Raw genomic sequence first — 56,863 nt, 5'->3', positions numbered from 1 at the left:
TCGACGGCGCCCCGGGCGTCTATACCGCAGACTGGGCCGAGACACCCGATGGTCGCGACTTCGTCATGGCCATGACCGAGACCCACAACTTGCTGGAGGAGCGGCAGGCGCCGCACCCCCGCAAGGCCCAGTTTTGCGCGACACTGGTGCTCGCCTGGCCCGACGGGCACGAAGAGGTGTTTGCCGGAACCGTTTCAGGCACGCTTGTCTGGCCCATACGGGGGCGTACGGGTCACGGGTATGATCCAATGTTCCAACCGGAAGGGTATGACATCACCTTTGCGGAAATGGACCCCGCGCAGAAGAACCGGATCAGCCACCGCGCCGATGCCTTCGCCAAACTGATCGCAGGTTGCTTTGGCTGACGACTGGCAAGCGGGCGGCTTCGGCCTCTACCTGCACTGGCCCTATTGCGCGGCCAAATGCCCCTACTGCGACTTCAACAGCCACGTGACGCGCACAATCGACCACGCCGCCTGGTGCAAAGCGTATCTCGCCGAACTTGACCGGGCTGCCGCGGAAACGCCGGGCCGTGTGCTGCATTCCGTGTTTTTTGGCGGCGGCACGCCCAGCCTAATGGATCCCGAAACAGCGGCACGTGTGATCGATCGCGTCCGGCATCATTGGCCTTGTGCCAATGATCTCGAAGTCACCCTGGAGGCGAATCCCACTTCCGTCGAAGCGGACCGTTTTACCGCGTTCCACGCTGCGGGCGTGAACCGCATATCCATGGGCATCCAGGCGCTCAACGACGTCGATCTGCAGCGGCTCGGACGCATGCACAGCGCGCGTGAGGCGATGGCAGCCTTCGACATCGCGCGCAGCACCTTTGACCGCGTCAGCTTTGATCTGATCTACGCGCGGCAGGATCAGACCCCCGCCGAATGGCGAGAGGAACTGACCCGAGCGCTGGACCTCGCCGTTGATCATCTGTCGCTCTACCAGCTGACCATCGAACAGGGCACCGCCTTCGGTGACCGCTACAACGCAGGCAAACTCCGCGGGCTGCCGGACGACGACCTCGGCGCGGATCTTTTCGAGATGACACAAGACATCTGTGCCGCCCACGGAATGCCCGCCTATGAGGTCTCCAACCACGCAGCCGATGGGGCGCAGTCCCGACACAACCTGATCTACTGGCGCTACGGCGACTACCTCGGGATCGGGCCGGGTGCCCACGGTCGGTTAACGGTGAACGGCGCGCGCTACGCCACCGAAAGCTATTCGAACCCGGATCGCTGGCTGAGTGCTGTGTCGGGCGGGTCCGGCGAGAAACCCCGTCAGGTTCTGACAGCCGATGATCAGGCCAGTGAATACCTCCTGATGGGGCTGCGGTTACGGGAAGGTATCAGCATGACCCGGTACGAGACGTTGAAAGATCGGCCACTGTCTCCGGACCGGCTGTATCAGATGCTTGAGCTGGGTATGGTCACGACCCAAGGTGACACTTTAACTGCTACAAATCAAGGTGTTAGAGTGCTAAACGCGGTTCTGGAAGCTCTATTGTCGGATTAGGATCCGCCCAGCAAGCGGCACAGCTCATCGAGCTGGTCAAGCGATTTGTACTGCAACGTCATCCGGCCACCTTCACCGCCCGGCGCATGATCCAACGTCACCTTCATACCCAAAGCAGCGGAGAGATCCCCCTCGAGCGCCTTGGTATCCGCGTCCTTTTCCTCAACCGGCGCTGCCGTACGGCGCACATCTGGCCCGGTGTCGCCAGCGATGTGTTTCTTGACCAGCGCCTCGGTCGCGCGCACCGACAAACCGCCCTTGATCACCTCTTGCGCCAGCGCCACCCGGTCCGTCGCCGGGATCAACGCCCGCGCATGACCCGCACTCAGATCTCCTTGGCGAACAAAATCCAACACGTCCTCCGGCAGGCTCAGCAACCGCATCAGGTTGGCAATATGGCTGCGGCTCTTTCCAAGCGCTTCGGCCAGTTTTTCCTGGGTGTGACCGAACCGCTCCATCAACTGCCGGTAGCCTGCTGCCTCTTCAATCGGGTTCAGATCTGCCCGCTGGATGTTCTCGATGATCGCGACCTCGAGCACCTCAGCGTCCGTGAAGTCCCGGATCACCACCGGCAATTCGTGCTGATTGGCCAGCTGCGCTGCGCGCCAACGCCGTTCCCCCGCGACGATTTCGTACCGTTCCGGGCCAACCACCCGCACAATCAGAGGTTGCAGAACACCCTTTTCACGAATGGACGCGGCGAGGTCCTTCAGATCGGCTTCGGCGAACCGTTTGCGCGGCTGGTCCGGGTTCGGAGCGATCTTTTCAATCGGAATGAGACGGTCCGCCGTTGCTTGGCCCGCGCTGGTGCTCCGCTCCGTCTCCGCCACGTCAGACATCAGCGCCGACAGCCCCCGGCCGAGCCCACGTTTCCGATCCATACCACCCGCCATCTTGATCTACCCCACTGCCGCCGCGTTTTTGCTCAGGACTTCCTGCGCCAGCGCCCGGTAGGCCTGTGCGCCCTTGGACATCGTATCATATCGCAGCACGGGCATGGCAAAGGACGGCGCCTCGCTGACCCGCACGTTTCTCGGGATCCGTGTTGCGAAAACCAGATCACCCAAGTTGTCCCGCGCGTCCTGCTCTACCTGCAACGACAGATTGTTCCGGCTATCATACATGGTCAGCACGATCCCCTCGATCCTCAGATCCTGATTACCGCTGTACCGAACCTCTCGGATCGTGAGCATGAGCTGCGAAAGCCCCTCCAGCGCAAAGAACTCGCTTTGGAGCGGCACCAGCACGGAATGCGCCGCAATCATGGCGTTGACTGTCAGCAGATTGAGCGAGGGCGGGCAGTCAATCAGGATATAGTCCAGCCCAAAGGGCCCAATGGCTGGCTGACGAAGCGCATCGTGCAGCAAAAAGCTACGTTTTTCGTTTGAAATCAATTCGATATCGGCAGAGCTCAGATCAACCGTTGCCGGAATAATGGACAATCCAGGCGTCTCTGTCGGCAGGATGATCGAGGATAGCTCTGTATCGCCCAGCAAAAGATCATAGGTCGTATACCTCCGATCCTCGACCTCAATCCCCAGCCCAGTGGAGGCATTGCCTTGCGGATCGAGATCCACAACAAGGACCTGACTACCCTCTTCGGCCAGCGCTGCCGCCAGATTAATGGTGGTTGTGGTCTTTCCCACACCACCTTTCTGGTTCGCCACGGCGATGATCTTGGGACCATTTGGCGGTGCGATATCAGACACGTTCAATACCCCTCACCTCCAGCACAGCTGCCTCCGCGTTCGTTTTACTCTTATGGGCCACCAGGTCAAATGACCACGCCTCACGCGCGGCTTCTACCTCTTTTTTCCAGTTGGCACCCTTCAGAAACAATAGCGTCCCACCAGAGGACACATGCCTTTGCCCGAGACCCAGTAGCTGTGTCAGATCAGCCAGAGCACGTGCGGAGACAACATCTCCGTTCTGCGCGGGCGCCGCTTCAATCCGGTCAACGATGACAGTCGCCTTTAAGCCAAGTTCCCGGATGACCTTACGCAGGAAAGTCGCCTTTCGCACATCGCTTTCAATCATTGTGACCGTCAGATCCGGTTCAATTTCCTGACCAAGGATCGCGACGATCAGACCGGGCAGACCACCGCCGCTTCCCAGATCAACCCAGTGCTGCCGACCCGCGATCCAGGAAATCACTTGTGACGAATCCCAGATATGGCGGTGCCAGATATCAGGGACACTGGATTTGGAGATCAAGTTAATCTTCTGTGTCCACGTCAGCAAGAGATCGTGATAACACGTCAGTTTATCAGATGTTTCACGTGAAACATCCGGTCGCCAAGCTGTCACGCGGACTGCTTCCCTGATCTCTGGCGTAAACGTGCCAAGATGAGCGTTAAAGCGGCAGGGGTCATCCCGTCAATCCGAGCTGCTTGCGCCAAGGATCCCGGCCGGGTCGTGGTCAACTTCGCCCTGAGCTCACTCGACAGACCATTCAACGCCGCAAAGTCGAAGTCTGTCGGGATGACATGCGCCTCATCCCGCCGCAACGCTTCAATATCCCGCTGCTGTCGCTCGATGTAATTGGCATAGAGCGCTTCTCGCTCCAATTGCCGCTGTATCTCCCCATCGATTGCACTGAAGCGCGGATCCAGCCGCTCAATCTCAGCGAAACTGACATCGGGAAACGCCAAAAGCTGCATCCCGGTCCGCTTTGATCCGTCCTGATTTATCCGGATCCCAACGGCAGACACTTGCGATGGCGTAAACGTCTGCTCACTCAACGCATGTCGCCCACTATCCAGACGCGCCATCTTGTCCTCTAAGACTTCCGATCGCCGCTGACCCACACAACCAAGCGTAATCCCAGTCGGCGTCAGCCGCTGATCAGCGTTGTCGACCCGCAAAGACAGTCGGAATTCCGCCCGAGACGTGAACATGCGGTAGGGCTCGGTGACACCACGCGTGGTGAGATCATCAACCATTACCCCGATATAACTGTCGGAACGCGAGAAGATCACTGGCTCACCACCCTGCACGTCCCGCGCCGCGTTCAACCCGGCCACCATCCCTTGGGCGGCTGCCTCCTCATACCCGGTGGTGCCGTTTACCTGTCCCGCGAGGTACAGGCCCTTGACCGTCGGCAAAGCCAATGTCGCATCCAACGCACGCGGATCAACGTAATCATACTCGATCGCATAGCCCGGCTGTACGATCACCGCCTGTTCCAACCCATATATGGACCGGACGTAGCTTTCCTGCACATCTTGTGGTAGCGACGTCGAAATACCATTGGGATAGATCAGATCACTTTTCAACCCCTCAGGTTCCAGAAAGATCTGGTGTGAATCCTTATCGGCGAACCGAACAATCTTGTCTTCAATTGACGGGCAATACCGAGGCCCAACCCCGTCGATATGGCCTCCGTACATTGCAGAGCGCTCGAGATTCTCCCGGATGATTTGATGTGTAAGCTCGTTGGTGTGGGTGATGCCGCAGGAAACCTGACGCGCACTCGTTTCACGGGTCAGAAAGGAGAAAAAGGTTGGATCGTCATCACCAGGTTGATCCTCCAGCAGATCCCAGCGAATGGTCCTACCGTCCAAGCGAGGTGGCGTACCGGTCTTCAACCGACCAAGTGGCAATCCGAAGTCATCAATCCGCTCGGCCAACCGCACAGACGCCTCTTCACCAAACCGACCACCAGACCGGGCAATATCACCAATGTGTACCACACCCCTTAGAAAGGTGCCGCTGGTCAGAATGACCCGCGTCGCCTCAAGTTGGGTCCCATCTTTCAGAACCACGCCCGCGATAGCACCGCCTTTCACGCGAAAATCGACTACCTCTCCGGTTACGATCGCCAGGTTTGACTGAGCCCGAGTCTCCGCCAGCATGGTATGACGATATACATCGCGGTCTGCCTGGGCACGAGGCCCTTGCACCGCCGGCCCTTTTCGACGGTTGAGCAAGCGAAACTGAATACCGGCTTTATCCGCTACACGAGCCATCACCCCGTCCAGCGCATCGATCTCCCGGACAAGATGCCCCTTGCCCAACCCACCAATGGCAGGATTGCAAGACATCACGCCAATGTCGCTCTCCGACATTGTCACAAGCGCGGTCCGCACACCCATTCGGGCTGCGGCATGCGCTGCCTCAGTGCCTGCGTGACCACCACCGATCACCACCACATCAAAATGTTTCACGTGAAACACTCCGCTACTTACCCAAGCAAAAGCTCGCGAAAATTTCGTTCAAAAGGGTCTCCACGCCGATACGACCCACCAATGCTTCAAGCGCTCGAATCGCCGTTCTCAGATCCTCCGCCGCTATATCATAAGCGGCGGACCCTTGGGACAGCGTCCGCTGGGTTTCAACCAACAGATCCTTCGTTTGTAACATCGCTGAGCGATGACGTGCGTGAGTCGCGGATCCGCTCTGCGCTACCTTTTCGCTAAAAATCTCTGAGATACCCGCCAGAAGTTCATCCACACCTTGGCCTGTCTTACCCGAAATGCCGCTGTTCAGATCTGTCGTCAGATCCACTTTGGGCGTTAAAATGATATCGATTTCTTTCGGCACCAAGGGGAGATCATCTGGATCGGTGGTCAGGAACACCCGCAGATCCGCTGCCTCCGCCCGCTCCATGGCGCGTGCTACGCCTATGACCTCGACTTCATCGGTGCTGTCGCGCAAACCCGCCGTATCGAGGAAAGAAATAGGTAACCCATTGATATCCATACGGACTTCGATAACATCCCGGGTTGTTCCTGCGATATCCGACGTAATGGCTGCTTCACGCCCCGCCAACCTGTTGAGCAAGGTTGACTTGCCTGCATTCGGCGGACCCACGATGGCCACTTCAAACCCAGACCGGATCCGTTCCGCGACAAAACTTCCGCGGATCTCTCGATCCAGATCACCCTCCACGGCCGTGAGCAGTTCTGTCACCTCCGGCGTCACGTCCACGGGCACGTCTTCATCCGCAAAATCGATGGTAGCTTCGAGCAGGGCCGCAGCACGGATCAACTTGCTCCGCCACGCTTCGACCCGTTCCCCCAGTGCACCGGAGAAAACCCGCACGGCCTGCTTGCGCTGCGCCTCCGTCTCCGCATCGATCAGATCCGCCAGACCTTCGACCTGCGCCAGATCGAGCCGCCCGTTCTCCATTGCGCGTCGCGTAAATTCTCCGGGCTCGGCCAGCCGATGACCTGGCTGCTGACTCAACCAATTCAGTAAAGCCTGCTGAACCGAAATGCTGCCATGGATGTGATATTCCATCACGTCTTCGCCCGTGAAACTGCCCGGTCCATCAAAGCGCAACACCAGCGCGTGATCCAGAATATCGCCGTTGTCGACGCGCAGCACGCGCGTCGCCGCAACCCGCGCCTGGGGCACATCTGCCATCAACCGGGCTGCCGAGCCGTGGGCCTGCGACCCCGAGACCCGTATGACAGAGATGCCAGCCCGACCTTGGGCGGACGCAAGTGCGTATATCGTATCCATATTAACTCACTGTTTTTAAACAATAAGTCAGGTATTCATGGAGTCGAAGAAATCCGAATTTGTCTTGGTCTGTTTGAGCTTGGAGATCAGGAATTCGATGGCATCCGTGGTCCCCATCGGGTTCAGAATACGCCGCAGCACAAAGGTTTTCTGCAGATCGACCTTGTCGACCAGCAGATCCTCTTTCCGTGTGCCGGACTTCAGGATGTCCATCGCCGGGAAGACCCGCTTGTCCGCAATCTTGCGGTCCAGCACGATCTCGGAGTTACCCGTGCCTTTGAACTCTTCAAAGATCACCTCGTCCATCCGGCTGCCCGTATCGATCAGCGCCGTGGCGATGATGGTGAGCGAGCCGCCCTCTTCGATGTTCCGGGCTGCACCGAAGAACCGCTTGGGCCGTTGCAGGGCGTTTGCATCCACACCACCGGTCAGGACCTTACCCGAGGATGGCACAACCGTATTGAAAGCGCGGCCAAGGCGGGTAATCGAATCGAGCAGGATCACCACGTCGCGCTTGTGCTCGACCAGCCGCTTGGCCTTTTCGATGACCATGTCGGACACGGCCACGTGGCGCGTCGCAGGCTCATCGAATGTGGAGGAGACGACCTCCCCCTTGACCGAACGCTGCATGTCGGTGACTTCTTCGGGCCGTTCGTCGATCAGCAGGACGATCAGATAGCATTCCGGGTGATTGCGTTCGATGGAATTGGCGATGTTCTGGAGCAACACGGTCTTACCCGTCCGCGGCGGGGCCACGATCAGCGAGCGCTGGCCTTTCCCGATGGGCGAGACAAGATCGATGATCCGGGCGGAGCGATCCTTGGCCGTCGGGTCATCCGTCTCCATCGTCAGACGTTCATCGGGGTAGAGCGGCGTTAGGTTCTCGAAAGCAACCTTGTGGCGCGCCTTCTCCGGCTCTTCGAAATTGATCTGGGTGACGTCGAGCAGACCGAAGTAGCGCTCATTATCGTCTGGCGCCTTGATGATCCCCTCAATCGTATCCCCTGTGCGCAGGGAAAATTTCCGGATCATCTCGGGCGAGACGTAGATATCATCGGGACCCGGCAAGTAGTTTGCCTCGGGCGAGCGCAGGAAGCCAAACCCGTCCTGCAACACCTCGAGCACACCGTCACCGGAGATTTCCCAGCCTTCATCCGCGCGTTCGCGCAGGATCTGGAACATCATCTCGCCCTTACGCATGGTCGAGGCGTTCTCGATTTCGAGATCCTCCGCCATGGAGAGCAGATCCTTGGGGCTCTTGCGTTTGAGATCCGCGAGGTTCAGCGTCTCAAGCGGATCTGCCGCGACAGCTGTATCAGTGGTGTCGGTTGTCATGAAAATACCCATGTGCCGCCAGCGCGTGGTGCGGGCGGTCAATCAGTCAATATGTCAGGTCTGCGCCATCCCCGGACGAGGTGGTGCAAGCGGTCTAGGGGATGGCCCGGCCGGAGTCAATCATTTCAGAAACGCACTACGACAGACAGCACGATGACGACCATCAGCAGGGTGGGCACCTCGTTCATCATTCGGTACTGACGACCCGTGAGCGTGTTCTCTCCCCGCAGAAAATCTTTTCGACGCAGCCCCAGCCAATGGTGAAACCAGGTCATGCCCAGCACCCCGGCTGCCTTTGTCCAGGGCCAGACCGTATCCCAGGTGACGATCCCCGGCGTCGCCACCAGACACAAACCCAGAACCCAGGTGGCAATCATCGCGGGGTTCATGATCACCCGAAGGAGCTTCAACTCCATGGTCTGGAAAAGCGCGTGGGTCTCACCACTTTGGCCGACCTGCTCCGTGTGATAGACATAGAGCCTTGGCAGGTAGAACAACCCGGCCATCCAGGCGATCACGGCCATGATATGAAATGACTTGATCCAAGGATAGGCAAGCGAGAGCAGATCAGACATGGGGTGCCTCCGGGTGTCCCTTCCTCTTATTCATTAATAAAGAGATAGAAAAGTATGATGAGATTGTAGGGGTCGCGATCTGTGTGGATTACCAGCTTGTCCGTCGCTTGTCCCCTTGGGGAGGAATGCCTTGCCACAGCAAGGATACCTTCAGAGCGGAAATATTATCATTATATTTCATATGCTTAAATCAGTAATTCGAGAAGCATTGTTCGCATAACCCTGTGTGTAACTCGGGCACTGCGTGGTTACGCACAAGAACTGGGTTATGCTTTTACGCAGGCGTGTAACTGTCCTGAAGAGGTTAACGGTTTAACGGTTTGGCGCACCCTTGCGTCTCAGGGCCAATTTGCTCAGAAGAACGTATTAAGAAACCCTTAACGCTATTCACAGGCTTACTCACATGGTGCAGCGCTTCATTCTGGCATCTGGTTCGGACGTTCGTGCGCAGCTGCTGCGGCAGGCGGCCGTTGCGTTCGAGGTCATTCTTGCGCGTGTTGATGAGGAGACGGTGCGAGACGCATTGCTGGCAGAGGACGCCCCGCCGCGGGACATCGCCGATGCGCTGGCCGAGCTTAAGGCGCGTAAGATCAGTGAAAAGCACCCCGACGCGCTGGTATTGGGCTGCGATCAGGTCCTGGAACATCGGGGTGAAATCCTATCGAAACCGCGCGACATGACGGAGGCCGGGGCGCAGTTGCGCGCCTTGCGCGATGACCGGCACAGCCTGCTGTCGGCGGCGGTGATCTGCGAGGCAGGTAAGCCGATCTGGCGGTACGTTGGTCAGGTCCGGCTTCGGATGCGGAAGGCCTCGGATGCCTATATTGACGATTACGTCACGCGGAATTGGGACAGCATTCGGGACGCCGTCGGAGCCTACAAGCTCGAAGAGGAGGGCGTGCGGCTCTTCACCCGGGTGGAGGGCGACTATTTCCACGTGCTGGGCCTGCCGCTGCTGGAGCTGCTGGCTTATCTCACCTTGCGAGGAGATCTGGAAACGTGAGCACTCTGCAAAAGATCCCCCTGGCAGGCGTCATCGGTGCGCCGATTGCCCATTCCAAATCACCACAGCTGCACGGTCACTGGCTGGCGCGCTACGGTGTCAAAGGCTTCTACGTGCCCATGGATGTGGCAGAGCCTGACCTGCGTAACGTGTTGACCAGCCTGCCCAAAGCGGGATTCGTCGGTGTCAATGTGACCATTCCGCACAAGGAGACCGTGCTGGGCATCGCGGATCTGATCACCGATCGCGCGACCCTGATCGGCGCTGCCAATACGCTGATTTTCCGGGACGACGGCAAGATCCACGCGGATAATACGGACGGCTACGGATTTCTGCAGAATCTGCGATCCGGTGCACCGGCCTGGCGGGCAAAAAGCGGCCCCGCCGCCGTTCTGGGTGCGGGCGGTGCGGCGCGGGCGGTCATCGCCTCCCTGCTGGAGGCGGGGGTGCCAGAGATCCTGCTGTCGAACCGCACCCGTGTCCGGGCAGAAAAACTGCAAGCGGACTTCGGCAATCGGGTCACCGTGGTGGATTGGCTGCAGGCGGGCAACATGCTGGAGGACGCCGCGTTGGTTGTGAACACCACGTCGCTGGGCATGGTGGGCAAGCCCGAGCTGCGGGTACCGCTCGACGGGTTGAAAAAAAGCACTGTGGTGACGGATCTGGTTTACACCCCGCTAAAAACTCCTTTGCTGGCGGAGGCTGCGGACCGGGGCTGCAAGACCGTGGATGGTCTTGGTATGTTGCTGCATCAGGCGGTGCCGGGGTTCGAACGCTGGTTCGGTCCGCGACCAGAGGTTGATGAAGAGGCTCGCGCGGCGGTGCTGCTGTGACCTTTCGGCTGGGGCTCACCGGGTCCATCGGTATGGGAAAATCGACCACGGCGCAGATGTTCGCGGAGGCGGGCTGTGCTGTGTGGGATGCAGATGCGGCGGTGCACCGGCTTTATGCCAAGGGTGGTGCGGCGGTGTCACCTATTGCCGAGATCCTGCCGGATGCGGTCCGCGACGGTGCCGTTTGCCGGACTGCCTTGCGTTCGATGATTGCCGCGGATCCGGGTGTGTTGCGCCAGATCGAGGCCATTGTGCATCCTCTGGTGGCCGCGGACCGGGCCGCATTTCAGACGGAAGCGGATATCGCCGTTTTCGATATCCCCTTGCTGTTCGAGACGGGTGGCCCGGCGCAGATGGATGCGGTGGCCTGCGTGTCGATCCCCGCCGCCGAGCAGGAAGCGCGGGTGATGGCGCGTGGTACGATGACGGCGCAAGATTTTCGGGCGATCCGGGACAAGCAGCTGCCGAACGAGGAGAAATGCGCCCGCTCCCGGTTCGTCATCGTGACGGATACGGTTGAACATGCTCGCTCGCAGGTTCAGGATATTGTCAGTCAGATCAGGCGGGGGGTGTAGGCATGCGCGAGATTGTCCTTGATACGGAAACAACCGGTTTTGATCTGGAAACCGGCGACCGGATCGTGGAGATTGGCGCGGTGGAGTTGATGGGGCATCTCGCCACCGGCAAAACCTACCATCAATACATCAACCCGGAACGCGATATGCCGGAGGAAGCCTTTCAGGTTCACGGTCTCGGCAATGATTTCCTGCGCGACAAGCCGAAATTCGCCGAGGTGGGTCAAGCGTTCCTTGATTTCATCGGTGACGCGAAACTGGTCATCCACAATGCTGCCTTTGACATCAAGTTCCTCAACGCGGAGTTGAAGTGGATGGGGTTGCCGACGATCCCGTGGTCTCAGGCGATCGACACGCTCGAGATTGCGCGCAAGCGGTTCCCCGGTTCGCCCGCCTCGCTGGATGCGCTCTGCCGGCGGTTCAATATCGACAATACGGCGCGCACCCTGCACGGCGCCTTGCTCGACAGTGAGATCCTCGCAGAGGTTTATCTGGAACTGATCGGCGGGCGTCAGCCAGATTTCGGGCTGTCGACGGGTGCCGGGGGTGGTGCGGATGGTTCGCCTGACGCCTGGACACCAAGACCCCGCCCCACACCCTTGCCATCCCGGTTGTCCGAGGATGAGGCCGCCGCCCATGCGGAATATGTCCGCACTTTGGGCGACGACCCGCTTTGGCTCAAAGCCTGAGCGTTACGCGTCGAGCTTGGGCTTTTCTTCGGCCTGACGGCGCGCCAGCTCATTCCGGTAGAGCGACAGGAAGTCGATGTTCTCCAGATTGAGCGGCGGGAAGCCGCCGTCGCGGGTCACATCACTGACCACCCGGCGCAGGAACGGGAAAATCATCCGGGGGCATTCGATCAACAGAAAGGGATGCAGCTGGTCTTCGGGCACGTTTTCGATGTTGAAGATGCCGACATAGTCGATTTCGAGCAAAAACAGCGTGGTATCGCCGTCCTTTGCCTTCGATGTGACCTTCAGCTTGATCGCGCTTTCATACTGGCCTTCGACGCTGCGCTTTTTTGCATCGAGGTTGACCTGCACCTGCACGTCCGGTGTCGTGTCCGTCGGCGCGCCCTTCTGGGACATGATGTTTTCGAAAGACATGTCGCGGATGAACTGGCCAAGGACCCGCATCTGGGGTGCCTGGGGCTGGGGTGCTGCGGCTTCTTCGGGTTGGGTTTCTTCGTCGGCCATCTGGCGCTCCTAATAATCGTTCAAAATCCGGCGTCGCTTAACAGGTTGGTGCCGGGTTCTCAATGGTCGCGCCATTTGGAGGGGCCGCTTGATTGCTCCGCTTCGGGTTTGATCTCGGAGTAGTCCCCGTCGATCACATCGCCGCGGGGTTGGGGCCCCCGTGGGCGGCTCTCAAAACTTTGCACCTTGATACGGGCGCGCACCGCGTTGAAGACGGCAACGCGCACTGCGGGGACCAGCAGCAGAAACCCTACGGCATCGGTGAAAAACCCTGGTGTCAGCAAAAGCGCACCAGAAAACAGGATCATCGCGCCGTGAACCAGCGGCTCGGTCGGGTCGCGCACCTGCTCAAACGAAGACTTCAGCTGACCGATGGCCAGCAACCCCTGGGTGCGGACCAGCCAGGTGCCCGCGATGGCTGTCAGCACCACGGTCACCAGCGTCCAACCCAGACCAATGGCACCGCCGATCTGGATGAAAAGCGTGATTTCAATGAGCGGCACTGCCAGGAAAGCGATAAATAGCCACATTATACCTTGTCCTTTCGCCGGGCCACAGTGGACTTGAGCCCGACCCACCCCTACATAAGGGTCTGATTGATCGGTTTCCACGTCTTATCCCAGCGCGAGGCTTCTATGAACTCTGTGACACAGCTTTTGATCCTTGCCGGGGTTGCTGTTTTCCTGATCCTTCGGTTGCGAAGCGTGTTGGGCACGCGGGATGGATTTGAACAGACGCCTGTCACCAAGACCGCGCCCAGCCGGCGCAGCGGTCCGGAATTCGAGGTGATCGAGGGCGGTCCCGACCTCGACATCGTGGATCATGTGCCCGAGGACAGCGATGCGGCCAAGGCGTTGGCCGCTATGAAGCGGACGGATCCGTCCTTCAACGTGACCGATTTTCTGGGCGGCGCGCGCAGTGCCTATGAGATGATCGTCATGGGATATGAGAGCGGTGAGCTGTCCGACATTCAGCCCATTCTGGCGGAGGACATCTACGAATCCTTCGTTGACGGGATCGCAGCGCGCGAAGATCAGGGGCTCACGGTCGAATCGACCTTTATCGGTGTGAGAGAGCTCAAGCTGAACGATGCCAGTTTTGACGAAAGCACTGGCGAGGCTGAGTTGACCATCCGGTTCGTGGCGGAACTGACCTCTGTGGTGCGTAACAGCGATGGCGAGATCGTCGAGGGCAGCACCAAAGAGGTCAAGCGCCAGAAGGATACCTGGGTCTTTGCCCGTGACATGGGATCGGATGATCCGAATTGGTTGCTGGTTTCCACAGACGCATGACCGGCGCGCTGACGGCGCTGTCCCTCGCTGCGGCAGGGCACGGCACCGCGGCGGATGTGACGGTGACGGCTTTGTCCTTCGATGCGCTGGATGGCTGGGCCCAGGACAATCACGCTGCGGCGCTTGCGGCCTTTCGAACCACGTGCCGTGATCTTCCGGCGCCTGACTGGACGGCCATCTGCGACCAAGCGATGTCAAACCCAGAGCCGCGTGCCTTTTTTGAGGGCCTGTTTCAGCCGGTCTTGATCGAGGACGGCGCGCCCGGGCTCTTCACCGGGTATTTCGAGCCCGAACTGGCAGGTGCGCGACAGCGTGGCGGGCCCTACCAGCATCCGATTTATGCCATGCCACCAGAAGCGCGGGAGGTAGATGTCTGGCACTCCCGCCGCGACCTGCTCGAAAACGGGCATCTGGCAGAGCGAGAGCTGGAGATTGCCTGGTTGGCTGATCCGGTCGAGCTGTTTTTCCTGCAGATCCAGGGGTCCGGTCGGATTACTTTTCCTGACGGTGACGGGCTGCGGGTCGGCTACGCCGGTGCCAATGGCCATGAATATCGCTCCATCGGGGCGGAGCTGGTTCGGCGTGGTGTGTTCGAGGCGCAGGAGATTACGGCAGAGGTGATCAAGAACTGGGTGCGGCGCAACCCGGGTCCGGGTCAGGAGCTGTTGTTTCATAATCCTTCCTACGTCTTTTTCCGCGTGGTGAAGGATGTGCCAGTCCAATCCGGTCCGCTTGGTGCCATGAACCGCTCGGTGACCGCCATGCGCAGCATTGCCGTTGATCCCGCGCATACGATACTGGGCTCACCGGTGTGGATCGAAAAGGACGGGCAGGTGCCGCTGCGGCGGTTGATGGTGGCGCAGGATACAGGCTCCGCCATCAAGGGTGCCCAGCGGGCGGATGTATTCTTTGGCACCGGTGCCGAGGCGGGTGCCGCCGCCGGTCGATTGAATGATCCCGGCCGGATGGTTGTCCTTTTGCCAGTTCAGCGGGCACAGGCGGTTGCGGGCGCTGTCGCGCCGTGAAAAAGCGCAGGCTATCGGCGGATGACGAGGCGCTGTGGTGCCGCGTGACCCAGCAAACCGACCCGCTGACAAAGCGCGAGACGTTTGATCCCGCCGCCTATGCACCGCCGCCCAAAGGGCCGCCGCGTGAGCCGCGCGCGACCGCCGTGAAAGGCGCGGGGCGGCATTTCCCGTCGAAACCCGCGCCGCGCAAAACCAGTTTCGATCTGGTGCCCAGCCTGCCCGAGCGGTTGCAAAAGGCGCCCGTCCAGATGGACCGCAAGACCTTTGGCAAGATGCGACGCGGCAAGCTGAAGCCCGAAGGACGGATTGATCTGCACGGCATGACACTGGACCGGGCGCATGGCGCTTTGGCGCGGTTTATTCTGTCGTCCCACGGCTCCGGCAAGCGGCTCGTTCTGGTGATAACCGGAAAGGGCAAGAACCGCGATGAGGGCGGGCCGATCCCCGTGCGTCACGGGGTTTTGCGCCATCAGGTACCGCAGTGGCTCGGTACGCCACCTTTGTCGGCTGTGGTGATGCAGGTGAGTGCCGCGCATGTCAGTCACGGCGGTGGCGGCGCGTACTACGTCTATCTGAGGCGACCCCGGTGACGCCGCGGAATGTTTTTCGAAAGACATTCCACCGCAGGAGACATGAGGTATCGCGCTGGTCAGAACCCCGGCGGCAGGTCGCGCTGATATCTCAGAACCCCACCGGCAGCCATCACGGCACCGGCGATGTAAAAAACCGCGATGGCTGTCATTTGTTCGGGAAAGTCGATCCCGAGGTCAATGAGCGCGCCAGTGATCCCCGGCCCGATGGCCGAGCCGAAGACCATTAGCGCTGCCGCCGCTGCCTTGATCGCGCCAAGGTTTCGGGTGCCGTAGAACACCGCCCAGAACGCGGCGGTGGCCGTGCTCTGCATGCCCTGCCCGATACCAAAGATCAGAAGACCAACGCCCGCCATCCAGATCGTATCGGCCAGCGCCAGCACCAGAAACGACAGACCGAAAGGCAGGAGTTGAAAGGGGACGATCCATTTTACACCAAAGCGGTCCACCGCCCACCCTGTGACGAAGGTTGTGATCACCATCGACAGAGTGAATACGGGCATCAGCGCCACAAAGGATGCGAGGCTCCAGCCTTTTACTTCCGTCAGGTGCACCTGCTGAAAGAAGAGCGCCGTGCCCCAGGCAGCGGGGCCGACCAGCAGCGGGATGAGATAGTAGAACAACGGGTGTCTCAGCACCTCGCCGCGGGTCCAGTGCCGGTTGCCCATGCCGTGGCTCTCGGCGCCTTCGGCCATGGATTGTGGGGTCCGCTCCTGTCGTAAAAGCAGCTGCATGGGTGGGATCGCGGCCACTACGCAGATCGCCGACAGCACCCAGAGCACGCGCCAATCGAGCTGGGTCATTAGCGCGACGAAGAGAACGGGCAGAAACGCCTGGCCCACCGCAAACCCCATGGACGACATGGACAGCGCCCTGCCCCGTGCCGCCACGAACCAGCGCGACATGGCCACCGCCGCCAGCTGTGACATCATCCCCTGACCCATGAGCCTGAGCGCAAAGATCACCGCGATGAGCAGCGTTGCCGTCGGGACCAATGACATCGCCATGCAGGCCAATGCCAGCAGGACCATCACGCCGATCGACAACAGGCGGACGCGAAACCGGTCGGTGAGAACCCCCGCCCAGATCATCGTGACAGCCGACAGCGTGGTCCCGAGCGTATAGATCCCGCCCCACTGCCCGTCCGTCAGGCTGAAGCCTGATTTGATCTCACCGGCGAAGAGCGAGATGAAATAGGTCTGCCCGAAGGAGGAGATGAAGGTCAGCAGGAACCCGGCCAGCAAAAAGAAGCGGTTTTCGATGAGAAAGCGGAGGTAGGTCATGTGCCCGCTTTCGCAGCCGCAGTGACGCTTGGAAAGCGAATTTGCACTTCAGGGGAGCTGTGGGGCCTGATGGGTGCCTGTCGGGTTTTAACTTTTGTGCCTCTGGCGGGAGTTTTTTTGGCAAAGTGAGAGAGCACGCTGGCGTGGAGTGGTCAGAGGTACGTCGATCAGCGATCACGGCCTGTGTGTCGGACACCGCGTCGATGGGATTTGGAAGAGGCGCGAAGGGGTGGTCTCGCCGACCATTTGATGAGGTCCTTTGTCCCGGTCTTGCTTCTTTGTCATACGGGCCTAGCGATACTACCCGGCCGGTGTTGATCCTCAGAGGACGTAGCGGCTGATATCGGTGGATTTCGTCAGTTCGCCGAGGTTCTTGTCCACAAATTCCGCATTCACGACCACCTCGTCCCCGGCCTGATCCGGGGCGTTGAAGGATAGCTCTTCGAAGACCCGCTCCATCACAGTGTAAAGTCTCCGGGCGCCGATGTTTTCGACCGACTGGTTCACGTCCGCGGCGATCTTTGCCAGGGCTGCGATGCCTTCGGGCTCGAACCTCACGGTGACCTGTTCAGTGCCCATGAGAGCCGTGTATTGCAGGGTCAACGCGTTGTCGGTCTCGGTCAGGATGCGGACGAAGTCCTCTTCGGTCAGGGCGCGCAGCTCTACCCGAATGGGCAGGCGGCCTTGGAGTTCCGGCAAGAGGTCGGAGGGTTTGGCGATGTGGAAGGCGCCCGACGCGATAAAGAGCACGTGGTCGGTTTTGACCGGCCCGTGTTTGGTGCTAACTGTCGTACCCTCGATCAGCGGCAGCAGATCGCGCTGCACGCCTTCGCGGCTGACATCGCCACCACGGGCGTCGGAGCGGGCGCAGACCTTGTCGATCTCGTCCAGAAAGACGATGCCGTTTTGCTCTACCGCGTCGATGGCGGCCTTGGTCACCGTCTCGTCGTCCAGCAGCTTGTCGGCCTCTTCGCCGATCAGCACATCGTAGCTTTCGGTGACCGTCATGCGCTTGCGCGTAGTGCGCCCGCCCACGGCTTTGCCGAAGATCTCGCCCAGGTTCAGCATGTTCATGCCACCGGGCTGACCGGGAATGTCCATGGTGGGAAAGGGGTTGGAGGTATCGGCAACCTCCAGATCGATCATCTCACCATCCAGCTCGCCTGCCTTCAGCTTCTTGCGGAACATCTCGCGCGTGCCTTCGCGGGCATCGGGGCCCGCAATCGCATCGATCACGCGCTCCTCCGCGGCGCGGTGGGCATTGGCCTTGACGTCCTCGCGCATGTGCTCGCGGGTCATGGCGATGGCGCTGTCCACCAGATCGCGGATGATCTGTTCCACGTCGCGACCGACGTAGCCCACTTCGGTGAACTTCGTGGCCTCCACCTTGAGGAACGGTGCACGGGCAAGCTTCGCCAGACGGCGGCTGATCTCGGTCTTGCCGACGCCGGTGGGGCCGATCATCAGGATGTTCTTGGGGTAGACCTCGTCGCGCAGGTCATCGCCCAGCTGCTTGCGCCGCCAGCGGTTGCGCAGGGCTACGGCCACGGCGCGTTTTGCGTCCTTTTGTCCGATGATGAAACGGTCGAGTTCGGAAACGATCTCGCGCGGGGTCAGGTCGGTCATGGGTCAGGCCTTTGTGAAATGAGACGGCGGCAGCCTGTGCCGCGGGATAAAGCCGGGCAGCAGGGCCAGAAGACGGGCGCGAATGGGTTCCCACCGCGCGCCGAGCAACAGGAGGGCAGCGCCAAGGGCGAAGACGGTGTAGACCGCACCATCGCCCTCAAACAGCGTGGCGCTGAGGATCACCGTGTAGCCAATGGCCGCGATCAGGAAGGAGCGGCGGTCGATCACGATGGCGATGAGCGCGATAAGCGTCAGCACGGCGATCAGCACGCCGTTGGCCCAGGTTTCCCCCCGCTCCAGCAGGCTGAGTGCGAGGGTGTTGACCAGCGCGGGGGCCGCGACCACATGCAGCCAGAAGCCATTGGCGGCGCGCCGGGTGACGCGGTGCGGGTCGGACATATCGAACGCCATGGCGACGGCAAAGACCACCAAACCAAGCGCAAGGGTGATCCAGGCAAAGGGCCCGCCCGCGGAGAGCAGGAACAGCTCTTGCGTAGATTGTGGCGAGCCGCTGCTGTTGCCCGCGATCAGGATCGCGATGCCAAAAGAGGCGAGGGCGATCACCGCCAGCGCAAAAGGCACGCGGAACCGCAGCCAGTAGATCAGCAAAGCGAGCGTGGCGAGGGCGAAGGGCAGTGGCAGGCTGCTGTTGTCCCCCTGCGCCACCATGAAAACCTCGGCAAAGGCACCCGCGGCACCGTAGACGGCATTCGCGGCGAACATCACCGTGAGCGCGATGGCGGGGGCCACCATCCGGCGCTTGCGGATGAAGTATTCCGACAGGCCCCAGAGTGCCGCGGCTCCGATCAGGCTGGAGCTGACTAACAGGGTGTCTGTGTTCAGCGGGTCGCCTGCGATCCAGAAGGCGACGATGCCGACCCAGCCCATGGCAAGAATGCCCAGCCCCACGACGATGAAAATCTCGTTGAAACCTTTGAAAAGCTCAAAGGGCTCGTCCCCCGGAGCCAGATTTTCGCGTGCGCCCTTGCGGCTTTGCGCCAGGCTCATCAGCGAGGCGGCCTGCGCCTCCGTGACGATACCGGCGCCGACAGAGGCACGGAGATCGTCGCGGTCTATCATGGGGAGATGCTCTCCACCGTCAGGTTGCCGTTGGTATAGACGCAGATGTCTGCGGCGATGGCCATGGCGTCGCGCGCCACCTGCTCTGCACTGCGGTCGCTGTCCATGAGGCCCCGCGCGGCGGCGAGCGCGTAGTTGCCGCCGGAGCCAATGGCGGCCACGTCATGCTCAGGCTCCAGCACGTCGCCGGCGCCGGTGATGACAAAGATGTCCGCGCCGTCGGACACGATCAGCATGGCCTCGAGTTTTTGCAGGTATTTGTCGGTGCGCCAGTCCTTGGCCAGCTCCACGCTGGCGCGGGCGAGTTGGCCGGGCGTGGCCTCGAGCTTGGCCTCCAGCCGTTCCAGCAGGGTAAACGCATCGGCGGTGGAGCCAGCGAACCCCGCGACCACGTCAAATCCGCCGGGGCTGAGCCTGCGGACCTTGCGTGCGGTACCCTTGATCACCGTCTGGCCGAGAGAGACCTGACCATCACCGGCAATCACCACTTGCCCTGCCTTCTTGACCCCGATGATCGTCGTGCCGTGCCAGCCGGGGAAGCTCTCCTGCGCCATATCGCTCTCCTCAAGTCGTGCTGCTCTATATGGCGCGGGGTCTCAACCGGTACAAGGGCATGGGCGCTGGGTGCCACGTCTGGGCCGCGACAAGGTTTTTCGAAAAACCTTGTTCCGTTGCAATCAGTTAATATGGTTTTACGGTCAAACGAAAAGGGCGCCCGGTTTCGGCGCCCTCTTGTAAAGTCATTCGGTGCGTATGCTCAGAGCGAGTCTTCGATCCAGCTTTGCAGCGCGGCTTTCGGCTTGGCGCCCGCCATGTTGGACACCACCTGCCCATCCTTGAAGATAAACAGCGCCGGGATCCCGCGCACACCCATCTGGGCGGGGGAGTTGGGGTTGTCGTCCACATTCACTTTGACGATCTTGACCTTGCCGTCCATCTCGTCGGACAGCTCTTCGAGCGCGGGGCCGATCTGCTTGCAGGGGCCGCACCACTCCGCCCAGAAGTCCACGACCACGGGCACATCGGATTTCTTGACTTCGGCGTCAAAGGTTTCGTCGGTTACGGCGAGGGTTGCCATGATGCTCTCCTGACATGTGCGGCTTGAAGCGTTTAGTTAGGCATCTGGCACACCTGCGTCAAGATATTGCGCGCGGTCCAGCGCCTGTATCACCATTTCGTGCGGCAGTCGCATCAGGCGCTGGGTCCGGGTCCACAGGATTGCCGTCTCAATGGTGTGATCCGGGTAGATCTGCGCCAGCGCATGGGCATAAGCGCCCATCTGGCGCAGCAGACCTTCCGGGCAGTCTTCGGCGCACTGGGGTGTGGCGCGATTTGTTTTGAAATCCACTGCCAGAATGCGGGTATCTTCGACGATCAACCGGTCGATCACGCCCGAGATTCGCTCCGCCCGGAAGGGGGCGGTGATGGCGACTTCGGTGAGGCTCTGGCGGGTGAAAAGTGCGGCCAGCTGTGGGTGCTGGATGACGGCGCGGGCCTCGGCTTCGGCCTCTGTATGAGGCACGCCGGGGTCCGCGTTCCGCAAGGCCGCCGCGATTGCGGGCCAGTCGGCGGGGGATGCGGCCCCCAGATGCTCCAGATAGCGGTGCACGAGGGTGCCGTAGGCTTTTGCCGCCTCCTCGTCCTGCCCGTCGATGCCCGCCAGCGCTTTTGCGCCGCCCAGATCGGAGGGCGCGAGCACCCGTGCAAAGGCGGGCGGTGCCGGGGCCTTCCGTTTGAACAGTGGATCAACCGTCGCTTTCTTCGGCGGCGCAACGGCAGTGTCGACCGTCGGCAGCGCGTCCCAATCCGCATGGATGTGCCGGGTAATCTCCAGACCCTGAAAGGTCATGGTCTCGCCCCCTACATGGTCCAGCGCGCGCTGGACGATCTGGTAAAAGCTGTCGTCCTGCTTGGAAAGCTCGCCCCCGGCGGCGACAATCAACCACTTTTCCGCCCGCGTCAGCGCCACATAAAGCAGGCGCAACCGCTCTGCGGCCTGCGTATCCTTCATTGCCTGCACACGTTCGGCAACAGGTGCGGGCATCTCTGCCGCGGGGGGGCGCCAGACCGGATGATCCACCAGCTGCAAAATCTCATCCTTGATCTGGATGTCGCGTTTGGCCGTGTCGGGCAGGATGACGATGGGCGCCTCCAATCCCTTGGCACCGTGGATCGTCATGACCCGCACCTGATCGGACGCATTGTCGATCTGGCGCTTGATTTCCAGATCATCGGTCTGCATCCAGACCAGAAATCCGGTGAGCGAGGGTATCGCGGTGCGTTCGTAGGCCAGCGCCTGGCTGAGCAGCGCGTCGATGCCGTCCTGCGCCTCGCGCCCAAGGCGGGAGAGCAGCCGTTTGCGCCCGCCATGCCGCGTGAGGATCCGTTCGATCAGATCATAGGGGCGGAGGAAATCGACATTTGCGCGCAGGTCGTTCAGCACCTCCAGCGTGTCTTCCTGCGTCTCCGCCTCCCGGCGCAGGGCCTGCCACAGATGCGGCTCTGACCGGCCCTGGGCAAGGGAGTAGAGGCGCTTTTCCGACCAGCCGAAAAGTGGCGAGCGCAGGGCAGTGGCCAGCGACAGGCTGTCCTCGGCGACGGCCAGAAAGGACAGCAGCGCCGCCAGATCCCGGACAGCCAATTCCGCCCCGACCTTGAGCCGGTCCGCCCCGGCGATGGGCAGGTCAAGGGCCTTGCAGGCGCGAATGATCTCCGCGAAGAGATCGGACCGCCGCTGCACGAGAATGAGGAAATCGCCCGCGCGCACGGGTCGTTTGTCGTCGCCCGCGCTCGTGGGGATGGAGACGCCGGTGTCGATCATCTGGCGGATCTGCGTGGCGATCTGCCGGGCGAGGATCACGCTGTGATGCCGTGTTCCCAGACGGTCGAGCGGGTCATACCATGGCTGATCATCCTCGCCGTCCGCTTGTTTTTCGATCAGCGGCCAAAGATCGACACGTCCTGGCAGCGCTGATTTGAACGCGATGTGCCGCGCCTCTTCCGCGAAACCCGCACCTTGCTGGCCGTCAAAGGCGGCATCGACCACGTCCAGCACCGCCCGAGATGATCGGAACGAATAGGCCAGTGTCAGGCTCTGAAACGGTTGGCTTGCCGCCTCCATCTTGGCCCTGAACTCCGCGTGCATCCGGTCGAATTCACGCGGGTCGGCCCCCTGAAACGAATAGATCGACTGCTTTTTGTCGCCCACGACAAAGAGGGTTCGCCGGGTGTTGGCCCGCGCGCCCTCGCCGCTGGAAAACTCCGCGGCCAGCTTGCGAATGACGTCCCATTGCGCAGGGCTGGTATCCTGCGCCTCGTCCACGAGAATGTGGTCGATGCCGCCATCGATGCGAAAGAGCACCCAGGCCGCAACCGCTGGATCGGTCAGCAGATCGCGCGCCTTGAAGATCAGATCGTCGAAGTCGAGCCAGCCGCGCCTGCGCTTTGCGTCTTCATAGAGCGTGATGAACCGGGCCGCGAATTGGTGCAGCGCATGGGTGCGCCGGGCCGAGCCGAGCGCCAACCGGGATGCGCGTGCGTCCTCCACCCGCTGCATCAGCGCGTCTAGCGCGGGCATATGGGGGACCAGAACCTCGCGGCTGGGTTTGGTGGGAAAACTGCCGATCTTTGCCGTGAAAGGTAACTTGGCGGACGCACCGGTCAGAAAAACAGCCTCTAATAAGGGAAGTACGCCTACTCCCAGAGAGGATATGGCCTGCAGCTTTTTCGCCGCTGTTCCGTCGGTGCCACCCTTCGCGGTCAGCTGCGGCAGTATCGCGGCTATCAACGCTTCCTCTCCGCCCTGAAAGACGCCAGCGGCAATCGCTTCCGCCGACAGATCGCCGGGCTGACCCAGCGCGGAGAGGCACCGCGCCAGATCGGCTGGCTGCGCAAAGGCTTCCCGGTGTTGCACGACGGCCCGGGTGAGCGCGCTGAAGTCCTCGCCCGTATAGTGCCGCGCAATCCCGGCGATCAGGGAGGCGTCCGCGCCACCCGCCATCTGCTCCACGATTTCAGCGCGCAGCAGATCTGCGGCGCGGTCTTCGATTTCGGTGAACTGCGGGCTGACTTGTGCCTCCAGCGGAAAGCGGCGCAGCAGGGCGGCACAAAACGAGTGGATCGTCTGGATCTTGAGCCCGCTGGGTGTCTCGATTGCCCGGGCAAAGAGCGTGCGCGCGCCGCGCAGTCGCACATCGTCGATCTCGCCCGGCACCCCAAGGTCGCGTAACCCGGAGGTCAGCGCATCATCGGGCAACATCGCCCAGGCCCCCAGCCTGCGAAAGAGCCGGTTCTGCATCTCGGAGGCAGCGGCCTTGGTGTAGGTGAGACAGAGGATATGCTGCGGCTGCACCCCGTCGAGCAGCAATCGCGCCACCCGGTCGGTCAGCACCCGCGTCTTGCCGGAGCCCGCGTTGGCCGCAAGCCAGGTCGAGGCATCGGGACGTGCCGCATCCACCTGCGCCTGGCTGGCCGCGTCCCGGGCGCTCATGCCAGATCCTCCGGTTGCGCGGCGTCGGTCGCGTCCCATTCGCCGAAGCGTGCCAGATGATCGTAGTCGCCCGTCACGCTGTCCTGCAGCATCATCCGCCGCGCGGTATAGCCCTGACCGGGGTGCAGATAAGCGGTGATCAGCGTGCGCAGATTTTCCAGCACCTTGGCGGGAGGTTCATCGGCCAGAGGTGCGGCGACCTCAGTGGGGCGCGGGCCCAGCCCGATGAAGACGGCGGCTGCCACCGGGTGCGGCCCCAGCGTGGCAAAACCACCCTGCTCCATCATGGCAGCTTCGATCAGCAGCTGTTTGTCAAAATGTCTTTGCTGTTTGGCCGTGGGCGGCGCGCCGGTCTTGTAGTCATAAAGCAGAACCTCGCCCGCCTCTGTGCGGTCAATCCGGTCGGCACGGGCCCGCAACGTGAAATCCAGATCGGGCCAGACCAGTTGTCCCTTGGCCTGCGCCTCAAAGGCGATGGGTGTGGCGTCGGCCCGCCGCGCCCGCTCGCCCGCGATGAACCACTCCGCGATCCGCTCGGTCCGGGCCAGCCACATGGCGCGCGCGGCAGGCCAGGGTACCTGATCCTCAAGGATCCGCTGGGCCACACGGGTCAGATGCTCCGTGCTCAGTGTGCCCGGATCAGCGACCGTATCCTGCACGAAACGCTCAAAGATCGCGTGGGCAACTGTGCCGCGCATCAGCGCATCGGGGCTTTGGACCAGCGGGCCGAGGGGCGTGAGCTTCAGCACGTGCCGCGCGTAGATTGCATAGGGGTCCCGGATCAGCCGCTTGATTTCCGTCACCGAAAGCCTGCGCGGACGGGCCGAGACCGGCGGGCGCGGTGACGGTCGGGCGGCAGGTGCAGTGGCGGTCACCTCCTCGAACGCGGCGGCGCGTGCCAGCCAGTCATCCCCGCGGGCGATCATCGCGGTGAGCGCATCCGGACCGCCCTGATCCGTCAACCCGCCCAGTAGGTTGCGCAGCCGGTTCAGCCAGCGCGAGGCGACCGTTTCCGCATCATCGGAGCGTAACCCCCGGGTCAGCCAGACCTCTGCCGCACCGATAGCCTGCTGGTAGTCATGTGCTGCCAGACCGATGCGCCGATCCGGCAGCAGGAGCCCGGCCTGATGGCGCATACTGCGGTTCAGCCAAGGGTCGGGGTCTGGCGGTTCGGGCCAGGTGCCTTCGTTGAGACCCGCAAGGATCACCAGATCGGCACCCTGCACGCGGGCCTCCAGCGTGCCCCAGATCATAATGCCCGGATGAGGCGCGTCGCGGTCGCGCACCTCTTCGCCTGATAGCAGCGCGCTGACCAGTTCGGTGTAGTCGGACGCGCTCATGACCGGGCCAAAGGGTGCCTGTGTGCGGAGGCCCTCCATCACGGTTTGGGCGCTTTGCCCGGATTTCTGACGCCAGAGCTTGCCTGTATCGGGGCCGTCCAATCCAGTGGCAATGCGTTCTGCCAGCGCCAGGTGGGCGGCGACCCAGTCTGTCAGTGGGCGCAGACCAGGGTGCAGCTGGTCGATAAAAGTCTCTCCCACCCAGGCGGCCCAGGCCATCAGCGCGGTCTGGGCCTCGGGTGTTTCCACCGTACCCTCCAGCAGCCGGGCGATGCCCGCCCTGTCAGGATACGGCAGGCCCCGGTCACGGATCCGAAGCTCCAGCCGCTGGCTGTTGAGCACATGCGGGCCCCGGTCGGTGCCGCTGTGGGTGAGCGGGTGTTTGAGCAGGGTCAGCAACGCTTCGGCGTCGAGTTGTCGGGTGAAAAGATCCGCCACATGGCGCAGGAAGCGGCCCGGCGGCGACAGATGCAGCGGGCTGCCCGCGGAATCGTCCGGCATGATCCCCCATTGATCGAGCGCCGCGCTCACCTGCCGGGTCAGAACCCGGTCGGGCGTGATCAGCGCCGCGGTCTGCCCGGTCTCGGCGGCGGCGCGCAGGCGCATGGCGATGGCGAGCGCTTCTTCGCGCGGGCCCGGCGCGTCGAGCATGGTGATGCCCGCGGTTGCCTTCGCGATGCCGTCGAGCTCTGCGCCTTCTGTCAACCAGGCATCCGTGACGGGTGCGGGCCGCAGCGACAGCGACACCAGCGCGTTGCGTTCGGGCGAGGGCGGCGGTCTGTCATGCCAGGGGATCACCTTGTCGGGGGTCATCTTTAGCTGGTCTATGAGTTGGTAGAACCGGTACTGTGGATGATCCTGGGATGTCATCGCATCGCCCAACTGGTCCCAGATCGGGGCGGGCATGTCAAAGTCGAACCCGGGCAGGACCAGCGCCCCCTGAGGCAGAGAGGCCACCGCCTTCATCAACGCGCGCGTGGCCCCGCGTGACGCGGTTGACCCTGCGATGATCACCGGCACCTCGGGCGGGCTTTCGGCCCACCGCCGGGTCAGTGCGTCGACCAGCAGGCGCTGGCGCGCTTCGGCGTCGGGGGCGGTGTCGCTGGCGTCCACATAGGTCTGCGCGATCTGGATGAATTTTTGCGCGCGCTGCCAGTGCCCGGACTGGTCCGTCACGTCGAGCGCCGCAATGGCATCGGCGGAAACACCCTCCCCCTGCATTTCGTCCATCAGGGCGGCGAGGCTGTCCGTCAGCGCATAGAGTGATGTTTCGGGCGCCAGATCGCGCTGCTGTTCGAGCAGGCGCGCGACCAGCGAAATCAGCTCCAGCCGTCGCCGCAGAGGCGGGATGGCGGGCGGCATCACCAGCCCCGGTTCCAGCAGATCAAGATCCGTGATCAACCGGACCTGCGGCATCAGCATGGCGGGGCCAGTATCAAAGATCTGTCGCAGGCGGCGCTGCATCCTTCGGGTGTTCACGATCAACTGGACCCGCGCCAGCGTCTGCGGTGGCTGACCAGCGGTGTGCGCGAGCAACCCCTCTGCCAGCGCGCGCGGGAAATCCACGCCCGGTGCCACGGCAAAAAGCCGGGGCTGGTCGTTTGGTTCAAACATCATCCCGCGCCAACAATGCCTCGGCCACGGCGATGCCATCCGGGTGACCCACATCGCACCAGTGGCCGGGATAGCGCAGACCAAAGAGGGTGCCGGTCGTCAGCATCGCGTCCCACAGGACATTGAGAGAGAAGGCGCGTTGGGAGATACCGTCCAGAAGGTTGGTCTTGATGATCTGGGCACCGCCGTAGACCAGCCCCGGCCCGCGGTGCAGCCTGCCGGTTTCCTGCAGCGCAAAATCCCCCCCGCCTTCGTAAAAATCCCCCCCGCCTTCGTAGGCGTGCGTCTGCGCGAGGGGCACACAGATGAGCAGGGCGTCCATGCGGGCGGGATCCCAGGCTTCGTGCAGCAGGGCAAGCGGGCTTGGCCCCTTCCAGATGGCATCGGTATTCAGAGTGGTTACCGGCGCGTCGCCCAGCGACGGCAAGGCGTTGCGCAGCCCGCCGCCGGTATCGAGGATATCAGGCGCTTCGATGATCGTCTCGACGCTGGAGCCCGCCAGATGGGCAATCAGCGGGTCGGGTTTGTAATGCAGGTTGGCCACGATCCTGTCTGGCGCGATGGCGCGGGTCTGGTCCAGCGCGTGGTCGATCAGGGGTCGCCCCGCGACCGGGATCATCGGCTTTGGCACGTTATCTGTCAGCGGGCGCATCCGGGTGCCGAACCCTGCGGCAAAGAGCATTACCGATCCGGACATGTGGCGCAGTTCGCTTTCAGGTGATCGAGTATCTGGGGTGTGGGTGGCGGAAGTTGATTGTGCAGGTCTTGGCTGATGTCGCTCAACGCAGGGTGCGCGAGGTTGGTCTGCAAATGGTCCCAGACCCGGGGGATCAGATCCACGTACTGCGCCTTGCCGTCGCGCAGGCACAGCCGCGCGAAAACGCCAAGGATGCGCAGATTGCGTTGGGCCCCCAGTACCGAGTAGGCCTGCATGAATTGGTCGGGATCCGCGGGGCTGCCGTCCAGAAACCGCCGGGTCATCGCGGCCTCCAGCGCTGGCGGGACATCGCGGCGTGCGTCCTGCAGAACGGACACCAGATCATAGGCGGGATGGCCCAGCATCGCGTCCTGAAAATCAAGCAGGCCGACCCGGGCGGGACCTGTGCGCTGAGGCAGCCAGAGCAGGTTTTCGGCGTGATAGTCCCGCTGGATCAGCACTTTGGGTCCTGCATCGAGAGGGGCGAGGATGGCTGCAAACGCGGCGCTGAACCGGTCGCGCGCGGCTGTGTCCACATGGCCGGTGGCACCAAACTGGTACCAGTCGAAGGCAAGTGCGGCCAGAGGTGCCATTACCGGGGCGTCGTAGGGTTTCAGGGAAGGGGGTGGGGCACTGTGCAACCGGTGCAGCACGTCGATGGCGGTTTCGTAGAGCGTCGGTTCCAGCCCCGGGTCGCGTTCTATCAGGCGGGTAAAGAGGTCATCGCCCAGATCTTCGAGCAGCAAGAACCCCTGTTCTGGGTCCTCAGCCAGAATTCTCGGAGCACTCAGCCCGACACTGGTGAGGTGCTGCGCGATATGGACAAAAGGACGGATGTCTTCGCCCTTCGCCGGGGGGGCGTCCATCAGCACCGCACAGGCGCCATTCTGTTGGCGCAGGCGCAGGTACCGTCTGTTGGAGGCATCACCGGCCAGATGCGCCTGATCCGCCGTTCCCCAACCGCTGTTGGTGACGAAGATCTGCAAGTCCTGCGCCCGGTCCGTCATGACAAAAGGGCTCCGAGCCTGTCATTCCACGTGCTGTCATCCAGACCGATTGTGAGGCGTCGATGCTGGGGATCGCCGCAGTGGGCGAGGGTGATCTGCAGGGATTTGGATGGCCGCAAGGGGCCTAGGCGGTCGGGCCATTCCACCAGACAGATGGCGGTCTCAAAAGCCTCGGTGAGCCCGAGTTCCTCGATCTCCGCGGTGGTGCCGATCCGGTAGAGATCGCAGTGCCAGAGCGATCCGGCCTGTGTGTCATAGGTCTGGACCAGCGTGAAGGTGGGCGAGGGAATATCCTCGGGCGTGATCAGGATGCTGCGGATCAGGTGGCGGGCGAAATGGGTCTTGCCAGCGCCCACGTCACCTTCCAGCAGGAGGGTATCGCCGGGGTGCAGGAGCGGTCCGATCCTTTGGGCGAGCGCGGCTGTCGCCTCGCTGTCCAGAACCTGCGTCAACATCGTATCCGTTCCCATGCCCCATCCATACCGGCCCGGGGGCCTGCTGCAAGGGCTAAGCGCTCAGCTTGGGCGGATCAGTCTGGTGCTGGGGCGGGCGACCGGCTGCACGCCTAGGTGCACAAAGCGGATGACGGTCGCGCCCGATGCAATCCGCGAGACGGTGCAGGCAAGGCCCGTGCCGTCGCTGAGGGTCGCGGGCATCTCCCATGCGGTCCGGTCGCCGTAGGCGTGGACAAAATCGGTCAGCGCTGTCCAGCGCGCCCCGGGGCGGCAGAGCTGTTTCCATGCCTTTACGGAATCGCCAATGGTTACATCGGCAAAGGAATTGTCCGGGTCCAGACCCCACAACGTGCGGTAGGCCGCATTGCAGAATGTCAGAACACCCGAGGATGAAAACACCACAAGCGCATCATCAAAGGTATCCATCAGCGATTGACCCATCTCCAGCTCAGCCCGGAAGTTGCGGGTGAGGGATATTTCGGCGCTGATATCCTCGATCAGAAAGGCGATGGCCCCATCGGGGTGCGGTCGTCCGCGGACACGGTAGGTTTGCCCCGTCTCCAGCGTCCATGTCTCCTGATAGCGGCCATCGGTTGCCGCGGCGATCACCTCGGAGATCTCCTGCCGCCAGGAGTGGTAGTTCTTGGGCTCCGGCATCCGGCGGTTTTCCCGCATCCTGTCGAAGAAGGACAACAGCGTTGGCCTGCCGCTGAGAAAATCCGCAGGCAGATCGGTGAGGTCGATAAGTGCGGGATTAAAGAGCGCTAGCTGGCCGTTGCGGTCAAAAATGGCGAGTCCGATGGAGAGTTGCGCGAAGGTCTTGGCAAGGGTTTGCACAAAGTTGCGCTGCGCCACTTCGGATTTGACCACGGCATTCACATCTACCGCGTGGAAAATGGTGATGTCGCCCACGGTGACGGCGTTGACGTCGTACCAGTCCGTCCGTGTGCCGTTCGCTGCCTCCGCCGAGACGCGCTGCCGTCCGGTTTTCTCCGTCAGTTCCTGCGATACTTCGAAAACCGGTTTGCCAGGCAGCGGCGCGCTGTTGTGCAGCCGGTTGTAAAGATCCTCATAGGCCGCGTTGTGCCAGGTGACCTTGCCTGACATATCCACCTGCCAGACCGCGTGGGGCGTGGTGTCGCTGGCCCGGCGCAGATCGGCCAACTCGCGGTGCAGCACCCGCAGTTTACGTGACTGTGCCGCATTGATGGTGCGGTCATCGTCCATGTAAACTTGGGTAAAGGGGCCGTTCTGCCGAAAGGTGAGTGTTGCTGTGTCTTCGAGGTGTCGTGCCTGGAGCGTCACCGGGTTCTGCTCGCCGTTAAAAGGACGCTCGGGCAGGCTGGGAAACCGCTTTAGCATACAGGCGCGCCACGTCTGCCAGTCGTCGTGATCCGGCACCAGCCCGTAAAGCTGCGCTGCGGTGTCCGACAGATGATGCAGATCTTCGTGATCGAAGAGAAAAGAGATCCCGTCTTCCCGCCCCAGCCCGGCACCCAGCGATTGGGTCGCGCGATCCTTGCGCTGCGCATGGACGATCCAGACCACCGCGGCGATCGTGCTAAGCGCGGCCGCGCCGACCGTTGCTGCTATGTCCCAAAGAGGCATCGCTCAAGAATCCCGATTTTCGAAAGACCATGCCAGTATCGCGCAGTTGTGGTTAATGCCCCGTTAATTTCAAACCATCGAACCGGTACAAAATCCGGACGCCAGCCGCCTTTAGAACTACGGTACTTTCGGTGTTTTAAAGCAGGTTGTCGGTGAAAATACCGCCGGGACGCGCCCGCAGATCACGCAGAGATCGGTCGGTTTGCCCCCATGGATGACGGCATCGCATCAGCGCGGGATATGTCGACGCGGTCGCGGGTCCAGATCACTTCGACAATGGCGCCCAAGTCGTCCATCTCGGGATCATGCTCCGCTGCGGGGTCGCGACCATTGGCAAAATGCAGCTCCGCGCCCGACCGCTCCAGCAATGTCTTGGCGATGAAGAGCCCCAACCCCATGCCTTCGTATCCGGGTCTGAGCCGTCTGCGGGTAGGGCTGGCACGTCGTCCAACGAAAGGATCCCCGATGCGTCCCAGAATATCCGCGGGAAATCCGCGTCCGTCGTCCATGATCCGCAATACGATCTGCTGCTCGTTCCACTCCGCCTCGATCCAGACGTCCTGCTGGGCGAAATCCACTGCATTCTGAATGAGGTTGCGCAGCCCGTGAATGATCTCCGGTTTGCGGTGGATGGCGGGTTGGTGTTTGGGATCCTGAAGGGGCTCCAGATGCACCTGCTTACCCCGGTCCAGATGCGGCTCCGCCGCTTCCTCCACCAGCGCCATCAGAGGGGCCTGACGCATGTGCAAATCGTCCTTGCCCGCGCGACCCATGTCCTTGAGGATGTCGCGGCAGCGGTCGGCCTGCTGGTGAATAAGCGCTGCATCCTCGCGCAGATCGGGATGGTCGGCGAGTTCCTGATAAAGCTCGCCACTGGCGAGTTTGATGGTCGCCAGCGGTGTGCCCAATTCATGCGCGGCGGCGGCGACGACCCCACCCAGATCGGTGAGCTTTTGTTCGCGCGCCAGTGCCATCTGGGTCGCGGCCAGCGCGTCCGACATGGAGTGGATCTCCGACGTGACCCGCACCGAATAGGCGCTGATAAAGACGATCGCGATGATCAGCCCGATCCAGTTGCCAAAGACAAAGAGCTGCGGGATCTCCAGCACCAGCCCCGCATCTGCACGCAGCGGCAGGTGGAAATGCGACAGGATGGACACCAGCAGGATCGCCGTGGTGCCCAGAAAGATCGTGGACCTGAGTGTCAAAACGGCGGCCGAGATGGTCACCGGCCCGAGCATCAGGATAGCAAAGGGATTGTGCAGCCCACCCGTGAGGAACAGCAGGAAACTCAACTGCAGCAGGTCGAAGAGGACCATGAGCATGTTTTCCACTTCGCTCAGACGCTTGTTTTCGGGAAAGACAACACCGGTCACGAGATTGGCGATGATCGAGGCGCCGATGACCAGGTAGCAAAGTCCAAGCTCGAGCTGCAGCCCGTACCAGTGCTGGCCCACGGTAATCGCGGTCAGCTGTCCCCCGATCGCGAACCAGCGGAGCACGATCATCGTGCGAAGGCGGATCCAGTTCGCGCGGGTATCACCGCTCATGGGTCGGACTGTGGGGCTGTCGGGCATGCCGATCACCTTTTCTTGGGTTGCGCAGATGTCGCAGGACGTGCATCCGCACCGGTGTTATCTTGAGAGTAGTTCTTTTCGCAGGAGACGACACCCATGCGTTATATTGCCCCACTTGCCGCCGTGGCCGTCACCGGCCTGCTGGGCGGTATCTGGTTTGCGACACAAGGCTCGCAGAGCGACGATCAGTTCGCGTCCTGCCGTGCCAGTCAGGTCGCGGGCGGCGCCGAAACGCTTGGCGGTCCTTTCGAGCTGATCAATGCAGAAGGCCAGCAGGTCACCGATGCCGACGTGATTACCGAGCCGTCGGTGATCTATTTCGGCTATACATTCTGCCCCGATGTCTGCCCCATTGATGCGGCCCGAAACGCGCTTGCCGTCGATCTGCTGGAGGAACGGGGCGTGTCTGCGACCCCTGTTTTCATTACCATCGACCCCAAACGTGACACACCGGAAGTGGTGGGGGATTTCGCGGCCAACCTGCATGAACGGATGATCGGGCTGACCGGGTCGCCCGAGCAGGTCGAGGCAGCGAGCCAGGCCTACCGGACCTATTACAAGGCGCACGAGAGCGACGACGACTTCTATCTGGTGGATCATTCGACCTTTAGCTATCTGGTCCTGCCAGAGCACGGTTTTGTGGATTTTTTCCGCCGCGAGACAACCGCACAGGAGATGGCCGACACGGTCGCCTGCTTTGCGGAGAACGCCTGAGCGCGGGGCGGGCGTTTGACGGCGGGGGGGTCGCGCCACATATACCAAAAGCATCGTGATATGCGAGCGAGGTAAGAGGCCCCGATGCAAGATATGGCGCAGCTGGATCCAGGCGAAGATGCAAGCCTGCTGTTGGTGGATGATGACGAACCGTTTCTGCGGCGATTGGCCAAGGCCATGGAAAAACGTGGTTTTGCCGTCGAGACCGCCGGATCGGTCGCTGCGGGATGTGCCATTGCAACAAACCGCCCGCCTGCTTACGCGGTAGTCGATCTTCGGTTGGAAGATGGCAACGGTCTGGATGTGGTGGAGGTGCTCCGCGAGAAACGGCCTGACGTGCGGGTCGTCGTGCTCACAGGATATGGTGCCATCGCGACGGCCGTAGCTGCGGTGAAGATCGGGGCCACTGACTATCTGTCCAAGCCTGCGGACGCGGCCGACATCGTCAACGCACTGCTGGCGCGGGGAGATGACATGCCGCCACCACCCGAAAATCCGATGAGCGCGGACCGGGTTCGGTGGGAACACATCCAGCGCGTCTTCGAGCTCTGCGACCGAAACGTGAGTGAGACCGCCCGGCGGCTGAACATGCACCGGCGGACACTTCAGCGCATTCTGGCCAAACGCTCACCCCGGTAAGGGGGAAGCGCCCTCCCCTCCATCGAGGAGGGTCGGGCGCTGCCCGGCCAGGGCCGGGGGAGACATCTACGGGCGATGCTGTATTGGAGCTTCGACGTGCTCAGACATGCGCCGGTGTGAAACATCGCACCTATCTGAATTTCGCAAAGCTGCATGAAACCTGAGGTTTCACAACGTTGAGTGATGCGTGATGTATCAGGCATTTGGTCAGACGTCATACTGCGCTTGAAGCCATGGGTTGTCCGGCAAGAAATCATGACCTGTCGCGCTCCAATCCCGACAGGCCGTGACCCTAGAGGTCGTAGCGTTTGCTGATCTTGCTCACGATCTGGCCGTTGTCCAAAGGCACCGCTTCGTCGATGTGCCAATCCCGGAATCCACGGCTCTGATAATAGGTCAGCCCGCCGTCATTGTCGGCCCGGATGGTGGCGTTGATCCAGACGTATCCCAGATCCCGGGCCGCTTTGGAGGTCGCTTTGAAGAGCGCAGAGCCAATGCCCAGCCCTGTCTGTCCCACCTGCACAAAGGTGGCAATATCGGCAGCCTCCGGTGGCAGATCCGCATGTGGGGCGAGCCACTGAAACCCGACCACATGCTCACCCGTGTCCACGGCAACCTGCCACGATGTCCTATCCGGCTGCTGATCCATGCGGTCCTGCATATCCTGGGCTGTTACCTGTCGGGTCAGTGCGGTTGTGCCGCCCCGCGCGATGATCTCGTTCAGCAATCGCGCCATCGAGCCGCAGTCGAGCGCCATCGCTTTGCGCACTCTGATCATGTCATGTCCTCCAGCAAGGCTGCGTGACGTCGTGTGAACGCCGTGCGCGTTTCCACCGGCGGGCGCAGCAGGATCGTCAGGTCCGCAATGATTGCATGGTCAGGCGTGCCAAAAAACCGGCTTGCTTCGGTGTCGGCAAAGCCCGCGATCTGGGTTGCTTCCATCCAGGCGCTGATCCTGTCGGCCTTCTTGATCTGTCGTTTGACCTGGACGGGCAGCGTGGCAGGCAAGCCAAAACGGATATGGATTGCTGCGGTCAGCTTGTCGTCCAGCGCCTCATAGCCCGGCCCTACCGCAGCCTTCACCGGTGAGATCATGTCGCCGATCACATACTCGGGCGCGTCATGCAGCAGCGCGGCGAGCCGCCATTTGGCAGGGGCGCGCGGGGCAATGCGGGTAAAGAGCGTCTCCACCAGCAGCGAATGCTCTGCCACGGAATAGGCGTGATCGCCCCGCGTCTGGCCGTTCCAGCGCGCGACAAAGGCCAGACCGTGGGCGATATCCTCGATCTCCACATCCACAGGTGTCGGGTCCAGCAGATCCAGTCTGCGCCCTGATAGCATCCTCTGCCATGCCCGCGCCGGCGATTTGGCCATGCACAGCCTCCCTTTCTCCGCTCCACTGCGTAGCGCTCTGCCGCCCGCTGCGCAAACCCATTCCGGCTGGCAAGAAAGGATTGACCACGCGCGCACTCGTCCATTGTCCCTAAAGGTTACCGGTGCTATCTGCGGCACAACTCTGGATGGAGACCTGTAGAGACATGGCAAAAGACTATATCGTTAAAGACGTCGCGCTGGCTGACTACGGCCGCAAGGAACTGGATATCGCCGAGACGGAAATGCCAGGCCTGATGGCGCTGCGCGAGGAATACGGCGAAAGCAAACCGCTGGCAGGTGCGCGCATTGTCGGCTCCCTGCACATGACGATCCAGACCGCCGTTTTGATCGAAACACTGGTGGCGCTTGGCGCGGATGTCCGCTGGGCCTCCTGCAACATCTTTTCCACTCAGGACCATGCCGCTGCCGCCATCGCCGCGGGCGGTACCCCGGTTTTTGCGATCAAGGGCCAGTCGCTGGAGGAGCATTGGGACTATCTCGACAAATCCTTCATGTTCGAGGACGGGCCCAACATGATCCTCGACGATGGCGGCGATGCGACACTCTACATCCTGCTGGGCGCGCGGGCCGAAGCAGGCGAGGAGATCATTCCCGTCCCGACATCCGAAGAAGAGACGGTGATCAAGGCGCAGATCGCCAAGCGCATGGCGGAAAGCCCCGGCTGGTTCACCAAAGTGCGCGACCAGATCAAAGGTGTCTCCGAAGAGACGACGACCGGCGTCCACCGCCTCTATGAGCTGGTCAAGCAGGGGCAGCTGCCCTTCCCCGCGATCAATGTGAACGACAGCGTCACGAAGTCGAAGTTCGACAACAAATACGGCTGCAAGGAATCGCTGGTCGATGGCATCCGCCGCGCCACTGACACGATGATGGCGGGCAAAGTGGCTGTCGTCATGGGCTACGGTGATGTGGGCAAAGGCTCAGCTGCGTCGCTGCAGGGGGCGGGTGCGCGTGTGAAGGTGACCGAGGTCGATCCCATCTGCGCGCTGCAGGCTGCCATGGACGGGTTCGAGGTCGTGCTGCTGGAGGACGTCCTCGACAGCGCCGACATCTTCATCACCACCACCGGCAACAAGGACGTGATCCGCATCGAGCACATGCGCGAGATGAAGGACATGGCCATCGTCGGCAATATTGGCCACTTCGATAACGAGATCCAGGTCGCAGCGCTCAAGAACCACAAGTGGACGAGCATCAAGGAACAGGTCGATATGATCGAGATGCCCTCGGGCAATCGCCTGATCCTGCTGTCCGAGGGTCGTTTGCTTAACCTCGGCAACGCCACAGGGCATCCTTCGTTCGTCATGTCCGCGTCCTTCACAAATCAGGTGCTGGCCCAGATTGAGCTTTGGACCAAGGGCGAGGACTATAAAAACGACGTCTACATCCTGCCGAAGCATCTGGACGAGAAAGTCGCGCGTCTGCATCTGGACCGGATCGGCGTGAAACTGACCGAACTGAACGCAGAGCAGGCCGCCTATATCGGGGTAGCGCCGGAGGGTCCGTTCAAGCCTGAACATTACCGATACTAGTGGTGAACCGCCTTTAACCGTCAAAGCGCCGTGTTGGTTCCGCCGGATACGGCGCTTTTGCGTTCGATGTCGAAAAAACCCGAAAATCGTGTTTTTTCCGCGTTCTGGCCGGAACGAATGGGGGCGTGGGGTGGTTGGACGGTCGTAAACTTAATCAGGAGGATACGATGACACATCTGAAAACAACTGTTGCCATTCTTGCACTGACCGCAGGCTCCGCCTTCGCTGGTTCGAACTACGACAAGAACGCGGAAGTCGAAGCCTCGACCGAGATCGAAACAACCGCCGGCGCCGAGTTGAACGATGCTGCCGAAGCCACCGAAGACTTTGCAAATGATGCAGCCGAGGCCACCGAAGATGCTGTGGACACAACCGTGAACGCTGCTTCCGACGCCGCCACCGCGGTCGGTGAAACCGCCGAAGACGCGGCCAATGCGACCGCTGACGCCATCGAAGGCGCTGCAGACTACACAGCAGAGGCTGTCGACACGGACCCTGCGATGGACACGGAGGCAGACGCTTCTGTCATGGTCGCCGGTGATCTGATCGGCAAAAACGTGATCGAAGCCAACGGTGAAGTGATCGGTGAGATCGACTACGTGGTGCGCGACGGTGACGATCTGTCCGCCGTGATCGGCATCGGCGGCTTCCTGGGTCTGGGTGAGTACACCGTGGCCATCCCGCTGAACGAGTTCGACATGGCACCCGAAGCTGATGCTCTTCGTCTGGCCGAGTGGACACAGGAAGAGCTGGAAGCACAGCCTGAATTTGACGAAAGCGACGTCGACAGCGTGCCAGAAGACATGCAGATCGACCAACTTTCCTAAGATAATCTGGGAAGTTACATGAACTGAGGGCCCCATCGTGGGCCCTCTTTTTTGCGTCGGCAGACGGCCTTTCGCACGTCATTCGGCGATGGGTCGCAGACGCCGACATCTCAGCCAAAAAATCCTTTTGCCGTAAGATATAACGTGGTTAGTCTTCGAGCCTAAGGCCGGGTGAGCTGGCCGATATTGCCAGGGTAGGAGATTTTCATGGGCAAACGGGATGATTTGATCGCGAAATACGCGGAAGATTTGAAAAGCAAATGCGGTATGACGCCTGACATGGATCTGCTGACCAAAGTCACGATCGGCTGCGGACCGTCGATCTACGATTCCGATGCTGCCACGGTCGCATCCAGCCAGCCCGGTGAGCTGGAGACCGTCAAAAAGAACTTCCTCGTCAAGAAACTCGGTCTGAGCGACGGTCCTGAACTGGATACGGCCATGGACAAGGTGATCGAGACCTACGGCAAGTCCGAGCGCAACAAATACCGGGCGGTCATCTATTACATGCTGACAAAACACTTCGGCAAGGAAGCGGCCTACAGCTGAGAGAGACCGCTGGATGCGGGCGAGGCACCTCCTTTCTTAAGGAGGTGTTTCTTTTTTGCCTGCCATTCTAGATACTTGTGCGTTGAGTTTTCAAGGGCTCTGCCCTATCTTCGACATATCCGGCCAGCATGGCCAGGACCAGATTCAGACACGTGCGGTGGGTACCGATACACGTGGGGTGAGGAAGGGTTCTGGCGCTGTGTCAGGACCCTTCATCTTTTTTGCCTGGATCTGAGCGGTCTTGCTCCGTCAGAACAGCGTCAGCACCAGCCCGATCACCGCACAGCCAAAGGTGGCATAGCCGCCGTCAATCAGGATCAGGCTGCGGGGACGTCCGCCAAAGCTGTAAAAGGTCGCGATCCACGGGCTGACAAGAAACAATCCGATGCCAAGACCCGAGACGAGCCCCGCACCGACGGTGTCGATCCCGCTCAGCGCAAAGGTGTGGCGCATCATGCCCGCGACCAGAATGCCGCTGATCAGGCTGGTGATGTAAGGAATTGGGTCTTTGCGGTTGGCGGGGGCGCCCGTCTCGTCGCGCGCCACACCAGAGACGGCTACCCATTTCGTGGCCAGAGCCGTGTACCAGACGGCCCCGAACATGAAGCCCGCAAGCCCCGCGACGATCACGCTGATCAATTCCATATCATCCTCCCCATGTTGACCCCTTTTCGGCTCAGGACATCCCGGCCATTTCCCGGATGATCCGCCATTCCTCCGCGGTGACGGGCTGCACCGATAGCCGTGCGCTGCGGACCAGTGCCATCTCGCTCAGACGCGGCTCCGCCTTGACCTGATCCAGCGTCACCGGTGTTTTGACAGCTTTAATCGCTTTAATATCGACGCATTCCCACCGGTCGTCGTCGGTCGTGCTGTCGGCGTGCGCCTCCGCGATTACCTCGACGATGCCGACGATCGCGCGTTCCTTTTGCGAGTGGTAAAAGAAGCCTTGATCGCCTTTCGACATCTCGCGCATGAAGTTGCGGGCCTGATAGTTGCGCACGCCGTCCCATTCCTCGCCCGCGTCGCCCTTGGCCACTTGTTGATCCCAGCTCCAGGTGGAGGGTTCGGATTTGAAGAGCCAATATGCCATCAGCCGATCACCCTGTTCCACGGGATCAGCTCTGCGGTCTCGAAAAGCCCGGCCTTGGCGTAAGGGTCCGCCGCTGCCCATTGCCGCGCGGCGTCCATATCCGGCACGTCCAGAATGACCAGCGATCCGATCATCTGCCCTGCATCGTCCAGAAGCGGCCCGGCCTGCTGTACCGTATCGCCGGATTTGAGATATGCCACATGGGCGGGCCGGTTCTCCTGCCGGACCGGCAGGGCCCCCGGTTTGTCTCGGGCGATCAGGGCAACAAGCATCTCGGGGTCCTTTCGGGGTTTCAGTACCCCCGTATCCAACCGTTTTTCCGGCGCCTTCGCAACTGCTCAGGCCTTGGCGCCTTTCTTGCCGCTACCCAGCATCGCCGGGCTGGCAAGATCAAGCGGCCAACGGGGGCGGGCCGCGAGGCTCAGATCATCGGGGTCGCGCGTGCCCATCTGCTCCAGCGCGGCAAAGGCAATCATCGCGGCATTGTCGGTGCACAGGGCTAGCGGCGGTGCCACGAACCGTGCGCCGAAACTGTCCGAAACCGTCTCTAATCCGGCACGAATGGCCCTATTTGCGGCCACCCCCCCAGCAACGCAAAGCGCTGGCGGCGCGTTCGTCTCGGCCATGAGATGGGTCATGGCGCGCCGCGTCTTTTCGGCCAGGACGTCTACGACCGCGGCCTGGAATCCCGCGCACAGATCCGCACGCAGCGCCTGAGGCAACCCCGCGTGCTCAGCGATGATGGTATCGCGCGTGCGCAGCACGGCCGTTTTGAGACCCGAAAAAGACAGATCAAACCCGGGCCGGTTCAACAGCGGTCGCGGCAGCGCAAACCGCTCTGGATCCCCTGCGCTGGCGGCCTCTTCGACGGATGGCCCGCCGGGTTGCGGCAGCGCCAGAAGCCGCGCGACCTTGTCGAATGCCTCGCCGGGCGCGTCATCAATGGTGCCGCCAATCCGCTCGAATTCAGCGGGTCCGCGGACGATCAGAAATTGGCAATGCCCGCCTGAGACCAGCAGCATCAGATAGGGATATGCGACATCATCAGTGAGCCGCGGCGTCAGCGCGTGGCCCGCCAGATGGTTGATCCCGTAGAGCGGCAGGCCCGTGGCCACCGACAGCCCCTTGGCGCACATCACGCCGGAGACGACGCCACCGATCAGCCCCGGCCCTGCCGTCACTGCCAGCGCATCGAGGTCCCGCAGACCAACGCCCGCGGCGTCCAGCGCTTCCTCGACGCAGTGATCCAGCAGTTCCGCATGGGCGCGCGCCGCGATCTCGGGGACGACGCCACCAAAGGGCGCGTGCAGATCCGCCTGGCCGCGCACCACCGAGGACAGGATGCGTGTGCCCCCCTGCCCGTCGCGCCGCAAGACCGCGGCGGCGGTATCGTCGCAGCTGCTCTCCAGCCCCAAGATGGTGGTCGATCCCGTCACAGCGGACCCCGTTGCAAGCATATCCGCGCGCAGGTAACACCACACAGGGCCGTAAACAATGCCGGGGAGAGTTATGGACACCAAGGCCATTCCGCTCATCATGACACGCCCGGCGCCGGCCAATGCCCGCTTTGTCGCGGCCTTGCCCGACGCGCTGCGCCAGCGCATGGAGGTCATCGAAAGCCCGCTGATGCAGATCACCGCGGTCGGGGAGGGATGCGACCTCGGCCCGGAGGATGGGGCCGTTTTCACCTCTGCCAATGGTGTGAGTTTTGCGCCAGCCGGGGCGGGGCGGTTCGCGTTCTGCGTGGGCCACCGCACAACTGAAATGGCCCTGAATGCGGGATGGCAGGCGCACTTCTGCGGTGAAACGGCCGACGCGCTTGTGACACATCTGATCCAGTCTCCCCCCCGCAGGCCGCTTGTGCATTTCAGCGGTCGGCATACCCGCGGTGCAGTGGCAGAGCGGTTGCAAGACGCCAATATCACCGCCGCGCGTCAGGTGGTCTACGATCAGATCCTGATCCCCCCTACATCCGCTGCGCAGGCCCTGATTGAGAGCGAAAACCCCGTATTAGTGCCGCTTTTCTCGCCCCGCGCTGCAGCGTGGTTTGCACAGCTTTACCCTGCGGGTGGGCCGATCCACGCCATGGCGCTGAGCCCGGCAGTTGCTGCGCCGTTGCGAGATCTGCGGTTGCTGTCGCTCGATACCGCGGCGCGTCCGGATGCCGCCGCAATGATCGATTGCCTTGAAAAGGTGGTTCAGCGCGTCAGCTTGGGTTGAGGGAAAAAGGTCGCCCGAGTAAGGTCTTGAAGGTGCCGCTCGGGGAAGATTCGAAAAAGGTGGATGTCGTGGCCAAAGAAAAACAATCAAAAACCGACGCATCGAAAGAGGTGAAAGACACCATCCCGGAAGGTGAAGAGGTTGAAAAAACATCTTCCAAGCCGTGGGGAGAAGCCAGCGCCGACCCGGCGCTGATGACTGACAAGGATCCGGTTGAAACCTCAGGCGAGGACCCAGATGGCCCGGCAGAGACGCTGAAAACCGATGTAGAAGAGGCTCAGACGGATGCCGCGGACGCGCCCGTCTCCGAAGGTAATGACAATAAAACCCCTGATCAGGACCCTGCGACGCCGGAATTAGACGCGGAAAAATCGATCGAGAAGGTCGAGGACGATACCGCCGATACGCCATCGGACGGCGCCAAAGTCAGTGAGAAAACCGAAACCGACATCGACCATGATGACCTCAAGGAAGACGCGCTTGCCGCTCGTGCCGGAGAGGAGACGACGGATACTGACCGATCGGTCGAGGCTGACGACGGTGCACGGCCCGCTCATCCACCGGCCGTCGTGCCACCTCCGCCACCTCAGAAGGCCAGCTTTTGGCCTGCGGTCTTTGGTGGTGTGGTCGCGGCGATGATTGGCTTCATTGCCGGGCGCGGTGAATTGCTCGACGGGTTCTTTCCCCCCGCTGACCCGCCGCCCCAGGTTGATCTGACGCCGCTGAGCGAGGCGACCGCCGCCCTGACAGAGCGCCTCGCGGTGCTGGAGCAGCGTGAGCCGCCTACCCCGCCCGCAGCGCCTGCATCCGAGCCCACGCCGATCCCCGACGCGCTGCTGGATCTGCCGGACGCGGTGGCAGAGATCGACACCACGCTTGCCGAAATCACGGCCCGTCTGGATGCCGTCGAGGCGCGCCCGACGCCAGAGACACCCGGACTGCCGCAAGACAACAGCGCAGAGATCAGCGCGTTGCAGTCCGCTGTTGATACGCTGCAGACCCGTCTGGCCGAAGCCGATGCTCGCGCCAGTGCCGAGGCGGAGCGGTTGCTGGCCCGCGCGGCGCTGACCCGTGTCCTCACCGCGGTGGAAAGTGGCGAGAGTTTCGGCCCCGCACTCACGGATCTGGAGGAAGTCGCGCCGGTGGAGGTACCCGAAGCGCTGCGCACGGCTGCTGCCGACGGGGTGCCGAGCCTGAATGCCCTGCGGGAGGACTTCCCCGACGCCGCGCGCGCCGCCCTGAATGCCGCCCGGTCGGAGGTGCCCGAGGGCGAGACCGCCGGTCTGGGAGGGTTCCTGCGCCGTCAGCTTGGTGCCCGATCCGTCACCCCGCGCGAGGGAAGTGACCCGGATGCCATCCTCTCCCGTGCTGAGGCGGCAGTACAGCAAGGGGATCTGGACACGGCCCTGACCGAGTTGCAGGCGCTGCCGGATCCTGCACGTGCCGCGATGCAGGGCTGGCTCGACGGGGCAACGGCCCGCAAAGAAGCAAGTGATGCCGCCCGGGCGCTCTCCGACAGCCTGACGGTCAATTAAGAAAGTCGATTTTATGCTCTGGTCCCTTATCAAGATCGTTCTCTTCGTCGCCGTCATCGCGCTGGCAGCACTTGCCGCGGGGTACCTGCTGGAGAGCGAGGGTGGCGTGCAGGTCACCGTTATGGGCAGCGAATACACCTTTGGCCCGCTGCAATCGGTGATCGCGGTGCTGGTCCTGGTGGTCGCGGTCTGGATCGGGCTGAAACTGCTGTCGCTGCTCATCGCGACCTGGCATTTCCTGAACGGTGATGAAACCGCCCTGTCGCGGTATTTCGACCGGAACCGGGAGCGCAAGGGATTTCAGGCGCTGTCTGACGGGATGATGGCGCTGGCCAGTGGCGAGGGCAGCACCGCCATGGCCAAGGCCGCCAAGGCAGAAAAATACCTCAACAAACCGGCACTGACCAACCTGTTGACCGCGCAGGCGGCAGAGCTTGCGGGCGACCGGCGCAAGGCCGAGGAAACCTACAAGAAGCTGGTGACGGACGATGCTACGCGCTTTGTCGGTGTCCGGGGCATTCTCAAGCAAAAGCTGGCGGATGGCGATACGGAGACAGCGTTGAAACTGGCGGAGAAAGCCTTTGCCATCAAACCCAAGCACGAAGAGACGCAGGATGTGTTGCTGCAACTGCAGGCGCGCAGGCACGACTGGTCCGGCGCCCGCGAGACGCTCAGCGCCAAGTTGAAATACGGCAGCCTGCCGCGTGATGTCCACAAGCGGCGGGATGCGGTGCTGGCGCTGTCAGAGGCAAAGGATCTGTTGTCCGACGATGTCTCCATCGAGACGCAGGAAAAGGCGATAGAGGCCAACAAGCTGTCGCCTGATCTGGTGCCTGCGGCCGTGATGGCCGCCCGCAGCTACATCGAAAAGGGCAAGCCGCGTCTAGCCACGCGCATCGTCAAAAAAGCGTGGGAGACCAAACCACATCCCGATCTGGCCGCCGCCTTCGCGGAGATTGAGCCGGACGAGACCCCGGCAGCGCGGTTGAAACGTTTTTCCCTGCTGACGCGGATCAATGCAGACGATCCCGAGACGCGCATGTTGCTGGCAGAGTTGCACATCGCCAACGAAGATTTCCCGGAGGCGCGCCGCGCGCTCGGCGATCTGGTTGAGACGGATCCGACCGCACGGTCGGTCACGCTGATGGCGGCAATCGAACGCGGCGAGGGCGCTCCGGATGCGGTTGTCCGCGGCTGGCTCGCCCGCGCGCTCACCGTATCCCGTGGGCCGCAGTGGATCTGCGACAATTGCCAGCACATTCATGCAGATTGGGCACCGGTCTGCGAGAACTGCGAAAGCTTTGATACGCTCGCCTGGAAAACCCCGCCGTTGGCGGAGGTTGCCATGCCGGGTGGTGTCCAGATGCTACCGCTCATCGTCGGTCAGGTGGAGGATCCGGTCAGCAGCGCGCCCGAAGAGACCACCGCGGATGACGGGATCGAGGACGCGGAACTGCTCGAAAGCGAGACTTCCGAACCCACTGTGGAAGAGAAGCGCGCCTGATCTGAACGGCCCTGCCGCCGCAACACGGCTTTGATGCGAGCTTTTGGACATGCGCGGCCGCAGCAAAGCGCATCGCTGCAGGTCACAAAACGGTGGCCCGGTGCAAAGCTCTTGACCTTCCAGTAACCGGAGCCTTTATCTCCTCGTAGCGCAAGCAGGAGAGAGAGCCGTGGCAGCGCCCGCAACCATTACATTGAGTGTCGAGAAGATGTCCTGCGCGGCTTGCGTGGGCCGGGTGGACCGGGCGCTGGTGGCGGTGCCGGGTGTGAGCCGGGTCGCGGTGAACCTCGCCACCGAAGAGGCGACGATCGACGTTGAACCGGGCGGTCCGTCCGCCGCCGATCTGGCGGAGACTGCCACGCAGGCGGGCTATCCTGCCACGGTGTTGCGCAATCGCGATACCGCTGCTGCCGATGCCCGTCGGGATGCCACGGCACGGGCGCTGCTGCACCGGGTCTGGATTGCCGCCGCACTTGCCCTGCCAGTTGTGGTGCTGGAGATGGGTGGGCATCTCTTTCCGGGGTTTCACCACCTTATTCACCGGACCATCGGGCTGCAGCAAAGCTGGATCCTGCAGGCTGCGTTCACAACGCTGATGCTTGTCGGGCCTGGTCGGGCCTTCTTTACGCTGGGGGGTGCCGCGCTCCGCAAGGGTGCGCCGGATATGAACAGTCTCGTGGCCATCGGGACCGGGGCCGCGTATCTCTTTTCGCTCTGGGTGCTGCTCCTGCCGCAGACCCTGCCGCCCGGCGCCCGCGCGGTCTATTTCGAGCCTGCTGCCGTCATTATCCTTTTTATCCTGCTGGGCCGCTGGCTGGAGGCACGCGCCAAGGGGCGCACCGGTGAGGCCATCCGCGCGCTCCTGGATCTGCAGCCCAAGACAGCCCGGGTGCGCCGCGGCGACAGCACAGGGGACATTCCCGTGGCAAAGATCGTCCGGGGCGATGTGATCCTGCTACGCCCGGGGGAGCGGGTGCCGGTGGACGGCACCGTGACCGATGGCACCAGCCATCTGGACGAGAGCATGATCACCGGTGAAGCGATGCCGGTCGCCAAGACCACGGGCGATCCTGTCACCGGCGGCACCATCAATGGCCCGGGCGCGCTGACGATCACCGCGACCCACGTCGGCGCCGACACGGTACTGGCCGGGATCATCCGCATGGTGCAGGACGCGCAGGGGGCCAAGCTGCCCATTCAGGCGCTGGTGGACCGGGTGACGCTCTGGTTCGTTCCGGCGGTTTTGCTGGTGGCGCTGATCACCGTCGGCGTCTGGCTGGCTGTCGGCAGCTTGCCGCAGGCGCTGGTCGCCGGTGTTGCCGTGCTGATCATCGCCTGCCCCTGTGCCATGGGTTTGGCCACGCCCACGTCGATCATGGTGGCAACGGGTCGCGCAGCGGAGCTTGGCGTGCTCTTTCGGAAGGGCGATGCTCTGCAGGCTCTGTCGCAGGTGGACGTGGTCGCTTTTGACAAAACCGGGACGCTCACCGAAGGGCGCCCGACGCTGACCGACTTCGAGGTGACAGAGGGAATGGTGCGCGACGAGGTATTGGCGCAGGTCGGCGCGGTGGAGGCCCGGGTGGAGCATCCCGTCGCCGGCGCCGTGGTCGCTGCTGCCGCCGGGTGGTTGCTGCCGGAGGCTCAGGGTGTGCGCGCTCTCACCGGTCTGGGGGCTCAAGGCGACGTTGCGGGCCAGCGTGTCCTCATCGGTACTGCCGATCTGATGTCAGCTGAGAGTATCCATCTCGGCCCAATGATCGCGCGCGCGGAAACCCTCGCCAGCACCGGTAAGACGGTCTTCTTTGCCGCCATCGACGGAACACCCGCGGCGCTGATCGCGGTCTCTGACCCGATCAAGGAAAGCGCGGGGGCAACGATCTCTGCCCTGAAGGCGCAGGGCCTGCGCGTTGCGATGATCACCGGTGATCGAGAGGCCACCGCCCGCGCGGTCGCAGAGCGGATCGGGATTGAGGAGGTCATCGCCGACGTGCGCCCCGAAGGGAAAATCGCCGCGTTAGAGACCTATTTGAGCCAAGGCCACAGCCTCGCCTTCGTTGGCGACGGCATTAATGACGGACCAGCGCTTGCCCGCGCGGATGTGGGTATCGCCATCGGCACCGGCACCGATATTGCGATCGGCGCCGCGGATGTGGTGTTGATGTCCGGCGATCCCCGCGGCGTTGCGACGGCCATCCGCCTTTCCCGCGCGACGCTACGCAACATCCGGCAGAACCTTTTCTGGGCCTTTGCCTATAACGCCGCGCTCATTCCGGTCGCGGCGGGCGCGCTCTTTGCGCGCTTCGGGCTGATGCTATCGCCGCAACTGGCCGCCGCCGCAATGGCGCTGTCGAGCCTTTTCGTACTCACCAACGCCATGCGCCTGCGTGGCCTGAAAAGAGAGGCGTCATGAACATCTCAGACGTGGCCGAGCGCACCGGCCTGCCCGTCAAGACCGTCCGCTATTACGAGGAGATCGGTCTGATCACGCCCGCGCGTGCGGCAAACGGCTACCGTCATTTTTCGGATACCGATCTGCATAGCCTCGCCTTCATCGGGCGCGCCCGTTCGCTGGGCTTTGGGGTGGAAGCCTGCCGGAGCCTCTTGCGGCTCTACGACGATCCCGCGCGGGCCAGCGCTGATGTGCGCCGTCTGGCACAGACGCATCTGGAGGAGATCGACCGAAAGATCGCGGAGTTGGAGCAGATGCGCGCCACGCTCTCCCATCTCGTCGCGGCCTGTGCCGGCAATGACCGGCCCGACTGTCCCATTCTGGCCGATCTGGCCGCGATGTCACCATCGGCCCGGGGTTGACGCCGCGCCTCGCTGCGTCACGATGACCGGATGCCCCAGACCTTTACGCACCGCCTCAAGATCCTGTTTCAGCATTGCGATCCCGCCGGCATCGTCTTCTACCCCCGATATTTCGAGATGGTGAACCAGACCGTTGAGGCGTGGTTTGACACCAGTCTTGGTTTCTCCTTTGCCGAGATGCACATGCAGTCAGGCTACGGGGTGCCCACGGCGAGCATCTCTGCGGACTTCACGGCGCCCTCACGGATGGGCGATGTGCTCGATTGGTCTCTGGTGGTGATGCGGCTGGGACGAACCTCAGCTCAGCTCGACGTCACTGCCCGCGACGGGGACGAACGCCGCCTCAGCGCGCGTTTGACGCTGGTCTATCTGCAGATGGCCGAAGGACGCCCGACCCCCTGGCCCGATGATCTGCGCGCGGCCATGTCCCGCTATCTCGTGGCGGAGACGGAGGCCTGAGCGGATCCTCAGAAACTTCTTGCACCGGGCGCGCTGCATGCGCTTCATCGTGTGCAGGAGGACGCACCCATGACCCAAGACACCCCACCCCTGTTGATCGAGACCGCAGATGGTATCGCCACACTGACCCTGAACCGGCCCAAGGCGATGAATGCGCTGTCGGAGGATGTGATGGCGGCCCTTCAGTCAGCGCTCGACGACATTGCTGCGGACCGGCAGATTCGGGCGGTGATCCTGCGGGGCGCGGGCGCGCATTTCTGCGCCGGGCATAACCTCAAGGAAATGACCGCGCGGCGGGCTGATGCGGACGCAGGGCATGGCTATTTCAACCAGCTCTTCGAGACCTGTACCCGTATGATGCTGTCCATCGTGAACCTGCCCCAGCCGGTGATCGCCGAAGTGCAGGGGATCGCCACCGCCGCCGGTTGCCAGCTGGTGGCCAGCTGTGATCTGGCCGTTGCGGCAGACACTGCGCGCTTTGCGACCTCCGGCGTGAACATCGGGCTGTTCTGTTCGACCCCCATGGTCGCGCTCAGCCGGAATGTGCCGCGCAAGCAGGCGATGGAGATGCTGTTGCTGGGCGAGTTCGTTCCGGCGCCGAAGGCTGCCGAGATGGGGCTGATCAACCGTGCCGTACCGGAGGCTGATCTCTCCGCCGTTGCCCGTTCCATGGCCGAGACGATTGTGTCCAAGAGCCCGGTTGCAGTGAAGATCGGCAAGGAGGCGTTTTACAAGCAGGCCGAGATGGGGCTGGCCGAGGCTTATGCCTACACAGGTGCTGCCATGGCCGAGAACATGATGGCGCGCGATACCGAACGCGGCATCGGTGCCTTTATCGCGAAAGAACCGATGCCAGCCTGGGAAGGGGATTGACCAACCGCTCGGCGGGAACCGCCGGGCAGCGCCCGTCCGCCCCCTCCGGGCGGGTGCTTTCAGCGCGACGCCCGCGGACGAACGCTGCCCTCAGTGTTATCCACATCCGTTACAGCATTTTTTATGCGATAACCTCATGAGGGAGAAAACGGCTATGAGAGTTCGCGCATACTGCTGGTGAGACTCACACACGCGGGTTCACCTCAGAAATCCAGATTCTCCACGCTTAGCGCGTTCTGTTGGATGAACTCACGCCGTGGTTCCACCACATCGCCCATCAGCTTGGTAAAGAGATCATCGGCCTCAGCCATATCATCCACCTTCACCTGCAAGAGCGTGCGCGCATCCGGGTCCAGCGTCGTTTCCCACAGCTGATCCGGGTTCATCTCGCCCAGCCCCTTGTAGCGCTGTAGCGACAGGCCCTTTTCGCCCTCCTGCAGGATCGCGTCGAGCAGATCCATCGGCCCGAGGATCTGCTGCCCGCGGTCCTTGCGCATCAGCGTCGCAGGCTGAGCGTAAATCTCCTGCAGATCCTTGGTGAAACTGCCGGTGCGCTTGGCCTCGCCGCCGCGCAGGATGCGACCGTCCAGCGTGCGCACCTCTTCCACACCGCGCAGGATCCGCGCTAACCGGATGCCGTGATCCTGCGTGATCCGCCCCTGCCAGCCGCGCTCATACTCTGGTGCGATGAGGTTCAACCGGGCGGCGACCTTATCCGCCGTGCCCTGCAGATCTGCATCCACCACGCCCGGTGCAAAGGCGCCCGCAATCGCCGCCTGCTCCAGAATATGTCGGGGATAATGGGTCGGGAAGGCTTGCAAGACCCGCCGCATCTGACGGGCCTGATCGACCACGCGGGCAAGATCTGCGCCCGCGATTTCGCTGCCCCCCGCCAGCCGCAACACAGCACCGTCGATGCCCTGCCCGATCAGATATTCCTCCATCGCGGCCTCGTCCTTGAGGTAGACCTCCGACTTTCCGCGGCTCACTTTATACAGCGGCGGCTGCGCGATATAGAGATGCCCGTTTTCGATCAGCTCCGGCATCTGCCGGTAGAAGAACGTCAGCAGCAGCGTCCGGATATGCGCTCCGTCCACATCCGCATCGGTCATGATGACGATCTTGTGGTAGCGCAGTTTGTCGATATTGAACTCATCTCGCCCGATGCCCGTACCGAGCGCCATCACGAGGTTCCCGATCTCCTGACTGGAGAGCATCCGGTCAAACCGCGCCCGCTCCACGTTGAGGATCTTGCCCTTGAGCGGCAGGATCGCTTGCGTTTGCCGGTCCCGTCCCGTCTGGGCAGAGCCACCTGCCGAGTCCCCCTCCACCAGGAAAACTTCGGTCTTTGACGGATCCTTTTCGGAGCAATCCTTGAGCTTGCCTGCAAGGAAGTTCACATCCATCGCCGTCTTGCGCCGGGTCAGCTCCCGCGCCTTTCGGGCGGCCTCGCGGGCCTGTGCTGCCTCGATGATCTTGCCAACCACGACGCGGGCCTCATTGGGGTTTTCCTCGAACCACTCGGCCAGTTTTTCGTTCACCAGCCCCTCGACCGCCGGGCGCACCTCGGAACTCACCAGCTTGTCCTTGGTCTGGCTGGAGAACTTCGGATCCGGCACTTTCACCGACAGCACGCAGGTCAGCCCCTCGCGTGCGTCATCGCCTGTGAAGTTGATCTTTTCTTTTTTGGCGATCCCGCTGGATTGCGCATAGTTGTTGATCGTCCGGGTCAGTGCCCCGCGAAAGCCCGCCATATGGGTGCCGCCATCGCGTTGAGGGATGTTGTTGGTGAAGGGCAGCACATTCTCGTGATAGCTGTCGTTCCACCACATGGCGACTTCGACGCCGATCTCGTCGCGCTCGCCGGTGATGAAAATCGGTTCCGGCATGACGGAGGATTTGTGCCGGTCGAGGTATTTGACGAATTCCTTCACCCCACCTTCGTAGAAAAGCTCAGTCCGCAGGGGCTCGGCGGGCCGCTCGTCCATCAGGATGATCCGCACGCCGGAATTCAGGAACGCCAGTTCGCGCAGCCGTTTTTCCAGCACATCGAAGGAGTATTCCAGATTGGAAAACGTCTCCGTCGAGGCCATGAAGCGCACTTCCGTGCCCGTCCTGTCCGTCTCGCCCACGACCTCAAGATGCTCGGTCGTGAAGCCGCCCTCGAACCGCGCCACATGCTCAGACCCCTCGCGCCAGATCCGCAGCTCCAGCCAGTCGGAAAGCGCGTTGACCACGGATACGCCGACACCGTGCAGGCCGCCCGACACCTTGTAGGAGTTGCTGTCGAATTTCCCGCCCGCGTGCAGCTGGGTCATGATCACTTCGGCAGCGGAGACGCCTTCTTCTTCGTGGATGCCTACCGGGATCCCGCGGCCATTGTCGCTGACGGAGACCGAGGAGTCCGCGTGGATTGTGACCGTCACCGCATCGGCATGACCGGCCAACGCCTCATCAATGCCGTTGTCCACGACCTCATAGACCATATGGTGCAGACCAGAGCCGTCATCGGTGTCGCCAATGTACATCCCGGGCCGTTTTCTGACAGCCTCCAACCCTTTGAGAACTTTGATGGAATCTGCGCCGTAGTCTTCCGGCGTCTGATCGTTGTCGGACATGCCGAACACCCTTCCTATTTTTATGATTTTATACGATTTTTGTGCGCGGATGTCACGCGGCAGCCACAATATTTTGTGTCAGGTGAATGGCAAAACCACACCGACGAGCATCAGCAACAGACCCGAGACGACGTTGATCCGTTTCAGTGTGCCGGGCCGCGTGATCCAGCGCCGCGCCCGGCCGACACCGGCGGCCAGCAACAGGTTGCCGAGCAGTGGCACAGCGACGGAGGCGGCGACAATCGCGCCCACATCCGGCGCTGTAATCTGCCGCAGATCAAAGAACCCGGGCAGCACCCCCATGTAGAAGAGCACTGCCTTGGGGTTACCCAGAATGGCGATCAGACCTGCGGCAAATCCTGGCCATATGCCCGGTCGTGTCAGCCGCCCGTCCGTGCTGATCTGCTTGTCGGCCCGGGCGATCAGCAGCGCCCCCATGGCGAGGAAGACCCCGCAGGCGATCCACCGCATCACCACCATGAAGACATCGAAGACCGACAGTATCCAGGAGATGCCAAGCACCGCCACAAGCGGCCAGAGGATATCGCCCACGGCAACGCCCAGTGCCAGCGGCCAGGCGGCGGCAAACCCGCCCGAGAGTGCCCGTGCCATCAGCGCGAGCCAGACCGGGCCGGGCGTCAGAAACAGGATCACCAGCGCCCAGCCGTAGAGCGCCAGATCCGTCGCCTGAACGGTCACGGCCGCGGGGCCACGTCTGACACGCCGGCGCTTTCGGTGACCTCGAAATACTGCGCGCGGTCACCCAGAGCATCGAAGAGGCCCCGTTCGGTTCCGGTCATCCAGGCCTGCGCGCCCACGGCCACGATTTCATTGTAAAGTGCTGCCCGGCGGTCCGGGTCCAGATGCGCCGCCACCTCGTCCAGCAGGAGGATCGGCGGTGCTCCGATATCGGCTGCGAGCGCCCGGGCGTTGGCAAGGATCACCGAAATGAGCAGCGCTTTCTGCTCGCCGGTAGAGCAGTCCCGGGCGGGGATCCCCTTTGCCTGATAGGTCGCATCCAGATCGGCGCGGTGCGGCCCCAGCAGGCTGCGCCCTGCCGCCATGTCCTGCCGTCTGCTGTCGGCCAGTGCCGTGCGCAGGTCTTGGGGGGCGTCTGGCAAGGGACCGCTGGGATGGCTCAGCACCATATCTGCGGCGGGAAAGGCCGTCGCCGCGCCCTCCTGCGCCTGTGCCAGCCGGGTGAGCGCTGCCTGGCGATTTCTGTCGATCCGCACGCCGGCCTCTGACATCTGCGTTTCCAGAGCACCGTACCATGCCGCATCCCGTACCTGATCCTTGAGCAGGCGGTTACGCTCCCGCATGGCGCGCTCATAGACGAGCGACGCCTCCGCGTGGTCGGGCGCGAAACTCAGCGCGATGCGGTCCAGAAACCGCCGCCGCCCTTCTGCTCCTTCGATCCACAGCCGGTCCATCGCGGGTATCAGCCAGACCACCCGCGCCAGTTGGGCGAGCAGGCTCTGGGTGGCCGGTTTCTCATCGATCCGCAGTTGCCGCGCGGCACCACCTTCCGAGGTGATCTCGATCTCCCGCGCGGTCGCGGAACCAGAAAGCAGCCCGGTTAGCTTCCAGCCCAGAGCCTCGGGTCGCCGCGTCATGTCCTGCGCGCTCGACCGTCGCAGCCCGCGCCCCGGCGAGAACAGCGATACCGCTTCCAGCACATTGGTCTTGCCCGCGCCATTGGCCCCGAAGAGCGCCACGGGGCGCCCGTCCAGTGTCAGCCGGGCCAGTTTGTGCGACCTGAAATGTGAGAGGGTCAGAGCCGAGAGATAAAGCGCCATGGCTCAGGCCTTTTTGTGGGTGACACGATCGGCCGTCGTCGTCGGGCGGCCACTGAGCACAGCGTCGCCGCGTCAGACGCGCATCGGCATCACCACATAAACTGCGGAGAGATCATTGCCTTCGCGCATCAGCGTTGGATCGCCCGAAGAGTTGAAAAGGAACACCGCGTTCTCGCGATCCACCTGGCTGGCGATTTCCAGAAGGTATTTCGCGTTAAAGCCGATCTCCAGCCGTTCGTCGCCATAAGCAACGGCGAGCTCTTCCTCTGCCGCGCCGGAATCAGGCGCGTTGACCGAGAGCACGAGCCGGTCCTCATCCAGTTGCAGTTTGACCGCCCGTGAGCGTTCGGAGCTGACCGTAGCAACGCGGTCCACCGCCTTGGCAAAATCAGCTGCATCGACTTCGAGCTTGCGGCTGTTGTTCTGCGGGATGACGCGCGTGTAATCGGGAAAGGTGCCGTCGATCACCTTGGAAGTCAGCGTGATCTCTGGTGTGGCAAAGCGCACTTTGGTCTCGCTCACGGATACGGCGATTTTCAGATCATCGTCCTCCAGCAGCTTGCGCAGCTCTCCCACCGTCTTGCGCGGCACGATGACACCGGCCATGTCCGCCGCGCCCTCGGGCAGATCGGCGTCGATCCGGGCCAGCCGGTGGCCATCGGTGGCCACGCAGCGCAGAACCTGCCCGCCTTCGGCATCGGCCACATGCATGTAGACCCCGTTGAGGTAGTACCGCGTCTCCTCGGTGGAGATGGCAAATTTCGACTTGTCGAAGAGCCGCCGCAGCACCGGCGCGGGGGCGGAGAAGTTCGACGCGTACTCCGACGACGCCATGACCGGGAAATCCTCACGCGGCAGTGTCGCAAGAGAGAAGTTCGAGCGCCCCGCCTCTACCGTCAGCCGCCCCGTGGCACCATCTGCCGTCAGGCTGACCAAAGCGCCATCGGGCAGCTTGCGCACGATCTCGTGCAGGGTGGTGGCGGCGACCGTGGTCGCCCCCGCGCGCTCGACCTGCGCGGGGGTCTTATCCACGACCTCTATGTCGAGATCGGTGGCGCGGAACGTTACATCGCTGCCTTCCGCCTCGATCAGCACATTGGCCAGGATCGGAATGGTGTTGCGTCGTTCGACAACTGATTGAGCCTGGCTCACCGCCTTGAGCAGAGACGCGCGTTCGATGCTGATCTTCATGTGCCTTGTCCTTCGCATCCGCCGGGAATGGCAAGGTACCCGGTTCCGCTGACTTCACAAGACCTTATTAACCGTTTTACGGGTGTTTCGCAGGGCCGTTTCCCTGCTGCATCAGATTTTTGGCACCTCATGCTGGTGGCTTCCTATCAAAGCGCGGGCAGCCCTTGGTCGCGCCGGCGGATCATCGGGTGCAACGGAAGAAAACGCTTGAAGCGTTTTGCGCGGCGCCCTTGGCATGCGGTGGTGCTCAGGGCCGGTCGGTTGAGACTCGGAGTTCGTTTTTGGTGCGTCAGATGGGAGACCAGGGGGGACTTTTCCAGCGAGATAGGGGTCCGACCCGGGCAGATGGCGGATCACATCGCGGTCGTGCTTTTGCCGGGACGCTCCTTTGCTGAATGGAAGTGCCCGGCCTTTTCAGGGCCGGGCAAAAGCAATACCATCGCTGTTTCAAAGTTGTCCGGTGCGATGAAGCACCGCGGGTTACCGTTCCCGGAGCATTACAGCACCACGCCATGGACCGCGGGCTGCTGCCGCGCCTACTCTTCCAATGCGCGGCGAAGCAATTCCAGATCTTCGGCGATTTGACCGTCCTGGACCTTTAGCTCCTCGATCCGCTTGACCCCATGCATCACCGTGGTGTGATCCCGTCCGCCGAAACGACGCCCAATCTCGGGCAGGGATCGGCTGGTCATCTTCTTGCAAAGATACATCGCCACCTGCCGTGGCCGCGCGTAGGACCGTAGCCGCTTCGGCCCGATCATGTCGCTGAGCCGGATGTTGTAGTGATCCGACACCTTGCGTTGGATCTCCTCCACCGTGATCTTGCGCTCGCTCGCGCGCAGCACGTCTGACAGGCAATCCTGCGTCAGCTCCATGTTGATCTCACGCCCAACCAGCGAGGCAAAGGCAAAGAGCCGTGTCAGAGCGCCTTCGAGCACGCGGACATTGGTCGAGATACGGTGCGCCAGAAATTCCAGCACGCCGTCATCGACCTGCAGCCCCGGGTAGTTGCGCCGTTGCTGCTCAACCTTGCTCTGCAGGATACCCAGCCGCAATTCATAGTCCGTCGGGTGCAAATCCACGACCAGGCCACATTGCAGGCGGGATTTGACACGATCTTCGAGATCCTTGATCTCACCCGGGGCCCGGTCCGCGGAGATGATGATCTGCTTGTTCTGATCGACCAGCGCATTGAAGGTGTGAAAGAACTCCTCCTGCGTGCTGTCCTTGCCGGCGATGAATTGCACATCATCCACCATCAGCACATCGACGGAGCGGAAAATCTCCTTGAAATCCATCATCTTGCGGTCGCGCAGCGCCTGTACGAAGCGGTACATGAACTGCTCTGCCGACAGATACAGCACGTTCATCTCCGGCCGTCGGGCGCGCAGCTCATGGGCGATGGCGTGCATCAGGTGCGTCTTGCCGAGACCCACGCCGCCGTACAGAAATAGGGGGTTGAAGGTGACAGGACCCCCTTCGGCCACCCGGCGCGCTGCCGCATGAGCAAGCTCGTTGGGCTTGCCGACGACAAAGGTGTCGAACGTGAACCGTTTGTCGAGCGGTGCTGTGCCCAAACCACCACCCTTGCCGGAGCCGCTTCGCGCGTTGGCTGGTTTTTGCGTCACCTGGGGGGGCGCGACGGTCTCTTGCACGGGCTCTGTTCCGGCCGGAACAGGCACGGCAAAGCGCAGACGGCGCAAGGACGGATCCTCCGCCTTCAACTCATGCAAAATCAGCTCAGCAAAGTTCTGATTGACGTAATTGCCCAGAAAATTTGTCGGCACCTCAAGCGTGGCTATCCCGTCATCCGCCGCCCGAAATTCAATCGGTTCAATCCAATTGGTGTAGTTGTTCTGCCCGACTGTCTTGAGCAACCGCTGCCTCAGCTGCCCCCATTTTTCCTTGGTCATAGTAGACACATGTCCCTTTCGCGTTTTTCCCGTGCGACACCGCGGATTTCCGATCCGGGTATTGCATCCTTCTTTGCCGTCGGCGGACATGCCTTTCCTGGCCCATTCTTGGATAAGAACAGGTTAATACCCAGCAGGCATCTATAAATTTGGCAATCCCCTCCCGTTGGCTGACGTTCTAAAACTGACGACAGCCTTTGGTCGGATAACACCGTCCGCATTTTTTTCGACAGGGCAAAACACTGGCGTAGCAGCTTTTGCAGACCTACATGCTACGGAGTTCCGCAGCATCCATCCCCTGTGTCATCCCGTTCCGCAGCGGTCCGAGATGAGCAATCAGAGCCTGTCCCCCCATGGCGACATGAATCGCAGGACCTAGGTAGCAAGTTCGCTCGCGAGACGGCAACTGATCTTCATTCTTGACTCAGGATTTTCAAAAAAGAATCTCCGAACAGGCAGAAAGAGTCTCAAAAAACGCAAAAAAGCGCCGATAAACGGCGCTTTTCATCGTCACTCCAAGTGTGTCTCTAGCAACACGTCAGGGTTGTTTATCCCAACGACTTTACCCGCGAGGAGAGTCGCGAAATTTTTCGCGAAGCGGTGTTTTTATGAAACACCCCCTTGGTGACCCCCCGCATCAGTTCGGGTTGGGCGGCGCGCAGCGCTGCGGTTGCGGCGTCTTTGTCGCCGGAGGCAATGGCCTCTTCTACCCGGCGCAGGAAGGTCCGAATGCGCGACCGGCGCGCTTTGTTGATCTGGAACCGCGTCTCGTTCTGACGAGCGCGTTTTTTAGCTTGCGGCGAATTTGCCATGGGTGCGTCACCTTTCTCGGGGTCTCATATATCGTTGTACGCGTGAAACCCGATCCGGTGAAACGGACCACGTCAGGTGATTCTAGCCAAAGCGGGCTGCACGCGCATGTCTGCCGCGGTCTGTAACCGACCGGCATGGCTTTGCAAAGCCGAAACTCCGGATAGACCAGTCGGCCGGGCGTTAGCACTCCCTAA

Annotated in this window: 54 protein-coding genes (1 of these 54 running past the window's edge); 21 read left to right on the top strand and 33 right to left on the bottom strand. The window is 62.1% G+C overall.

What is annotated here, in order from left to right:
• Both rdgB and hemW read left to right on the top strand, forming a co-directional pair.
• Nucleotides 1-365, top strand: partial view of an RdgB/HAM1 family non-canonical purine NTP pyrophosphatase gene (rdgB, locus tag Q1A53_RS07680; RefSeq protein ID WP_299964724.1) — the 3' portion only. Its footprint begins 247 nt before the window's first position; the window shows 365 of its 612 coding nt (coding positions 248-612); its start codon lies off the left edge, out of view; its stop codon occupies nt 363-365.
• A complete protein-coding gene (gene hemW, locus Q1A53_RS07675; protein WP_299964722.1) occupies nt 358-1,515 on the top strand; it encodes a radical SAM family heme chaperone HemW in 1,158 nt (385 codons plus the stop codon). The genes rdgB and hemW overlap by 8 nt, the downstream gene beginning before the upstream one ends.
• Here the strand turns inward: hemW and Q1A53_RS07670 are convergent.
• From Q1A53_RS07670 to hemJ, 7 genes are all read right to left on the bottom strand, one after another.
• Nucleotides 1,512-2,396, bottom strand: coding sequence for a ParB/RepB/Spo0J family partition protein (locus Q1A53_RS07670; protein ID WP_299964720.1), 885 nt, complete (start codon nt 2,394-2,396; stop codon nt 1,512-1,514). The two genes, hemW and Q1A53_RS07670, sit on opposite strands and share 4 nt — an antisense overlap.
• Nucleotides 2,397-2,414: 18 nt before the next feature.
• Nucleotides 2,415-3,224 carry a ParA family protein gene (locus Q1A53_RS07665; protein ID WP_299964718.1) on the bottom strand — a complete coding sequence of 270 codons (810 nt, stop codon included), beginning with the start codon at nt 3,222-3,224 and terminating at the stop codon, nt 2,415-2,417.
• Nucleotides 3,217-3,822, bottom strand: coding sequence for a 16S rRNA (guanine(527)-N(7))-methyltransferase RsmG (gene rsmG / locus Q1A53_RS07660; protein ID WP_299964715.1), 606 nt, complete (start codon nt 3,820-3,822; stop codon nt 3,217-3,219). The genes Q1A53_RS07665 and rsmG overlap by 8 nt, the downstream gene beginning before the upstream one ends.
• A complete protein-coding gene (mnmG, locus tag Q1A53_RS07655) occupies nt 3,819-5,690 on the bottom strand; it encodes a tRNA uridine-5-carboxymethylaminomethyl(34) synthesis enzyme MnmG (RefSeq protein WP_299964713.1) in 1,872 nt (623 codons plus the stop codon). The genes rsmG and mnmG overlap by 4 nt, the downstream gene beginning before the upstream one ends.
• 4 nt (nt 5,691-5,694) lie before the next feature.
• The gene (gene mnmE, locus Q1A53_RS07650) at nt 5,695-6,981 is read right to left on the bottom strand and encodes a tRNA uridine-5-carboxymethylaminomethyl(34) synthesis GTPase MnmE (RefSeq protein ID WP_299964711.1); all 1,287 of its coding nucleotides are present in this window, start codon (nt 6,979-6,981) and stop codon (nt 5,695-5,697) included.
• 27 nt (nt 6,982-7,008) lie between these two features.
• Complete coding sequence (rho, locus tag Q1A53_RS07645; RefSeq protein ID WP_299964709.1) at nt 7,009-8,316, bottom strand: transcription termination factor Rho; 1,308 nt, start codon at nt 8,314-8,316, stop codon at nt 7,009-7,011.
• 125 nt (nt 8,317-8,441) lie between these two features.
• Nucleotides 8,442-8,891 carry a protoporphyrinogen oxidase HemJ gene (hemJ, locus tag Q1A53_RS07640; RefSeq protein WP_299964706.1) on the bottom strand — a complete coding sequence of 150 codons (450 nt, stop codon included), beginning with the start codon at nt 8,889-8,891 and terminating at the stop codon, nt 8,442-8,444.
• A 403-nt stretch (nt 8,892-9,294) separates the two neighbouring features.
• On the opposite strand from hemJ, the gene Q1A53_RS07635 reads away from it, so the two are divergent.
• From Q1A53_RS07635 to dnaQ, 4 genes are read left to right on the top strand one after another with little or no spacing between them, the layout of a single operon-like run.
• Nucleotides 9,295-9,894, top strand: a complete 600-nt coding sequence (locus Q1A53_RS07635) for a Maf family nucleotide pyrophosphatase (RefSeq protein WP_299964703.1) — start codon at nt 9,295-9,297, stop codon at nt 9,892-9,894.
• Nucleotides 9,891-10,727 (top strand): shikimate dehydrogenase, encoded by an 837-nt coding sequence (locus Q1A53_RS07630; protein WP_299964701.1) that lies wholly within the window; start codon nt 9,891-9,893, stop codon nt 10,725-10,727. The genes Q1A53_RS07635 and Q1A53_RS07630 overlap by 4 nt, the downstream gene beginning before the upstream one ends.
• Nucleotides 10,724-11,302: a dephospho-CoA kinase gene (gene coaE, locus Q1A53_RS07625; RefSeq protein ID WP_299964699.1), complete on the top strand. Its 579-nt coding sequence runs from the start codon at nt 10,724-10,726 to the stop codon at nt 11,300-11,302. The genes Q1A53_RS07630 and coaE overlap by 4 nt, the downstream gene beginning before the upstream one ends.
• A 2-nt stretch (nt 11,303-11,304) precedes the next feature.
• The gene (gene dnaQ / locus Q1A53_RS07620; protein WP_299964697.1) at nt 11,305-11,991 is read left to right on the top strand and encodes a DNA polymerase III subunit epsilon; all 687 of its coding nucleotides are present in this window, start codon (nt 11,305-11,307) and stop codon (nt 11,989-11,991) included.
• A gap of 3 nt (nt 11,992-11,994) precedes the next feature.
• Here the strand turns inward: dnaQ and secB are convergent, their stop codons facing one another.
• Both secB and Q1A53_RS07610 read right to left on the bottom strand, forming a co-directional pair.
• A complete protein-coding gene (gene secB / locus Q1A53_RS07615; protein ID WP_299964694.1) occupies nt 11,995-12,498 on the bottom strand; it encodes a protein-export chaperone SecB in 504 nt (167 codons plus the stop codon).
• Between the two features lie 59 nt (nt 12,499-12,557).
• A complete protein-coding gene (locus Q1A53_RS07610; RefSeq protein WP_299964691.1) occupies nt 12,558-13,028 on the bottom strand; it encodes an FxsA family protein in 471 nt (156 codons plus the stop codon).
• Nucleotides 13,029-13,133: 105 nt separating this feature from the next.
• Here Q1A53_RS07610 and Q1A53_RS07605 point away from each other — a divergent pair, with 105 nt between their 5' ends.
• The 3 genes from Q1A53_RS07605 to Q1A53_RS07595 are packed head-to-tail and all read left to right on the top strand — an operon-like array spanning nt 13,134 to nt 15,408.
• The gene (locus Q1A53_RS07605; RefSeq protein ID WP_299964688.1) at nt 13,134-13,790 is read left to right on the top strand and encodes a Tim44/TimA family putative adaptor protein; all 657 of its coding nucleotides are present in this window, start codon (nt 13,134-13,136) and stop codon (nt 13,788-13,790) included.
• Entirely contained in the window at nt 13,787-14,815 is a 1,029-nt protein-coding gene (locus Q1A53_RS07600; RefSeq protein ID WP_299964686.1) for a murein transglycosylase A, read from the top strand. The genes Q1A53_RS07605 and Q1A53_RS07600 overlap by 4 nt, the downstream gene beginning before the upstream one ends.
• Nucleotides 14,812-15,408 (top strand): Smr/MutS family protein, encoded by a 597-nt coding sequence (locus Q1A53_RS07595; RefSeq protein ID WP_299964684.1) that lies wholly within the window; start codon nt 14,812-14,814, stop codon nt 15,406-15,408. The genes Q1A53_RS07600 and Q1A53_RS07595 overlap by 4 nt, the downstream gene beginning before the upstream one ends.
• 59 nt (nt 15,409-15,467) lie before the next feature.
• Here Q1A53_RS07595 and Q1A53_RS07590 read toward each other — a convergent pair whose 3' ends face one another.
• The 12 genes from Q1A53_RS07590 to regB form a co-directional block, all read right to left on the bottom strand.
• Nucleotides 15,468-16,691, bottom strand: coding sequence for an MFS transporter (locus tag Q1A53_RS07590; protein ID WP_299964683.1), 1,224 nt, complete (start codon nt 16,689-16,691; stop codon nt 15,468-15,470).
• 321 nt (nt 16,692-17,012) lie between these two features.
• The gene (gene hslU / locus Q1A53_RS07585) at nt 17,013-18,317 is read right to left on the bottom strand and encodes an ATP-dependent protease ATPase subunit HslU (protein ID WP_299964681.1); all 1,305 of its coding nucleotides are present in this window, start codon (nt 18,315-18,317) and stop codon (nt 17,013-17,015) included.
• Between the two features lie 3 nt (nt 18,318-18,320).
• Nucleotides 18,321-19,397, bottom strand: a complete 1,077-nt coding sequence (locus tag Q1A53_RS07580) for a hypothetical protein (RefSeq protein ID WP_299964679.1) — start codon at nt 19,395-19,397, stop codon at nt 18,321-18,323.
• Entirely contained in the window at nt 19,394-19,951 is a 558-nt protein-coding gene (hslV, locus tag Q1A53_RS07575) for an ATP-dependent protease subunit HslV (protein WP_299964677.1), read from the bottom strand. The genes Q1A53_RS07580 and hslV overlap by 4 nt, the downstream gene beginning before the upstream one ends.
• A gap of 203 nt (nt 19,952-20,154) precedes the next feature.
• A complete protein-coding gene (trxA, locus tag Q1A53_RS07570; RefSeq protein WP_299964675.1) occupies nt 20,155-20,475 on the bottom strand; it encodes a thioredoxin in 321 nt (106 codons plus the stop codon).
• A 36-nt stretch (nt 20,476-20,511) separates the two neighbouring features.
• Nucleotides 20,512-23,886: a double-strand break repair helicase AddA gene (gene addA, locus Q1A53_RS07565; protein ID WP_299964673.1), complete on the bottom strand. Its 3,375-nt coding sequence runs from the start codon at nt 23,884-23,886 to the stop codon at nt 20,512-20,514.
• Nucleotides 23,883-26,840: a double-strand break repair protein AddB gene (addB, locus tag Q1A53_RS07560; RefSeq protein ID WP_299965264.1), complete on the bottom strand. Its 2,958-nt coding sequence runs from the start codon at nt 26,838-26,840 to the stop codon at nt 23,883-23,885. Before addB ends, addA begins: the two co-directional genes overlap by 4 nt.
• Complete coding sequence (locus tag Q1A53_RS07555) at nt 26,833-27,537, bottom strand: nucleotidyltransferase family protein (RefSeq protein ID WP_299964670.1); 705 nt, start codon at nt 27,535-27,537, stop codon at nt 26,833-26,835. Before Q1A53_RS07555 ends, addB begins: the two co-directional genes overlap by 8 nt.
• Nucleotides 27,522-28,544, bottom strand: a complete 1,023-nt coding sequence (locus Q1A53_RS07550) for a phosphotransferase (RefSeq protein WP_299964668.1) — start codon at nt 28,542-28,544, stop codon at nt 27,522-27,524. Before Q1A53_RS07550 ends, Q1A53_RS07555 begins: the two co-directional genes overlap by 16 nt.
• Nucleotides 28,541-29,014 carry a tRNA (adenosine(37)-N6)-threonylcarbamoyltransferase complex ATPase subunit type 1 TsaE gene (gene tsaE / locus Q1A53_RS07545; RefSeq protein WP_299964666.1) on the bottom strand — a complete coding sequence of 158 codons (474 nt, stop codon included), beginning with the start codon at nt 29,012-29,014 and terminating at the stop codon, nt 28,541-28,543. Before tsaE ends, Q1A53_RS07550 begins: the two co-directional genes overlap by 4 nt.
• Before the next feature lie 45 nt (nt 29,015-29,059).
• The gene (locus Q1A53_RS07540) at nt 29,060-30,607 is read right to left on the bottom strand and encodes a PAS-domain containing protein (protein WP_299964663.1); all 1,548 of its coding nucleotides are present in this window, start codon (nt 30,605-30,607) and stop codon (nt 29,060-29,062) included.
• 182 nt (nt 30,608-30,789) lie between these two features.
• Nucleotides 30,790-32,184 carry a sensor histidine kinase RegB gene (regB, locus tag Q1A53_RS07535; RefSeq protein WP_299964660.1) on the bottom strand — a complete coding sequence of 465 codons (1,395 nt, stop codon included), beginning with the start codon at nt 32,182-32,184 and terminating at the stop codon, nt 30,790-30,792.
• Between the two features lie 96 nt (nt 32,185-32,280).
• Here regB and Q1A53_RS07530 point away from each other — a divergent pair, with 96 nt between their 5' ends.
• Nucleotides 32,281-32,898 carry an SCO family protein gene (locus Q1A53_RS07530; RefSeq protein ID WP_299964658.1) on the top strand — a complete coding sequence of 206 codons (618 nt, stop codon included), beginning with the start codon at nt 32,281-32,283 and terminating at the stop codon, nt 32,896-32,898.
• Nucleotides 32,899-32,991: 93 nt separating this feature from the next.
• A complete protein-coding gene (locus Q1A53_RS07525; RefSeq protein WP_299964656.1) occupies nt 32,992-33,537 on the top strand; it encodes an ActR/PrrA/RegA family redox response regulator transcription factor in 546 nt (181 codons plus the stop codon).
• 292 nt (nt 33,538-33,829) lie between these two features.
• Here Q1A53_RS07525 and Q1A53_RS07520 read toward each other — a convergent pair whose 3' ends face one another.
• Both Q1A53_RS07520 and Q1A53_RS07515 read right to left on the bottom strand, forming a co-directional pair.
• Nucleotides 33,830-34,315: a GNAT family N-acetyltransferase gene (locus Q1A53_RS07520; RefSeq protein ID WP_299964654.1), complete on the bottom strand. Its 486-nt coding sequence runs from the start codon at nt 34,313-34,315 to the stop codon at nt 33,830-33,832.
• The gene (locus Q1A53_RS07515) at nt 34,312-34,911 is read right to left on the bottom strand and encodes an HD family hydrolase (protein WP_299964652.1); all 600 of its coding nucleotides are present in this window, start codon (nt 34,909-34,911) and stop codon (nt 34,312-34,314) included. Before Q1A53_RS07515 ends, Q1A53_RS07520 begins: the two co-directional genes overlap by 4 nt.
• A 164-nt stretch (nt 34,912-35,075) precedes the next feature.
• Here Q1A53_RS07515 and ahcY point away from each other — a divergent pair, with 164 nt between their 5' ends.
• From ahcY to Q1A53_RS07500, 3 genes are all read left to right on the top strand, one after another.
• Entirely contained in the window at nt 35,076-36,464 is a 1,389-nt protein-coding gene (ahcY, locus tag Q1A53_RS07510; RefSeq protein WP_299964650.1) for an adenosylhomocysteinase, read from the top strand.
• 167 nt (nt 36,465-36,631) lie between these two features.
• Nucleotides 36,632-37,291 carry a PRC-barrel domain-containing protein gene (locus Q1A53_RS07505; protein ID WP_299964648.1) on the top strand — a complete coding sequence of 220 codons (660 nt, stop codon included), beginning with the start codon at nt 36,632-36,634 and terminating at the stop codon, nt 37,289-37,291.
• A 207-nt stretch (nt 37,292-37,498) separates the two neighbouring features.
• Nucleotides 37,499-37,840 (top strand): DUF2853 family protein, encoded by a 342-nt coding sequence (locus Q1A53_RS07500; protein ID WP_299964646.1) that lies wholly within the window; start codon nt 37,499-37,501, stop codon nt 37,838-37,840.
• 249 nt (nt 37,841-38,089) lie between these two features.
• Here Q1A53_RS07500 and Q1A53_RS07495 read toward each other — a convergent pair whose 3' ends face one another.
• The 4 genes from Q1A53_RS07495 to tsaD all read right to left on the bottom strand — a co-directional run bounded on the left by Q1A53_RS07495 (nt 38,090) and on the right by tsaD (nt 40,369).
• Nucleotides 38,090-38,485, bottom strand: a complete 396-nt coding sequence (locus tag Q1A53_RS07495; protein ID WP_299964643.1) for a DUF1761 domain-containing protein — start codon at nt 38,483-38,485, stop codon at nt 38,090-38,092.
• Between the two features lie 31 nt (nt 38,486-38,516).
• The gene (locus tag Q1A53_RS07490; RefSeq protein ID WP_299964640.1) at nt 38,517-38,933 is read right to left on the bottom strand and encodes an EVE domain-containing protein; all 417 of its coding nucleotides are present in this window, start codon (nt 38,931-38,933) and stop codon (nt 38,517-38,519) included.
• Nucleotides 38,933-39,205 (bottom strand): YciI family protein, encoded by a 273-nt coding sequence (locus Q1A53_RS07485; protein WP_299964637.1) that lies wholly within the window; start codon nt 39,203-39,205, stop codon nt 38,933-38,935. Before Q1A53_RS07485 ends, Q1A53_RS07490 begins: the two co-directional genes overlap by 1 nt.
• A 66-nt stretch (nt 39,206-39,271) precedes the next feature.
• Nucleotides 39,272-40,369, bottom strand: coding sequence for a tRNA (adenosine(37)-N6)-threonylcarbamoyltransferase complex transferase subunit TsaD (tsaD, locus tag Q1A53_RS07480; RefSeq protein ID WP_299965262.1), 1,098 nt, complete (start codon nt 40,367-40,369; stop codon nt 39,272-39,274).
• 73 nt (nt 40,370-40,442) lie between these two features.
• Here tsaD and Q1A53_RS07475 point away from each other — a divergent pair, with 73 nt between their 5' ends.
• From Q1A53_RS07475 to Q1A53_RS07445, 7 genes are all read left to right on the top strand, one after another.
• A complete protein-coding gene (locus tag Q1A53_RS07475; protein ID WP_299964634.1) occupies nt 40,443-41,153 on the top strand; it encodes a uroporphyrinogen-III synthase in 711 nt (236 codons plus the stop codon).
• 110 nt (nt 41,154-41,263) lie between these two features.
• Complete coding sequence (locus tag Q1A53_RS07470; protein WP_299964632.1) at nt 41,264-42,688, top strand: mitofilin family membrane protein; 1,425 nt, start codon at nt 41,264-41,266, stop codon at nt 42,686-42,688.
• A 13-nt stretch (nt 42,689-42,701) separates the two neighbouring features.
• The gene (locus tag Q1A53_RS07465; protein WP_299964629.1) at nt 42,702-44,192 is read left to right on the top strand and encodes a heme biosynthesis HemY N-terminal domain-containing protein; all 1,491 of its coding nucleotides are present in this window, start codon (nt 42,702-42,704) and stop codon (nt 44,190-44,192) included.
• Nucleotides 44,193-44,361: 169 nt separating this feature from the next.
• Complete coding sequence (locus Q1A53_RS07460) at nt 44,362-46,602, top strand: heavy metal translocating P-type ATPase (RefSeq protein WP_299964626.1); 2,241 nt, start codon at nt 44,362-44,364, stop codon at nt 46,600-46,602.
• Nucleotides 46,599-47,003, top strand: a complete 405-nt coding sequence (cueR, locus tag Q1A53_RS07455) for a Cu(I)-responsive transcriptional regulator (protein WP_299964624.1) — start codon at nt 46,599-46,601, stop codon at nt 47,001-47,003. Before Q1A53_RS07460 ends, cueR begins: the two co-directional genes overlap by 4 nt.
• Before the next feature lie 30 nt (nt 47,004-47,033).
• On the top strand, nt 47,034-47,462 hold the full coding sequence (locus tag Q1A53_RS07450; RefSeq protein ID WP_299964621.1) for a thioesterase family protein: 429 nt from the start codon (nt 47,034-47,036) through the stop codon (nt 47,460-47,462).
• Nucleotides 47,463-47,531: 69 nt separating this feature from the next.
• Complete coding sequence (locus tag Q1A53_RS07445; RefSeq protein WP_299964618.1) at nt 47,532-48,335, top strand: enoyl-CoA hydratase; 804 nt, start codon at nt 47,532-47,534, stop codon at nt 48,333-48,335.
• Nucleotides 48,336-48,538: 203 nt separating this feature from the next.
• Here the strand turns inward: Q1A53_RS07445 and gyrB are convergent, their stop codons facing one another.
• From gyrB to rpsT, 6 genes are all read right to left on the bottom strand, one after another.
• Nucleotides 48,539-50,953, bottom strand: a complete 2,415-nt coding sequence (gene gyrB, locus Q1A53_RS07440) for a DNA topoisomerase (ATP-hydrolyzing) subunit B (protein WP_299964615.1) — start codon at nt 50,951-50,953, stop codon at nt 48,539-48,541.
• Between the two features lie 78 nt (nt 50,954-51,031).
• Nucleotides 51,032-51,652 (bottom strand): LysE family translocator, encoded by a 621-nt coding sequence (locus Q1A53_RS07435; RefSeq protein WP_299964613.1) that lies wholly within the window; start codon nt 51,650-51,652, stop codon nt 51,032-51,034.
• The gene (recF, locus tag Q1A53_RS07430) at nt 51,649-52,752 is read right to left on the bottom strand and encodes a DNA replication/repair protein RecF (RefSeq protein ID WP_299964610.1); all 1,104 of its coding nucleotides are present in this window, start codon (nt 52,750-52,752) and stop codon (nt 51,649-51,651) included. Before recF ends, Q1A53_RS07435 begins: the two co-directional genes overlap by 4 nt.
• Nucleotides 52,753-52,824: 72 nt before the next feature.
• The gene (gene dnaN, locus Q1A53_RS07425) at nt 52,825-53,943 is read right to left on the bottom strand and encodes a DNA polymerase III subunit beta (RefSeq protein ID WP_299964608.1); all 1,119 of its coding nucleotides are present in this window, start codon (nt 53,941-53,943) and stop codon (nt 52,825-52,827) included.
• A 536-nt stretch (nt 53,944-54,479) separates the two neighbouring features.
• A complete protein-coding gene (gene dnaA, locus Q1A53_RS07420) occupies nt 54,480-55,856 on the bottom strand; it encodes a chromosomal replication initiator protein DnaA (protein WP_299964606.1) in 1,377 nt (458 codons plus the stop codon).
• Between the two features lie 548 nt (nt 55,857-56,404).
• Nucleotides 56,405-56,668 carry a 30S ribosomal protein S20 gene (gene rpsT, locus Q1A53_RS07415; protein WP_299964604.1) on the bottom strand — a complete coding sequence of 88 codons (264 nt, stop codon included), beginning with the start codon at nt 56,666-56,668 and terminating at the stop codon, nt 56,405-56,407.
• Between the last annotated feature and the right edge of the window lie 195 nt (nt 56,669-56,863).

Origin of the sequence: uncultured Roseobacter sp., from assembly GCF_947496515.1 — a bacterium.
GTDB lineage: Bacteria > Pseudomonadota > Alphaproteobacteria > Rhodobacterales > Rhodobacteraceae > Roseobacter.
This window is presented reverse-complemented; position numbering and strand designations above follow the sequence as displayed.

Bases quoted from the DNA above. Each gene is read 5' to 3' on its own strand.
- Q1A53_RS07520 (WP_299964654.1), bottom strand. From the start codon at position 34,315: ATGATCAGAGTGCGCAAAGCGATGGCGCTCGACTGCGGCTCGATGGCG.
- ahcY (WP_299964650.1), top strand. From the start codon at position 35,076: ATGGCAAAAGACTATATCGTTAAAGACGTCGCGCTGGCTGACTACGGC.
- Q1A53_RS07590 (WP_299964683.1), bottom strand. From the start codon at position 16,691: ATGACCTACCTCCGCTTTCTCATCGAAAACCGCTTCTTTTTGCTGGCC.
- Q1A53_RS07475 (WP_299964634.1), top strand. From the start codon at position 40,443: ATGGACACCAAGGCCATTCCGCTCATCATGACACGCCCGGCGCCGGCC.
- Q1A53_RS07500 (WP_299964646.1), top strand. From the start codon at position 37,499: ATGGGCAAACGGGATGATTTGATCGCGAAATACGCGGAAGATTTGAAA.
- Q1A53_RS07505 (WP_299964648.1), top strand. From the start codon at position 36,632: ATGACACATCTGAAAACAACTGTTGCCATTCTTGCACTGACCGCAGGC.
- Q1A53_RS07580 (WP_299964679.1), bottom strand. From the start codon at position 19,397: ATGATAGACCGCGACGATCTCCGTGCCTCTGTCGGCGCCGGTATCGTC.
- rpsT (WP_299964604.1), bottom strand. From the start codon at position 56,668: ATGGCAAATTCGCCGCAAGCTAAAAAACGCGCTCGTCAGAACGAGACG.
- recF (WP_299964610.1), bottom strand. From the start codon at position 52,752: ATGGCGCTTTATCTCTCGGCTCTGACCCTCTCACATTTCAGGTCGCAC.
- tsaE (WP_299964666.1), bottom strand. From the start codon at position 29,014: ATGGGAACGGATACGATGTTGACGCAGGTTCTGGACAGCGAGGCGACA.
- Q1A53_RS07670 (WP_299964720.1), bottom strand. From the start codon at position 2,396: ATGGATCGGAAACGTGGGCTCGGCCGGGGGCTGTCGGCGCTGATGTCT.
- Q1A53_RS07495 (WP_299964643.1), bottom strand. From the start codon at position 38,485: ATGGAATTGATCAGCGTGATCGTCGCGGGGCTTGCGGGCTTCATGTTC.
- hemJ (WP_299964706.1), bottom strand. From the start codon at position 8,891: ATGTCTGATCTGCTCTCGCTTGCCTATCCTTGGATCAAGTCATTTCAT.
- hslU (WP_299964681.1), bottom strand. From the start codon at position 18,317: ATGACCGACCTGACCCCGCGCGAGATCGTTTCCGAACTCGACCGTTTC.
- dnaA (WP_299964606.1), bottom strand. From the start codon at position 55,856: ATGACCAAGGAAAAATGGGGGCAGCTGAGGCAGCGGTTGCTCAAGACA.
- rho (WP_299964709.1), bottom strand. From the start codon at position 8,316: ATGACAACCGACACCACTGATACAGCTGTCGCGGCAGATCCGCTTGAG.
- hslV (WP_299964677.1), bottom strand. From the start codon at position 19,951: ATGGCGCAGGAGAGCTTCCCCGGCTGGCACGGCACGACGATCATCGGG.
- trxA (WP_299964675.1), bottom strand. From the start codon at position 20,475: ATGGCAACCCTCGCCGTAACCGACGAAACCTTTGACGCCGAAGTCAAG.
- Q1A53_RS07635 (WP_299964703.1), top strand. From the start codon at position 9,295: ATGGTGCAGCGCTTCATTCTGGCATCTGGTTCGGACGTTCGTGCGCAG.
- gyrB (WP_299964615.1), bottom strand. From the start codon at position 50,953: ATGTCCGACAACGATCAGACGCCGGAAGACTACGGCGCAGATTCCATC.
- mnmE (WP_299964711.1), bottom strand. From the start codon at position 6,981: ATGGATACGATATACGCACTTGCGTCCGCCCAAGGTCGGGCTGGCATC.
- Q1A53_RS07610 (WP_299964691.1), bottom strand. From the start codon at position 13,028: ATGTGGCTATTTATCGCTTTCCTGGCAGTGCCGCTCATTGAAATCACG.
- Q1A53_RS07450 (WP_299964621.1), top strand. From the start codon at position 47,034: ATGCCCCAGACCTTTACGCACCGCCTCAAGATCCTGTTTCAGCATTGC.
- Q1A53_RS07555 (WP_299964670.1), bottom strand. From the start codon at position 27,537: ATGTCCGGATCGGTAATGCTCTTTGCCGCAGGGTTCGGCACCCGGATG.
- Q1A53_RS07530 (WP_299964658.1), top strand. From the start codon at position 32,281: ATGCGTTATATTGCCCCACTTGCCGCCGTGGCCGTCACCGGCCTGCTG.
- cueR (WP_299964624.1), top strand. From the start codon at position 46,599: ATGAACATCTCAGACGTGGCCGAGCGCACCGGCCTGCCCGTCAAGACC.
- Q1A53_RS07600 (WP_299964686.1), top strand. From the start codon at position 13,787: ATGACCGGCGCGCTGACGGCGCTGTCCCTCGCTGCGGCAGGGCACGGC.
- secB (WP_299964694.1), bottom strand. From the start codon at position 12,498: ATGGCCGACGAAGAAACCCAACCCGAAGAAGCCGCAGCACCCCAGCCC.
- Q1A53_RS07465 (WP_299964629.1), top strand. From the start codon at position 42,702: ATGCTCTGGTCCCTTATCAAGATCGTTCTCTTCGTCGCCGTCATCGCG.
- addA (WP_299964673.1), bottom strand. From the start codon at position 23,886: ATGAGCGCCCGGGACGCGGCCAGCCAGGCGCAGGTGGATGCGGCACGT.
- Q1A53_RS07550 (WP_299964668.1), bottom strand. From the start codon at position 28,544: ATGACGGACCGGGCGCAGGACTTGCAGATCTTCGTCACCAACAGCGGT.
- dnaN (WP_299964608.1), bottom strand. From the start codon at position 53,943: ATGAAGATCAGCATCGAACGCGCGTCTCTGCTCAAGGCGGTGAGCCAG.
- dnaQ (WP_299964697.1), top strand. From the start codon at position 11,305: ATGCGCGAGATTGTCCTTGATACGGAAACAACCGGTTTTGATCTGGAA.
- Q1A53_RS07540 (WP_299964663.1), bottom strand. From the start codon at position 30,607: ATGCCTCTTTGGGACATAGCAGCAACGGTCGGCGCGGCCGCGCTTAGC.
- Q1A53_RS07485 (WP_299964637.1), bottom strand. From the start codon at position 39,205: ATGCTTGTTGCCCTGATCGCCCGAGACAAACCGGGGGCCCTGCCGGTC.
- Q1A53_RS07490 (WP_299964640.1), bottom strand. From the start codon at position 38,933: ATGGCATATTGGCTCTTCAAATCCGAACCCTCCACCTGGAGCTGGGAT.
- Q1A53_RS07445 (WP_299964618.1), top strand. From the start codon at position 47,532: ATGACCCAAGACACCCCACCCCTGTTGATCGAGACCGCAGATGGTATC.
- Q1A53_RS07605 (WP_299964688.1), top strand. From the start codon at position 13,134: ATGAACTCTGTGACACAGCTTTTGATCCTTGCCGGGGTTGCTGTTTTC.
- regB (WP_299964660.1), bottom strand. From the start codon at position 32,184: ATGCCCGACAGCCCCACAGTCCGACCCATGAGCGGTGATACCCGCGCG.
- Q1A53_RS07525 (WP_299964656.1), top strand. From the start codon at position 32,992: ATGGCGCAGCTGGATCCAGGCGAAGATGCAAGCCTGCTGTTGGTGGAT.
- Q1A53_RS07515 (WP_299964652.1), bottom strand. From the start codon at position 34,911: ATGGCCAAATCGCCGGCGCGGGCATGGCAGAGGATGCTATCAGGGCGC.
- addB (WP_299965264.1), bottom strand. From the start codon at position 26,840: ATGTTTGAACCAAACGACCAGCCCCGGCTTTTTGCCGTGGCACCGGGC.